The organism is Halomonas litopenaei (assembly GCF_003045775.1).
In the GTDB taxonomy this organism is placed as follows: Bacteria; Pseudomonadota; Gammaproteobacteria; order Pseudomonadales; family Halomonadaceae; genus Halomonas; species Halomonas litopenaei.
In genome coordinates this window covers 342,885-400,555 of the sequence record NZ_PXNS01000006.1, presented here as the reverse complement: position 1 = coordinate 400,555, position 57,671 = coordinate 342,885, and the positions used below count along the sequence as shown (strand labels likewise).

Genomic DNA, 57,671 nt, shown 5'->3' with positions numbered 1-57,671 from the left:
CACCTCGGCGGTGTCCAGGATGCGCGTCACGGTATCGGTCTGGGCCATTCGCGGGCTCCGTCCAGTCTTGTCAAGGGCAGTTGGAAACAATTGTTTGAATACTGGCTTGAGTGTAAGGGAGCCGCCCTTCTCGCACAATCAACCCTGGCTCCACCCTGTTTCAAACGAATGCATCAGGTGGCGGCCCACTACACCAGTGCCCTGGCACACTATTCCTGGCCTTTCGCGGTTTTACTGGATGTACATCCATACTGTACACTTCACCAAGGGCGAGCATTGACGCCCTCAGCACTGGCAAGCGCCGGCAGCAAGCCGCCGCCAAGCCACCCTGTTCCATCGCCGCCCGTGGGAGGCCGCATGACACGTCCCCTGACCCCTCGCCAGCAAAACGTCTATGACTTTATCGTCAAGACCATGAACGAGCTGGGGTACCCGCCCACCCGCGCGGAGATTTCACGCGCCCTGGGCTTTCGCTCCCCCAATGCTGCCGAAGAGCACCTGCGGGCGCTCGAGCGCAAGGGTGCGATTCGCGTGATTCGCGGCACCTCTCGCGGCATCCGCCTGCCGGCCCAGGAGGCAGACTCCGGCGCCGCCAACGAGTCGCCCCAGGAAGCCAGCCCCTCGCAGGGCCTGCCGATCATCGGCGAGGTCGCCGCCGGCAGCCCGATCCTCGCCGCCGAGCACATCGACCGCTACTGCCCGCTGCCGCCGGACTACTTCACCCCCCGCGCAGACTATCTTCTACGCGTGCGCGGGCTGTCGATGAAGGACGTCGGCATCCTGGAGGGTGACCTGCTGGCGGTGCATCGCACCGAGCGCATCCGCAACGGCCAGATTGTGGTAGCACGCCTGGAAGATGAGGTGACGGTCAAGCGCTTCCAGCGTGACGGCCATCAGGTCACCCTGGAGGCCGAGAACCCCGACTTCGCACCCATCACCCTGGACCTGCGCCGCGACAGCCTGGATATCGAGGGCGTCGGGGTTGGGGTCATTCGCGGTGGCAACGGCCAGGCCCTGGGCTAGTCGCCGTTTCACCGACGTCGTGCCAGCGCCTGCCCGCCCATGCCAGCACCCGTACGCAAGATTCTGCATGCCGACTGCGACTGCTTCTACGCCGCGGTCGAGATGCGCGACAATCCCGCCCTGCGGGACATTCCGCTGGCGGTGGGCGGCGCGCGCGAGGGCCGCGGCGTCATCACCACCTGCAACTATCCGGCGCGCAAGTTCGGCATCCATTCGGCGATGCCGACCGCCCGCGCGCTTCGCCTGTGCCCGGAACTGACGCTGGTACCGCCGGACTTCGACAAGTACCGCGAGGTGTCGAGGCAAATTCAGGCGATCTTCCATGAGCTGACACCACTGGTCGAACCGCTGTCGCTGGACGAGGCCTATCTGGACGTCAGCGATGTCGAGGGATTCAAGGGCAGCGCCACCTGGATGGCCCGCTGGCTGAAGGAGGAGTGTCTGGCGCGCACCGGCATCACGGTGTCGGTGGGGGCGGCACCGTCCAAGTTCCTGGCCAAGATCGCCAGCGACTGGGACAAGCCGGATGGGCTGACGGTGATCCCACCCGACCAGGTGGAAAGCTTCGTGCTGGCCCTGCCGGTGCGCAAGCTTCACGGCGTGGGGCCCGCCACCGGCGCCCGCCTGGACGCGCTGGGCATCACCACCTGTGAGGAGCTGCGCGAACAGCCCATCGACAAGCTGCTGGACGAGTTCGGCAAATTCGGGCGACGCCTCTATGAACTCGCCCGCGGCATCGACGAGCGCCCGGTCAAGGTGGAGCGCGAACGCAAGTCGATCAGCGTCGAAAGCACCTACGGCCGGGACCTGCCGGATCTGGCCGCGGCCCAGCAGGCGCTGGTCACCCTCTGCGAGAAGTTGAAGGCGCGCATCGACCGCAATGGTCGCCCGCCCCTGGCCGGTGTGTTCGTCAAGGTGCGCTTTGACGACTTCACCACCACCACCCTGGAGTCGAAGGGCCTGGAGCCGGATCTCGCCAGCTACCGCCAACTGCTCGACCAGGCCTGGCAACGCGCCCACCGCCCGGTGCGCCTGCTCGGCGTCGGCGTGCGCCTGGTGCCACAGGAAGCCAGGCAACAGCTGTCATTGCCGTTTTGACGTCTGAGAACCCAACGCCACAGGCATGCCAAGCAGGTAACGTCTCAGCACACGGTGTTCCTCGGGTGTCATCGAATCGGGCCACAGCCAGTGGGTGTGCCCCTGCCAACGCAGGGAGATCAGCCTGGCGCCTACGCTTTCGCAGGTCAGCTCGATCTCGCGCCAGTCAGCGTCATCCGAATAAAGCCTCACGGATTTGCCCGCAGATGACGCCAACGGACACCACTGCCAACGCCCAGGTACCGGGGCCTTGGGTTTGCCCCACCAGCGCATAAGCGCCTGACTCAGGGCGCGCAGAAGGCGTCGCTGCCGACGCTGCCATACGGAAAGGCCCACCTCTTCGGTTTGCTCGTCATCCACGGCGCCCAGCGTTGCCCCAGCTGTCGCTGCTGGCTCACTCTCGACCAGGCACCTTAGCTGACCCTGAAACGGATGGCGGTGGGCATGAATCAGTCTGCTGCAGAGAACTGCGGTGAGTAGCGCCCCCACCGGCGAGGGCGTGGCGCCGGCGACGACCAGCGCGATGGTCGCCACCAGCGCCCCCTGGAAGAGATGCTGCTGCTCAGAGGCCCCGATTGTGACCGTGACCGCTGGTCTCGGCATAGTCCACGATCATCTGCACGATACGGCGACGGCTGGGCTCTTCCGGCCACTCGCGACGCATCAACCACATGAACAGGTCCTGGTCCTCTTCGGTGATCAGCTGGCGATAGGCGGCCTGATCGGCCTCGTCGAGTTCATCGTAGCAATGCTCGAGAAACGGCAGCAGCAAGAGGTCCAGCTCCCACATGCCACGGCGGGAGTGCCAGTGCAGTCGCTTGCGCTCGGCCTCGAGGCGGGAGGCCACGGAAGACGGTTGATCCAAGGGGAACCTCGTCAGGGATGGAATGTGTGGCCTCAGTATACCGCAGCACGATCCGCCAGGCAGCCGCCGGCGTATCCCGAAGGTGACCCGGCGCAAGATCATTGCCACGAATGTAGTGCGTTGTTTTCTCAAGACTTGAAAAGTATGCTATCTAAAAACAAGAGGCTGTGACGGATACGGCCTTCGCCACTGGCTTGGCCAGCGCTCAACACCCAGGTGGGACTCACGGAGACAACCGATGACAAAGTCCGAACTGATAGAGCAGATCTCCATGCGGCAGCCGGAGCTGTCGATCAAGGACGTCGAGGCCGCGGTGCGCCTCATTCTGGATGACATCACCGATACCCTCGCCGATGGTGGGCGGGTCGAGATACGGGGTTTTGGCAGTTTCTCTCTGCACTATCGGGAGCCCCGGGTCGGCCGCAACCCCAAGACAGGTGAAGCGGTGGAGCTGGAAGGCAAGTTCGTGCCACACTTCAAGCCCGGAAAGGAGTTGCGCGAACAAGTCGACGCCAGCCGTGCGCTGGGCTACTGAGTTCGCTGACAACCGCTCTCTCCGTTCTCTTTGTCTCACTATGGGAAGTCACACATGCGTTGGCTAAAAGGCCTGATCATGGCCATCATTCTGCTGGCGGTACTGGTCATCGGTATCCTGTTCGCGACCAACAACCAACAGGCCCTGCCGCTGAACCTCATCTGGTTCGAATTGCCCGAGGCCTCCCTGTCGGTATGGCTGCTGGCCTCCCTGGCTGTCGGTGTGCTGCTTGGCATGCTGGCGATGAGCGGCGTCTACATTCGGCTGCGCGCCCTGCTGACTCGCGCCCAACGCCACAACCAGCAGCAGCGCAAGGAACTCGACCGTCTTCGCGTGCAGGAGATGAAGGAACTTCCCTGAATGCCCGATCTTCTGCTGCTGGGCCTGCTGGTCGTCGCCCTCGCCATTGGCTGGGCGCTCGGCCGGCGGGAGAGTCGACAGCAAGAACGCCCCGCCCCAAGCCTGCACCGCGACTACTTTGTCGGTCTGAACTACCTGCTCAACGATCAGCAGGACCGGGCCATCGAGACCTTCATCTCTGCGTTGGAGGTCAACAGCGATACCATCGAGACCCACGTCACCCTGGGGAACCTGTTTCGCTCTCGCGGTGAGGCCGACCGCGCCGTAAAGATTCACCAGAACCTGCTCGCACGTCCTTTCCTGGACGGCCACCAGGGAGCCTGGGTGCAGCTCGAGCTGTCCCGGGACTTTCTGCAGCTGGGTCTGCACGATCGCGCCGAACGGCTGCTGAAGGGGCTGGTCAAGGAAGAAATCCACGCCGAAGTACGCCACCATGCCAAGCGGCTGCTGGTGGATCTGTTCGAGCGCGAGGGTGAATGGCAACAGGCGATCGACGAGGCCGTTCCCCAGTTGACCCGACGCCATGATGACCTGCGTCGGGCCGCCGCCCACTGGCACTGCGAACTGGCCGAAGAGGCGCGAGCATCCAATAGCCACGGCATCGCCAGAAAGCACCTGAAGCAGGCGCTTTCCATCGACGAACGCTGCATCCGTGCCAACCTGATCCAGGCCGAGTTGTGCCACGACACCGGCCAGTACCGCCAGGCGCTCAAGCATCTGGATCGCATTCCCCAGCAGGACGCCGACTTTATCCCGACGCTGCTTGAGCCGCTGGAACGCACCTATCAGCTTCTTGACGACGCCGAGGGACTGATCGCGCACCTGCACCGGCTGCTAGAGCTGAATCCCTGTACCAGCGTAATGCTGCTGTTGGCACAAACGCTGCGCCAGGTTCGAGGGAGTGATGAAGAGGCGATCGCGCTGATCACCGAACAGCTCAGGAAGGAGCCGAGCCTGGGTGGGGTGGACTATCTGATGGGACTTTACCAGCGCAGCGAGGCAAGCGAAGGCGACCCCCGTTTCGACCTGCTGCGCCAGCACACCCAACCGCTTATCAAGGCGCTCCCCCGCCACCGCTGCCGGCGCTGCGGCTTCTCAGGTGAACACCTGCACTGGCAGTGCCCCAGATGCAGGAATTGGGGCACCACCAAACCCATCACCGGTATAGAGGGAGAGTAGCGGTCACTTGGCCTCTAACTCCTTCTCGATCGCCTCGAGTGCGGCCATCGGGTCTTCTGCCTGACTTGATCAAAATCGTGGTCAGCCGACTCCGACTGGGTTACGCCTCTTTCAGCTCCTTCTCGATCGCCTCTAACGCTGCCATCGGGTCTTCTGCCTGAGTGACAGGTCTTCCCACCACCAGGTGCGTGCTACCGGCGTCCATGGCCTCGCGCGGGGTCATGATTCGGCGCTGATCGCCGGCCTGGGCAAAGCTCGGGCGAATACCCGGGGTGACCTTGAGGAAGTCTTCGCCACAGGCTGCCTTGAGACGCGCCGACTCCTGCGCCGAGCACACCACACCATCCATCCCGCTGGCCTTGGCCAGTCGCGCCAGGTGCTCCACCTGCTCGTCCAGGGCTACCGAAACATTAGTAGCTGCAAGTTCCTCGGCGGTCATGCTGGTCAGCACCGTCACCGCGATCAGGCGGGTCGCAAGGCCCTCTCTATCGAGCCGTTCGCGCGCCGCTTCCATCATGCGGGCGCCGCCGCTGGCATGAACATTGACCATCCACACGCCTTGCTCTGCCGCCGCCTGAACGGCAGCCGCCACGGTATTGGGAATATCGTGAAACTTGAGGTCGAGAAAGACCTCGAAACCCCGGCCATGCAGCGCTTCGAGCACATTGGGGCCGCTGCGGGTGAACAGCTCCTTGCCAACCTTGAGACGACAGCGCTCGGGGTCCAGTCGGTCCGCCATGCACAGCGCGGCGTCCATGGAGGGATAATCGAGTGCGATGATCAAGGGCGATGAGGTAGTCACGGAGGCCTCCGGCACAGTGGAATCGAAGGGCGCACCTGCGGCCTGCATGACGTGAGCCAAGCCGGCCCGGTCGCGAGACACAGGACCCGGAGCGCCAAAACGCCGCAGTATATCAGCCCAAGCGACTTCCGCGCGGCCCTATGGCTTCATCTGAATATCTAATTCCACTGATATTTTTATAAGTAATTTCTTATAACTGGATTCGTCGCTCGGCGCCTAAGGTGAAAGTCGAGACCCAACGGCATCACGTCGAACGGACTCGAAGGGGCAAGCCCCCTACGTCATGAAGACGACTTTCAACACCAAGGAGATGTCCGATGCAGACCCACAACGCACAACAGGCTGTTCGCCATCCATCGATGAACGACAACTCGAGCACCCTTTCCGCAAGCAAGCGGTCCAGGTTATGGACTATCGCACTACTGGCACTGACCTGGATGTTGCTGGCACAGCCAGTCATGGCCGAAGAGCAGCTGAGTATCGAGCCGATCAACATCAACGAGGCCAGCGTCGAGTTGCTGGCGGAACTCCCCGGCATCGGCCCAGGCAAGGCTCAGGCCATCGTCGAAGACCGCCAGGCCAATGGCCCCTTCACCACCATCGAGGACCTGACTCGAGTAAAGGGCATCGGTGACGCCACCGTCGCTCGGCTCAAGGATGAAATCAGCCTGCGCTAGACACCGGCTGCAACCAAGCCCTCCGCCGCGCAGTGCTGCGGAGGGCTTGTGGGGGTGAGGAATAATCAACACTTCAGGCAACGGGATTTCTGTTAGCAACCAACAGGCCATGATAGACCATCAGCTGGAGCGCTCGATTTGCTCTCGCAGTTCGCTGACCAGTTCTATCGAAATCTCGGCCACTTGCGCGATCGTCTGATCATCCAGCGAAGTCTGCTGAATCATATTGCGGGCTACCTCTAGCTTGCCTTCTTCGCGCCCTTCCTGACGCCCTTCCTGACGCCCTTCCTGACGACCTTCCTCGCGACCTTCCTCGCGACCTTCCTCGCGACCTTCCTCGCGACCTTCCTCGCGACCTTCCTCGCGACCTTCCCGACGGCCCTCCGCCAGCCCCTGCTGCTTCCACTGCTCAGGCCACCGCTTGGCTCTTTCTGCCAGCATATTGTGCACCTCGCTCAATTCATTCAGGGCCTGCCATCCGCCCTGTTCCTCATTTGACACCCAGTTTGGCAATAGTACTCGCTTGATCCAGATGACGAAGTGTCGACGCAAATCTGCCTGCTCTGGTGTCTGCAACCATTTCACCAGCAACCCGATCAGCTCAACCGCATCTGCGGGACTCCGGTGATGCTCCAGCTGGAAGATGGCCGACACCACATTACGCGCTTCGCTGGAGAACTGCTGGTCGGCAACGAGGGCACCTTCATCCAATAGCAGAAAGGACAGATCCGGTCGGTATTGCGCCAGGCTGCCAGGCCCTGCCTGAATGAGATCCCGAACGTTGACAGGCGCGCTCCAGCGACGCTCTCCATTATAGAGCACGATAGGCAACACCGGCGGTAGCTTGCCCGACCGAGTCAGCTGTTTCTGCTTGACCAGATCCTGGTAGAGCAACCCGACGTAGGTCATGGTGCGAAGCGCCATGAAACGATCCACCGTGCTCTGAAATTCCAGCAACAGGTACACGTAGCACCACTCATCACCGAAGCGCGCGCGCCAGATGACATCGTTTTCGCGATCACGCAGGTCATCAGTGACGAAGCTGCCACTGACCCGCTCCAGCGAGTCGAGGTCCAGCTTCTCGATCCAGTCTTCACCGATAAAGCCGGTCAGCAGGTCTCGGATCACCCTCGGCTCGCTGAATAGCAACTTGTAGCTTTGATCATGCTGGTTTTTCATGGCGTGCCCGGCCAGGCGGCCGGCCTCTTCCCTTGGCTAGACCTAGCCCTAGACCTAGACCTAGACCTAGAGCCGCAGCCCCCCGTCCACCTCCATGACACGGGCGGTGAAGTAGTCATTGTCAAAGATGAAGGCAACGCTCTCGGCGATGTCGGCAGGGGCGCCAAGGCGGCGCAGGGGCACGCCTGCGGTCAGTTTTTCGAGCATGTCGTCACGCATGGAGGCGGTCATCTCGGTTTCGATGAAGCCAGGTGCCACCGCGCCCACGCGAATACCATGACGGGCCAGCTCCTTGCCCCAGGTGACGGTCAGAGCGGCAACGCCGGCCTTGGCCGCGGCATAGTTGCTCTGCCCCATGTTGCCGGCGCGCGAGATGCTCGAGATATTGACGATGACACCCCGACGATCATCCTCGATCATGGCCGTGGCGGCGGCACGCCCGCACAGGAATACACCGGTCAGATTGACATCGATGACCGCCTGCCACTCGTCCAGTCCCAGCGTCTTTTCGACCTTGCCGTCGCGCGCCTTGACCAGCAGGCCGTCACGCAGGATACCGGCGTTGTTGACCAGACCGTCGAGCGGCCCCATGTGCTCGCGAATGTCCGCAAAGGCTTCAGTGACAGAGGCCTCGTCTGCCACGTTAGCCACGAAGGCTCTGGCGGTGATGCCGGCATCGAACAGACCATTGACGGCCTGGTCCAGCTGGTCGTTGTCGGTATCGATGAGCGCGACCCGCGCTCCACGGCGTCCCAGATGGTGCGCCATGGCCAGGCCGAGTCCACGGGCTCCGCCGGTGATGGCGATCAGGGCATCGTTGAGTTGCATGCGGTTTCCCCTTGCAAGACGCGTCATACACGCGCGTTTTCAGATGGTTTTTTGGTAAGGCGCCAAGGCGTGACAGGCCGCACCTGCCGCCAGGCAAAGCGGCCGCGTGATACACCAAAGCACCACATATGAGCCCACTAACCATTGGTGCACCGCATCATGACAACCTTTCAAAACCCCCGCCACTCTTCCTTGGTCTAGCGCAAGCCTGCGCAACCCCCTGCGACCGAATCGGGCAAAAAAAGAAGATCTTTGCCACGCCGAGCGGCTGAAACCGTAAGCACGACTGCGCGAGTGGCCGCGCCAGAGTCGGCAAGGCGCTGCCAGCAAATGAAAGCCGCCGCCAGCAAAACAAAGGCGCAGTCAGCAAAAGCCACAGCAACGCTTGAACTCCGAGGAGGCCACCCCCATCTTGAACGGAGATCACAACGCGGAGCTGACATGCCCTTTCTTCTTATCTTCACCATCTTCGCCCTGCTCGACTTCGCTGTACTCTTTTCGGTGGGTAGCGAAATCGGTCTGCTTTCCACCCTGGCGCTGGTGCTGGCCACCGGCTTCATCGGTCTGCACCTGATCCGTCGCGAAGGTGTGGCCACCTTCGCACGCGCCCAGGAGCGGATGTCACGCGGCGAGATCCCCTCCTCGGAGCTGATGACCGGTGCCGCGCTGATCTTCGGTGGCGCCCTGCTGATGGCGCCGGGTTTTCTGTCTGACGCACTCGGCTTCATGTGCCTGATTCCCAACGCTCGCCGCCTGCTGGGCAAGGCGCTGGCCAAGGTCGGGGTGCGCATGAAGGGCTTCCAGATGGGCGGCACCCATTTCGGCGGTACCGAGGAAGGGGGCTTTGCGGGCCCGAAGGCCAATGCCGATGGATGGGACGAGGCTTCCGGCCGCCGCCGGGATGACACCAGCTGGCGCGAAAGTTCGGCCGGCGATGAAGAACCGCTGGAGGGCGAATTTATCAGCAAGGATGAGCGACGCCGCTAGGGCTTGTCTGAAAAGTGTCTGCGCTCGGTAATACGGCGTTAAAAATCGGATCAAAATGCTCATTTACACCACGTAAACTGCGCTTTCTCACCGATTTTTGCCTTGTCTAACCTTCGCTCATCGACTTTTCGGACTGAGCCTGAGGCTTGCGCGGTGGACCCACCCTTGCCGCATCATCGTCTTGTCCCTCGCATCGGCACCCTTCGGGGTGCCGATGCCGTTTCATGGGCCCCGTCAGCCTTGGATGCAAGAAGACAAAAAAATTTTCATCCAAGCCCTTGAAAGCCCCCACTCCAGCCCCACTTACCAGAGCAGCACCAAGCTTCGGTGAGGGAGCACGCTCCCCCGCCATTGACAGGAGGGCCGACAAGGGCCTGCCACTTCATCGGCAGCCCGGCAATGACCTCCAGCTCTCGCCGAGTCGCAGGGCGTCACGACGAGAGTGAACAATGAACCGCCGGGGTGGATGCCCCGGCCTTGCAAAACCATCAGGAGAACGTGAGCAATGAACATCCGTCCCTTGCACGATCGCGTCGTCATCCGTCGCGTTGAGGAAGAGCAGAAGACCGCAGGCGGCATCGTGCTTCCGGGCAACGCCCAGGAAAAACCGACTCGTGGCGAAGTTCTCGCCGTCGGTAACGGCCGGATTCTCGAGAGCGGCGACGTGCGTCCTCTGGACGTCAAGGTCGGCGACACCGTGATCTTCAAGGATGGCTTCGGCGTCGAAAAGCAGAAGATCGACGGCGAGGAAGTCCTGATCATGAGCGAGTCCGACATCCTGGCGGTCGTCGAGGGCTAAGCCCTGCCCCGCAGACTCACTCGTTTCAACGTTCACTTTTGACGCTTAGATTCTAAGGAAGTACAGAAAATGGCAGCGAAACAAGTCAAGTTCTCTGATGATGCCCGCAAGCGCATGGCGCGTGGTGTCGATGTCCTGGCCAATGCCGTCAAGGCTACCCTGGGCCCGAAAGGTCGCAACGTGGTGCTGGAGAAGTCCTTCGGCGCGCCGACCGTGACCAAGGACGGCGTCAGCGTCGCCAAGGAAATCGAACTGAAGGACCGGTTCGAAAACATGGGCGCGCAGATGGTCAAGGAAGTGGCTTCCAAGACCTCCGACGTGGCCGGTGACGGCACCACCACCGCTACCGTGCTGGCCCAGGCCATCGTCGCCGAAGGCCTGAAGGGCGTGACCGCCGGCATGAACCCGATGGACCTCAAGCGCGGCATCGACCAGGCCGTCATCGCTGCGGTCAAGGAAATCCAGGCTCTGTCCGTGCCCTGCACCGACTCCAAGGCCATCGCCCAGGTCGGCACCATCTCCGCCAACGGCGACTCGCGTATCGGCGAGATCATCGCCGAGGCGATGGAGAAGGTCGGCAAGGAAGGCGTCATCACTGTCGATGAAGGCCGTGGCTTCGAAGACGAGCTGGACGTGGTCGAGGGCATGCAGTTCGACCGCGGCTACCTGAGCCCGTACTTCGTCACCAACCAGGACACCATGGCGGTGGAACTGGAAGATCCGTTCATCCTGCTGGTGGACAAGAAGATCTCCAACATCCGCGAACTGCTGCCGACCCTGGAAGCCGTCGCCAAGGCTGGCAAGCCGCTGGTGATCATCGCCGAAGACATCGAAGGCGAAGCGCTGGCTACCCTGGTGGTCAACACCATGCGTGGCATCGTCAAGGTCGCCGCCGCCAAGGCGCCTGGCTTCGGTGATCGCCGCAAGGCCATGCTGCAGGACATCGCGATCCTGACCAACGGCACCGTGATCTCCGAGGAAGTGGGTCTGAACCTCGAGCAGGCCACCCTGGACCACCTGGGCACCGCCAAGCGCGTGACCATGTCCAAGGAAAACACCACCATCATCGATGGTGCCGGCAACGATGGTGACATCGAAGCACGCGTCAACCAGATCCGCGCCCAGATCGAAGAGACTTCCTCCGACTACGATCGCGAGAAGCTCCAGGAGCGTGTCGCCAAGCTGGCCGGCGGTGTTGCCGTCATCCGCGTCGGTGCCGCTACCGAAGTCGAGATGAAGGAGAAGAAGGCCCGCGTCGAGGACGCCCTGCACTCTACCCGCGCCGCGGTCGAAGAAGGTGTCGTGCCTGGCGGTGGTACTGCCCTGATCCGCATCCTGACCAAGATCGCTGGTCTCAAGGGTGACAACGAAGACCAGACTCACGGTATCGCCATCGCTCTGCGCGCCATGGAAGCACCGCTGCGTCAGATCGTCACCAACGCTGGCCAGGAAGCCTCCGTCATCGTCAACCGCATCAAGGACGGTGAAGGCAACTTCGGCTACAACGCCCAGACCGGCGAGTACGGCGACCTGTTCGAGATGGGTGTGCTGGACCCGGCCAAGGTGACTCGCAGCGCGCTGCAGTCCGCTGGCTCCGTTGCTGGCCTGCTGATCACCACCGAAGCCATGATCGCCGACGATCCGGACGAGAAGGACGCTGCTCCGGACATGGGCGGCATGGGTGGAATGGGCGGCATGGGCGGCATGATGTAACGCCTGCCCCGGGCAGCTCCGGCTGCCCGACCCGCGCACCCCCAAGCGCACAAAGCCCTGCCTGATGGCAGGGCTTTTTTGTGTTCCACCATTCATCGAGCCGCCTCATCCAGAGGTTGAGGACTTTTCAATTTATTCCCGCCCCCGGGACATGATTCACTATCGGCTGGATCAACTTGCAGGCAACATCATGGATTTGACGCTACTGGACGGCGGCATGGGGCGCGAGCTCAAGCGTATCGGCGCCCCCTTCTCACAGCCCTTGTGGAGCGCCCAGGCGCTGATCGAAGCTCCCGACCGGGTCATCGAGGCCCACCTCAACTTTATCCGGGCCGGCGCCCGAGTGATTACTGCCAACAGCTACGCCTGCGTGCCGTTCCATCTTGGCGAGCGGCGCTATCGGGAAGAGGGGCCGGCACTCGCTTCGCTTGCGGCACGATTGGCAGCGCAAGCGGCAAGCTGCTGGCAGGATGAATCCGTCCAGCCACCGTCGCAAGCCAATGCCCCAGAAGCCTCGCTTAGCGTAGCCGGCTGCCTGCCTCCCGCCCTGGGCAGCTATCGTCCCGATCTGTTCGACCCCGGCCGCGCCAGAGAGATCACCACCGCCCTGTATCATGCGCAGGACCCACACGTGGATCTGTGGCTCGCCGAGACGCTGTCGAGTCTTGCCGAGATCTCGGTCATGCAGGAGGTCCTGGCGGCATCCGAGAAGCCTCGCTGGTACGCCCTCACCCTGCAGGACGAGGTGTCCGACATCGCACGCCTGCGCTCCGGAGAGTCCGTTGCCGAGGCGACCCAACAGCTATGTCAGGGCGGCGCCGACGCCATCCTGTTCAACTGCTCGATTCCGGAGGTCATGGCGCAGGCACTGGTCGACGCCGGCGACGCCATGCAACGACTCAAGCTATCGCGCCCGCTGGGCGCCTACGCCAACAGCTTCTCGCCGATCGGCGATGCTCACCGGGCCAACACCACCTTGACGGCAGACCGGGAGCTGACCCCGGCAGGCTACCTGGACTACGCCAAGCGCTGGCACTCCCTGGGAGCAAGCCTGATCGGCGGATGCTGCGGCATCCATCCGGCTCATATCGAAACACTAGATGCCTGGAAACAGGCCGCCCATCACTAGGGCTTGTCTGAAAAGTGCCTGCGCTCGGTAATACGGCGTTAAAAATCGGCTGGTGCGCCAGCCCGGTCAAAATGCTCATTTACACCCCGTAAACTGCGCTTTCTCACCGATTTTTGCCTTGTCTAACCTTCGCTCGTCGACTTTTCGGACAGCGCCTAGTAACGAGTTCTGCCGCGCTTCCCCTTCGCTCCGCCCTGTCAGCGGCACGACACCCAAGAGGCCAGACCACGGCTGCGACGTCCTTGATCTTCGTCAGGACGACGCAGAGTGGCGACCTGTACTTTCCCCCTTCCTGATCTACAGCAGCGTCGCGCCGCGTCCACGTCGCTAGGCTGTTCGCCCAGCAGATAGCCCGTGGTTTTCCGCCCTTGAAGGTTGCCCCTGTGGCACACCGATGACTCATCGACCGCCAATTCCTCAACGCTCGATCAGGACTTTCCGATGTCACCCTCTCGGCTACTACTTCTCGGCCCCATCGCCTTGTTGCTTCCCGGGGGCTTTACTCTGTTACGTGGGCGTTCCCTGCATGCCGCCCTCGTCTTCCTTGCCTGGCTGTCACCGCTGGTCGCATCAGCACTGGGGCTGATGAGCCTGGTCGTCGCCCGCCTGGCGGAGTCTTTCAATCTTGTTACCCATGGCCTGGTCCACAGCATGCATCTGGCACTGTGGAGGCCGCAGCGATGACCGATCACGACAGCCAACTTCCCGCGCTTTCCTATCGGCGCGATGATGAGATAGACCTGCGCGACATCGCCCTGATGTTGCTTGACGGCTGGAAGTGGATCCTTGGCAGCGTGGCCACCGCCGTGGTGCTGGCCCTGGTGTTTGTCACCATAGCCCCGCAAAGCTACCGTGCGTCGACCAGTTACACGCCCTCGTCGGAAGGACTGCGTCTTCTCAACGAGATGCCCGACATCGACTACTCAGCGGCCTCCACTCAGACAGAACTGGAACTTAAGCTCGGTAGCTTCGGCAACCTGCGCGACTTCATCGACGACCATCCCGAATGGCAGTCCATCGCCCAGTCGGAGGCCGACGAACAGGACGTGACCCTAGATGAGCATCTGCGCCTTCACTACTTCGACAAGCTAACGATCACGCGTCCCGGCAAAGACGGGACAGGCCCGCACCAGTTGAGCCTTGTGTATCCAGAGTCGCTGCAGGGGGCTGCTCTACTCAATGACTATCTGGCATGGACGGAGAGGCAATATGCCCAGGTTCTGGCGCAGCGCGCCGAACACTCACTGGAAACGGCGCTGGCACGCAATAGTGAAGAGATGCAGGCACATCTGGAAGCCTACCGGGACAGCGTGAACGTCGAGATCACACGGCTGCAAGAGCAACATGACGTTCAGTTAGCCGAACTCGATGACCAGCTTCAGGCCGAAAAGAATGCCGAGCGCAAGTCTCGCCAAGAGCGCATTCGCACTCTGACCCAGGCAGAGGCCATCGCACAGAGGCTCGGCATCACCCAGCCCACCTCACCGCCGGCGTTCGGCGAAAACGGACAAACCCAAGTTAGCCGCGGTGACAGCGGCAACGCGACAAACCTGCCGCTCTACTTCATGGGCACCCAGGCACTGGCCGCAGAAAAAGAGGTCGTCGAACAAAGCCTGGAGCAGGAAGCCAGCACGCCTGCCATCCGCGAAATCGAGAAAGAGCTCGCGCAATTGCGACATCAGCGCCAAATCGAAGCGTTGCAGCAACGATCCGACGACTCGTCGTTTGTCGACGCCTACAATCAGTTGAGCCAGGAAAATACCCTGCTGCGGGCCAACCGCGTCACCGCCGACGATATCGACGTCGTCGAGGTGGTCAACCTGGCCTATCGTCCGAACCGTTCGGAAGGCCCCGGCAAGGCCCTGGTGCTGGCACTCGCCGTGATACTGGGGGGCATGCTGGGCGTCATGCTGGTGATGTGTGTATCGTTCGGCCGAAGCCTCAAGCACTACAGGGCCCAGCGGGCGTGATCTTGCCAACCCGACCTGGCAGCGCCAGCGCTGCACCCCTAGCCACGATCCGCTGGCTCTCACCGTCCTCCAGCACTAGCCCCGAGTCAGATCATGGCCTGACTCGGGGAAGCGCCTCGTCCCTACCCACCTTTCCTGTCACGCTTATTGGTTGAATTCAGGTGCCAAAGGGAACAACGGATCACTCCTTGCACCATTGGCCGTGCTGGACACCACCCCGGCTTCACCCACTACCCTTGGTTCCCTGAACAGGTGCGCGCCAACCTGGGCATCATGGCTTATCCTGCATAGCGCCTGCGAACGTCAAGCTGGCATCAAGTGGGAACAATATGCCTACCCCACTCTGGAAACCACGCTGCCTCAGTGCCATTCGTGTTGTCAGACCTTGGTTGGTCATGTTTTACAGAGCACCTCGGTGATCAATCGAATCAGCACATAAAAAATCAATTAAACTCATATCAGCATATAAACGTTGTATTTTTAATAAACTGACCAGTCCTTATGCGCATTTAAAGTTAACATAGACTTACATGCTTACATTCGCCCTGCTACTTTCAACCGCAATATAAAGTGCATATAAGCACTATCCCTTGGCTCACGCAGGGCTGATAAACGCCATGTCAACACTTAAACACCTGGTGGCATCCCCCATGATGCTGCTGCTTCCGGGCGCTCTGGCGTTCAGCGAACGACGCTATATCTCGGCGGCCATCATGCTCGCCGCGGCACTTGCGCCCATCTTCCTGCTGTATCTGGACCTGGTCGACACCTCTCATTTTCTTCTTGCGGAAGTGTCTGTCCTGCTCGTTCACCTGCTCGCTCTGACGGCGAGGCTTGCTGTCTGGAATCCTCACACATGAACTCTTTCAACCACCAAGCCGTCGATCAACCTGAGCATCCTTCCTCTGACGAGATTGACCTGCGAGACATTGCCATCATGCTGATCAACGGATGGCGCTGGATCGCCGTCAGCATGGCAACCTGCCTCGCACTGGCGACGCTCTATCTGGTGGCATCCACACCGTCATACCATTCTTCGCTCGCCTACACCGAGACCAGTGATGGTCTCAATGTGATCAACCGCATTCCGGGGATTGCCATCACTCCCCAGCAGGCTGTTTCCGAACTGGAGATCCGCCTGGGGAGTTACGAGCGCTTCCGCGGCTTCCTCGACCAGCACCCCGACTACGCCGACATGCTGATGCAGGATAGTCCCCCGGAACTCGAAGGCACGGTGCTTCGCACGCAGTTCCGAGAGCTGAAGGTCGCGCCTGGCGACCTCGCCTCCGGTAGCCCCGGGGAGGTTAGCTTCTCCTATCGTGAAGATATCGACGGCGCTGCCTTGCTGAACCAGTACTTCCAGTGGTCGCAGCGGCAGTACACCGAAGACCTGCTCGCGCGCGTCGATCGTAGCCTGGCCAGCGCCATTTCACGCAATGAGGCAGACATGGAAGCCCACCTGGAGGCCTACGACGCCGAGCTTGACGCGACCGTCACGCGGATGAGCGAGGAGCACTCGATTCGCCGGCTCGAGCTCCAGGATCAGCTTGCCGCCGAACGCGCCGCGGAGCGCGCTTCCCGCGAAGAGCGCATTCGCACCCTGGAAGTAGCAGAAGAGATCGCCGGCATGCTCGGCATCACCAAGCCGACGTCCCCACTATCGTTGGGAGACGCCGATGACGCCGCCCGTATCGTCTACGACAACGTCAGCATCGGCAATGATCTACCACTGTACTTCCTGGGTACCGAAGCCCTGGCGGCCGAGCGCGAGGTATTGAAGCAGGGGCTCGACCAGCCCATCTCCTCGCCGGCCATCCGTCAGATCGAAAAGCAGCTCGAACAGTTGCAGCACCAGCGACGTATCGAGGCGTTCAAGTCTCGCGAGAGCGACTCGGCGTTTATTGACGCCTACAACCAGCTACGCCAGGAAAACACTCTGCTGAGGGCCAACCGCATCACCGCCGACGACATCCACGTCGTCGAGGTGGTCAATGTGGCCTATCGTCCGATACATCCCGAAGGCCCCGGCAAGGCCCTGGTGATGGCGCTCGCCGTGATCCTCGGGGGCATGCTCGGCGTGATGCTGGTGATGCTTGTGGCGTTCAGCCGCAGCTTAAGGCGGTATCGTTCACAGACAGCCTGATCTTTTCACCACCGTCTCAGGGGCCGCCATCGCGGCCCCTTCGCTTTGGGCGAAAGTGGCGGTATGGTGTCGCTCGTTTTCCCATCGACGGTTGCCGTGCTCCATGACTCAAGCCTTGCCCTTCGCCAATCTGCGCATCGTTCTTGTCCAGACCTACCATCCCGGCAACATCGGCTCCGCTGCTCGCGCGATGAAGACCATGGGCCTGACCGATCTGGTGCTGGTCAATCCACGCGTCTTTCCCGATGAAGAGGCCACCCGCCTGGCCGCAGGTGCGGCAGATGTGGTCGAAAACGCCCGTGTGGTCGAACGTCTCGAGGACGCCATCGATGACTGTGTCAGGGTGGTCGGGGCCAGCGCCAGGCTGAGAAGCCTGCCACTGCCCCACTACGACGAACCGGACGAGATGGCCCAGGCGCTGGTGAAGGACGCGGTGCACGACCCGGTGGCACTGGTCTTCGGCCGCGAGCGCTTCGGCCTGACCAACGACGAAATCCGCCTGTGCTCGCATCAGGTCAGCATTCCGGCCAATCCCGATTACGGCATCCTGAACCTGTCCCAGGCGGTGCAGGTGCTGGCTTACGAGTTGCGCCGGGCCTGGCGCCGACTCCCCTGCCCTGATGTCGATGTCGCGGTCGATAGCGATGCCGACACGGATACGGATACCGACACCGATACCGACACCGACAGCGTCGCCACCTCGGCGACACCGCCCAGGCTTCGCCAGCCCACCCGAGAGCAGGTCGCCCACTTTCAGGCACATCTGGGCCGGGTGATGCGCGACAGTGGTTTTATTACCCAGCCCCACGCACGCACCGAGGAACAGCTCCAGGCGCTGTTCGCCCGGGCCACGCCCACGCGCAAGGAACTCTCGCTGTTGCGCGGCCTGCTGTCGTCGCTCGAGGCACACCTGCCCCCTTCCAGCGACGATCGCCAGGACTGACGTCACTACAGCAAAAGGCCCCGCCTGGGCGGGGCCTGGATGGCCATGTCGGGGGTGGCGTCGATCAGCCTTCGATGACGCCACAGGCGACGCGGGCACCGCCACCGCCGAGCTTGGGCTCGTCGGAGTAGTTGTCACCACCGGAGTGAATCATGATGGCGTGGCCTGCCAGGTCATTCTCGCTGATGCGCGGCGCCAGGGTCGGCAGTGTCGCCTCGCCCTGCTGTCCCACCGCCAGCGCCGGCAGGTCACCCAGGTGGCCGTCACCGTAGGGACCCTGGTGGGTGCCGGTGTCCTCCGGGTCGAAGTGGCCTCCGGCGCCAGCCGCCGCTACCGTCTCGCCATCCTTCTCGGCCGGCTCGCAGCTCGGGTTCACGTGAACGTGAAGGCCGTGGATGCCGGTGTCCAGACCCTCGAGGTCGGGCGTGATCCTGAGACCATGCTCACTATCCTCGAAACTGATGGTGCCGAGGGAGTCGCCAATACCGTCGGTGCTGACGCTGTGCATCTCCACCTCCGTGGCGGCGTGGGCGGCGCCTGTTACCAGCAGGCCTGCCCCCAGCAAGCACGATCCGGCAAACACGCGTGCCTTCAACATCTTGTCGCTCCTGTCCATGTGTCGATCCTCTCCATCTGTGAACAAGTGTCTTGCTGCGCCCTGGGCTCGATAACTCCTTCATCTTCCCGGGAGCGCCACGACCCACCGGTCGATGAGTCTCCCCCAGCGTGGACCATATCGACGGATCTGCACAACCCGTAGCACTCATGTCTCACTATTGCGGCGGCTCACACGTCGATGTTCGGGCCGGGCCTGGCGCACAAAAAAACGCCCGCGCGAATAGCGCGGGCGTCTGGGCTTTCCGGTGGGCGATCACAGCGTCATCGCCGCCAGCCAGCCAAAGCCGATCAACGGGATGTTGTAGTGCACGAAGGTCGGCACCACGCTGTCCCAGATATGATCATGCTGACGATCCACGTTGAGGCCGGAGGTCGGCCCGAGAGTGGAGTCCGACGCCGGGGAGCCGGCGTCACCCAGGGCGGCGGCGGTGCCGACCAGGGCCACCGTCGCCAGATCGGAGAAGCCGAACTGTACCGCCAGCGGAACGAAGATGGCGGCGATGATCGGGATGGTCGAAAACGACGAGCCGATGCCCAGGGTGATGAACAGCCCCACCAGCAGCATCAAGAGCGCCGCCAGGCCACGGTTGTCGCCGATCACCTCGACGCTGGCGCTGACCAGCGTCTCGATCTCGCCGGTGGCGGTCATCACGGCCGCAAAGCCGGAGGCCGAGATCATGATGAAGCCGATCAGGGCCATCATGCGCATGCCGCTGGTGAACAGATCGTCGGCTTCGCGCCAGCGGAAGATGCCGCCCATGGACAACAGCGAAAAGCCCACCAGGCCACCCAGGATCATCGAGCCGGTATAGAGCTGGATGCCGAGCGCAGCGACGATCGCTACCACCGACATGATCAGGCCCAGGGTGTGGGGCTCCTCGATCTCGCTGTGGTCGTGGCCATGGCCGTGGGCCGGGGTATTGCCGAGCTCCACCTCGTCATAGGCCCGAGGCTTGCGGTAGGACAGGAACACCGCCACCAGAAGCCCGAGGAACATGCCGGCGACCGGCACGCCCATGGCCATGGGCACCATGGCGCGGTCGATCTCGAGGCCCAGTGCGGCGCCAGCCTCGTTGATGTTGGCCAGCAGGATGTCGTTGAGGAAGATCGCCCCGAAGCCTACCGGCAGCAACATGTAGGGCGCGGTCAGGCCGAAGGTCAGGGTACAGGCGACCGCGCGGCGGTCCATCCTGAGCTGATTCATCACCTTGAGCAGCGGCGGAATCAGGATCGGAATAAAGGCGATGTGGACCGGGATCAGGTTCTGGGAAGAGATCGCCACCAGCAGCACGCTACCGATCAGCAGGTACTTGACCGTGGCCTGACGGGACGCGCTGGACTCCTGCCCCAGCAGAGTGATGAGGCGGCGTGCCAGCAGGTCCGGCAGGCCCGAGCGAGAGATCGCCACGGCGAAGGCACCGAGGGTGGCGTAGGCCAGCGCCACCTTGGCACCGCCACCGACACCGTCGTTGAAGGCCGCCAGGGTGTCCTCGATGGACAGACCACCGGCCAGGCCGCCCACCAGGGCCCCTACCACCAGGGCCAGCACCACGGAGACCCGCGCCAGCGACAGTCCCACCATCACCAGCACGGCAAGGATTACAGCGTTCATAGACGAATCCAGGTTTAAGTTCGAGAGAGGGTTTGCGCAATCAAGGCTTGTCGGAAAAGCACCGGCGCTCGCCGGCTTTTCGTGCCAAGCCTGGTGCCTGGCGAGACGGCCTCGACTGCCGTACGCGACGGCGCCTGGGCATTTCGCCGGTAACAGGCGGCGCGAATGGTACCAGAAAAGTCCTGTGGCCGGGATGTCACCAAAGGGTCATGAGGCGGTTATCTGACTGACACACGCCTGGCCGATACTACCTCTGTGTTCAGGCGACACCGGGCAAGGGACACTGCCCCTCGAGCGTCACGGAGGCGACGGCGCGGGAAGCGCCAAGGGAGCAACACGGGCACTGGGAAGCTGCCCCAGGGAGGAAAGACGGCTAGCTGCGCCACGACTCAAGGGTCGTGGCGCCTTTCTTTGTGGCCATCGTGCAGCCGCCTGGTTGTGTAAACCGACCTAGTCGCTGGCCGTATCGCTGTCTGCGTCGATATCCACTTCGTTATCCGTCGGGACAAGGCTCAGCCAGTCGGCGTAGCGCGCCAGGTCATGGCGATCTCCGTTGGTCGCCGGTGACAACCGACCTCGACAGACGTCGCGATACAGTCGCTGCAGTCTTGCCGTCAGGCTATCGGCGGCTATCGGCTCAGCGACCCCGGGTGCCCCTGCGCGGGCGCCGATATGGCGACCATCGAGCTCCCGCAACGGCAGTATCTCGGCGGCGGTGCCGGTAACAAAGGCCTCGTCGGCGATGTACAGCTCATCGCGGGTGATGCGGCGCTCCTGCACCTCCACGCCCAACACCTCACGCGCCAATCGGATCACGCTGTCCCGGGTGATCCCCTGCAGGCAGGAGGTGACCTCCGGCGTGTGCAACACCCCGTCTCGATAGAGAAAGACATTGGCCGCGCTGGCCTCGGCCACGTAGCCTTCGGCGTCAAGCATGACCGCCTCGTCAAAGCCCGCCTTCACCGCGGTATTCAATGCCAGCATGCTGTTGACGTAGTGGCCGCTGGTCTTGGCCCGACAGGCGCTGATATTGACGTGATGGCGCGCCCAGGACGAGGTCAGGGCCCTGAGCCCGACGGCAGCGGTCTCGGCGCTGACGTAGGGGCCCAGGTCCCAGGCCACCACCATCACCTGGCAGCTAAGCGCCTTGGCGCGCAGCCCAAGGCCCTCGGGACCGAGAAACACGGTGGGCTTGAGATAGGCATCGGTCAGTCCGTTGCGGACCAGGCACTGGCTTTGCGCCTCGATCAGCTCTTCATGGCTCCAGGGCACCTCGAGGTCGAGGATATGGGCGCTGTCCAGCAGGCGTCGGGTATGCTCGTGGACCCGAAACAGCCGGGCATTGCCGTTGTCGTCACGATAGGCGCGCACGCCCTCGAAGCAGCCCATGCCATAGTGCAGCGAATGAGTCAGCAGATGGGTCGTGGCCTCCCGCCAGGGCAGCCATTCGCCGTTCTTCCAGATCCAGCCGTCGCGCTGGTGCAGTCCACTCATGTGCCTGGCTCCCTGTCCCTGTTCCTGTTTGCGTCGCTGTCCCTGCCACAGACGCAGGCGATAGCCTCTTCAGCCTGGCTGTCGTCGCGGGCCTCGGTGATCTGCCCAGGCCAGTCGCGCCGCCAGCCATCGATCAGTTCGCGCTGATGGGGCTGCAGTGCCTGATAGCCCCAGGCGGCGATCTCGTCGTTCTGTGGGTCATCCACGCCGATGTCGCTGTCGGCCAGCGCCTGAATCACGGCATGGCCACACAGCGGGACATAGCCTTCCGAGTAGCCGCCTTCGTGGACGACCACCAGGCGCCCTTCACAACATCGCTGAGCCAGCGCCTTGACCGACTGGGCCATGCGCCCGAAGGCATCGCTATTGAGCAGCATCTTGCCCAGCGGGTCCTTGGCGCAGGCGTCATAGCCACAGGCCACCACGATCAGATCCGGCGCGAAGGCCTCGATGGCCGGCAGCACAAGGCGCTCGAACGCATAGTCGTAGGCGCCAAGCCCCGAGCCCGGCGGCAACGGCAGATTGAGACAGGACCCCGACGCGCCCTCACCGCCCTGCTCGTCGAAGCCACCGGTCTCGAGCGGATAGTTGCCGGCCTGGTGCAGCGATACCGTCAGCACCTCAGGGTCGCCCCAGAAGGCGCTCTGCTGGCCGTTGCCGTGGTGTACGTCCCAGTCGAGGATCGCCACCCGCTGCACCAGCCCCAGCGCCTTCGCTCGCATCACCGCCACTGGAATGTTGCCGAGCAGGCAGAAGCCGCGACCGCGATCGGCTTCGGCGTGGTGCCCCGGTGGACGGCACAGCGCATAGGCGCTGGCGTGGGTGCCACGGGCCACCGCCTCCACCGCTGCGATGGCAAGCCCGGCGGACTGCCGGGCGCTGGCAAGGCTGCCCGGGCGATAGGGCGCAGCCTCGCCGGCATCGCCACCCAGGCCCGCATCACCCGCCTCCAGCGCATCAAGATAGTCTTTCGTGTGGAAGCGCTGCAGGTCCTCGCGGCCGGCCGCCGGCGGCTTTACCACCTCAAGCTCGTCGATCAGCCCGCTGACCTCCAGCAGGTTCTTGAGACGGCGCTTGCTCTCCGGGCTCTCAGAGGCTGGCTGGGGCTGCAGCCAGGGCCCTGGCGCCGAGAACACCCCGATCGCCCCCTGGTCGTGCCAGAAGCAGCGCTCGTGCCAATAAAAACCGGTCGTCTTGCTGTGGCTCATGGGCGACCTCAGGCCTGGGGCAAGGCGGCCACCACCATGATCTCGACCTTCCACTCCGGCCGGGCCAGGCGCGCTTCCACAGCGGCACGTACCGGCGGACGTCCGGGGCTGACCCAGGCGTCCCAGGCGGCATTCATCTCGTCAAATTCGGCCATGTCGGTAACCCATACCTGGGCCGAGATCAGTCGATCCTTGGAGGTCCCGGCCTTGGCCAGCAGTTCGTCGATTCGCGCCAGCACCTGCTCGGTCTGGCCGCGCATGCCTTGGCTGGCGTCAGCCGGTACCTGGCCGGAGAGGTAGACGGTGCCATTGTGCACGGCGATCTGGCTCATGCGGTCGTTGCTGTCGTGAAGGGTCGGGCTCATGGTGTTTTCCTTGTGGGAGATCATCCGCGGGATGATCGTTGGGCGAAGTATTGAGCTGTTCAGGGCTGTATCAGGCTGTCTTTAAGCTATGGTCAGGCGTCGTTGAATCCGCGCAGGAAGGCGGCCAGGTTATGGCTCAAGGCCGCGGTCGGATAGCCGCCCTCCTGCACCAGCACGGTGGGCAGGCCCAGCTCACCGATCTGGCGACCGATGGCGACGAAGTCCGGGGTTTCAAGCGTCAGGCCCGCCAGCGGGTCGTCCTTGTGGGCATCGAGTCCCAGCGCCACGACCAGCGCGTCCGGGCTGAAGCTCGCCATGGCGTCGAGCAGTTCATCGAGACCGGCCTGAAAGGCCTCGATACCGCTGCCTAGTGCCAGCGGCACATTGAGGTTGGCGCCGAGTCCAGGACCGATACCGGTCTCGCCGGCTCCGCCCCAGTAGTAGGGATAGAAGTCGCTGGGATCGACGTGCAGCGATCCTGTCCAGACGTCGCCACGGTCGTAGAAGATGTCCTGGGTGCCGTTACCGTGGTGGAGGTCGATATCGAGAATCGCCACCTGGGACACATGCTCGCGCAGCACCGTGGCCGCGAGGGCCGCGTTATTCAGAAAACAGAAGCCCCCGGCACGATCGGGGCCGGCGTGGTGCCCCGGCGGACGACACAGAGCGTAGGCGGTGCCGCCGCCGGCGACGATGCTCTCGGCGGCGGCCTGGGCGGTAGCGGCACTGGCCAGGATGCCCTGAAAGCTGGTCTCGGTCATCGGACAGGCCATGTCGTGCATGTGCCAGCCCACCTGCCCCACCGGATGGCGCGGGTAGTGCTTGCCGCCGCCGCAGGGATGGACGTTCGGCGCCACGAATTCGGTGGCGTCCGGCAACGCCTGCCAGCGGGCATGGATGGTCTCGAGAAAATCCAGGTAGCGCTCGCTGTGGATCTCCTTGAGACGCTCCCTGAGCGTGGGACTGTCGACCTCGGCCGGCGCAGTCAGGGCCAGGCCGACCTCGGCCAGGCCTTCGCTCAGAAGCTCCGCCCGGCGGGGCCCTTCGGGGGAATCGGTAAGGGCTCCACGCTTCAGGAACTGAGGCGGCGCGTGACGTTCCTGGTCAGGATGGTAGAAAAGTTTCATCTGCATCTGTCTCCGGTGATGACGCTCCGTCACTGCTCACATCAGTCGAGCAGCGAGGGGATCCATGTCGATAGTGCCGGAAAACCCGCCAGCAACACCACTACCAGGATAAAGGCGGTATAAAACGGCAGCGACGCCAGGATCGCCTTTTCGTAGGGGACCTGGGCGATTCTTGCCGCCGTCATCAGCGTCATGCCCACCGGTGGCGTGACGTTGGCGATGTTGAGGGTGACGATCATGACGATGGCGAAGTGCAGTGGATCGAAGCCCAGGCTGACCATCGCCGGCACCACCACAGGGCCGATGACCACTAGCGCCGGCAGTACATCCATGACCGTGCCGATGACGATCAGCAACAGGCACACCAGCAAGATCTGCACGAAGGCGACATCGCTCAGGGAGGTGATCAGGCTCGCCGCCTCCCGGGCGACGCCAGAGCGGGTGACAAACCAGCCGAGCACCGCCGAGGTCGCCAGCAGAAAGAACACGACACCGGAAAACTTGACCGTGGTCACGAGCGCCTGGGCCACCTTGGCCAGAGTCAGGTTGCGATAGAACAGCATGCCGATCAGGATCGCGTACACTGCGGCAAAGCCTGAAGCTTCGGTGATGGTGGTCATGCCCGAGAGTATCCCGCCGAGGATGATCAACGGCACCAGCATGGCCGGCAGCGCCGAGAAGAATGCCAGCAGTGCCATCTTCAGCGGTGTCGGCGCCTGCTTGGGGTAGCCCCGTCGCCAGGCCAGCACGATGCTGGTGGCCAGCAGCGCCACGGTCATCAGAATGCCCGGCACGATGCCTCCGGCAAACAGGTCGATGACCGAGACGTCCCGCAGCAGGGTGGCGTACACCACCATCACCACGCTTGGGGGAATGATCGGCCCGATGATCGAGGAACAGGCGGTGATCGCCGCCGCGTATTCGGCGTCGTAGCCCTGCTTCTTCATCTCCGGAATCATGATCTTGCCGATCGCCACGGTATCGGTGATGGCGGCCCCGGTCAGCCCGGCGAAGAACAGCGACACCGTCACGTTGACGTGAGACAACGCCCCCCTCACCCGACCGAACAGCGCATTGTTGAAGGCGATCAGCTTCTGGGTCAGCCCGCCCTGGTTCATCAACTCGGCGGTAAAGATGAAGTACGGCACGGCGATCAGCATGTAGCCGGAGACACCGGAAAACATGCGATCGGCGATGATCCCCACCAGGCGCTCGCCGCCCAGCTCATAGACCCCGGCAACCCCCGAGATCGCCATGACCACGGCGACCGGGGCGCCGATCGCCAACACCAGGATAAAGGCCAGAATCGCGGCGGTCATGAGCGTGGCTCCCGGGCGACGGCGTCGCCTTGTGGTGAAGAGGGATCGGAGGATTCGACACGGCTGTCGACCGCCTGCTCGGCGTTGCTGCCGGCGCCATTGTCATTGGAATGAATCACCTGCTCGATCACCGCGTCGCTGTCGATGAAGTGCTCGAGCAGTGCAAAGCCGTGCACCAGATGCAGCGCGATGATGGCGCCGGTCAGCGGCACCGCGAAGGTGGTCCACTTGTAGGAAATCTGAATACTGTCGGACACCATGTAGCTCTGGCGGGCGTTGGAGAAGAAGTCCCAGCCGTAGAACATCATCAGCACCGCCAGCGCGCCGATGACGGCCAGGGTCGCGCCGGCTGCCAGCACCACCAGCGGGCGCGGCAGCAGCTTGACCAGCAGTGTCATGGCCACGTGCTCACCGGAATGCAGCGCGATGGTCGAGGAGATGAGCCCGATCCACGGTAGGAACAGGCGGGCCAGGGAATAGGTCCAGCTGAGCGCCCCGCCGGTAAACAGGGTGTACAGAAACCCGGTGAACGAAATACCCAGCATGGCCAGGACGCAGCCGACGCAGAACACGATGGCGAGGCGATTGACGCCGTCGCTCAGGCGCTGGAGCCAGGCCTGAAGAGATCGCAGTGATGACATGACAGGAGAACTCGGGCAAGGCGGTGGGCACTGGCGGGGCGGCCTGGCCGCCCCGCCGCGACAATCACTGGCCGTAGCGGCTGTAGGCCTCTTGCGGCAGCGACTGGCGCAGGCCATCGACCTCGGCCAGCAGGTCGTCGATCAAGGCGGCGTCGAGTCCGAAGTCGTCGACGATCCAGCTCTTCCAAGCCGGACGCGCCACCTCTGCCATGCGCTGGCGCTCTTCTGCCGGCATCAGGTAGCACTCCTCGAAGATCTCGCAGGACGTCTGCCAGCTGGCCGTCGCCAGCATGCCGGAAGCGCCATGGCTCAGACTGACCGCCTCACGGGCGGCGTTGGTGATGACCCGCTGGTGCTCCTCGGGCAGCTCCTGAAACCAGCTCTCGCTGACCATCCAGCTGGCGCTGTTGTACACGTGCCCGGTCAGGGTGGTGTAGTCGGTCACCTCGTCCAGGCCGAAGGTGGTGTTGATCACCGGCGCGTTGAACTGACCGTCGGCGAGTCCGGTCTCCAGCGCGGTGATCAGCTCGCCCCACGGCAGCGGTGTGGCGGAGGCACCCAGCGCCTCCATGGTGGCGACGTGGGCCGGGTTTTCCTCGGTGCGGATGTTGAGCCCCTCGAGGTCATCCACGGTCTTGATCAGCCGCTCGTTGTTGGTGAAGGCGACAAAGCCGCCACCATCATCGAAGGTCCCCAGATAGCGCATGTCCGCCTGTTCGATGGCGCCCTGCATGAAGTCGGCGAACCACTCGCCATCGAAGAAGGCCCAGGCCTGGCGCCAGTCATCGAACAGGAAGGGGGCCGTCACCGCCTGATACTCGGGGTAGAACGACGACATCGCGCCGGAGGTCAGAATGGCGGACTGCAGCGCCCTGCCACCGGCCTGGACCTGGGAGCCGGTCTCGACTTCGGAGCCCATCTGGCCGCCACCGAAGATGCTGACGGTGACGTCGCCTTCGGTGCGACTTTCCACCAGTTCCTTGAAGTGGACGAGGGCAGGATAGATGGCGTTGTTGGTCAGGTTCTCGGGGATCAGGGTAGCGATGGCCATCTCGTAGGACTGAGCCTGCGCCTGGGACGCCATCAGCGCCAGCGGCAACGCCGCGAGCGCCAGCATCGGCGCTCGTCGCCGCTGTCTGGCCCGTTGGCCACGGCCACGCCGGGCGCCTACCTCGTGGTTATCGTGCGAGCGGCGGTCAGCCGCAATGCGGTCGTCAGTGCGGGCGGAGGCAGGAAGGGAGGTCGAAGACATCAGTAACTCCGGTTGTTGTCATGGTTGTTGTCATTGTTGATGGCGCCGAATCGAGGCCGGCGCCGAGTGACTCCTTTTCAGGCTATGCGCGAAACCCATCGTCAACTTGCCCGAGACTACGAAAACCTTGCCCGGGACTCAGGCAAACCGTGTCGTCGGCCACAACGTCACCGCGACGAGAGGAGAAAAGTGGCAGGTGGCTGAGCGCGAGAGCCGAGAGAGGCTAGCTGAATCGCTGTCCAGGCATTGTTTGAAAAGTCGGCGAGCGATGGTTAGACAAGGCAAAAATCGGTGAGAGAGCGCAGTTTACAAGGTGTAAATGAGCACCTTGATCCGGTTTTTAACGCCGTATTACCGAGCGCAGGCACTTTTCATCAAAGCCTATGGATCTGTGCGCTCCCGGGAGGGCGCCACCCCATGAACCCTGCGATAGGCTCGGGAAAAACTGCCCTGGTCACGAAAGCCCACCAGCGCCCCAATCTGCCCCAGCGGCAACTCACTGTGACGGATCAGCGCCTGGGCGTGGCTCAACCGGCGTCGGCGAACATAGGCCTGCGGCGTCATCCCGGTGGCCTGGCGAAAGCTGGCGTGGAAGTGACCGGGGCTAAGCGCGCACAAGGACGCCAGGTCATCCACGCGAATGTCGCTGGCCAGGTGCCTATCGATCCAGTCGTCCAGCAGACGCAGATCGAGCCGACCGCTGACGCCCGTCGATCGTGTTGGGGCACAGGTTTCGCTGGAAGCCTCCAGATGGAGATAGAGCGCGCGTAACAGAAGCGCTGCGATATCGTTGCCCAGGGTGGGGAATTGATCCAGTTGCCGCATCAGGCTGTCGGCAAGTCGCTGCAATTCGGGGGGCACCGCAAAGAAACGCGGTCGCTCGAACAGTCGGGCCACGTCGACGTCCGGCAGCCCGAAGACCACCGGCACGTCGAGCACGAAGGTACGATTGTTGCCGTCTCCCAGGTAGTCGTGATGGCAGTTGCCTGGAATCAGGCAACCACGCTCGGCGGTGACCCGTTGCTCCCGCCCCTCAAGGGATAGTTCGGTACTGCCGCAGGTGGGCAGAATCAACTGGTGGTAGCCGTGCACGTGGGAGACGTGCTCGTTGGCCAGGGTCTTGGTCCTGAGATCGATCCGGCTCACGATCGCCTCGCCTGAAGAAGATACCTCTACCATGCCGCTCACCGAACAGCCTGACAAGCCGGGGCGAACGCCCGGCTTCACGCGACCTCAACGCTTGTCGCCTGGGCATCCTTGTGGCGGGGGCATGGCGGCCGTTGTCAGACTCGGCGTCTTCTCAACAGCGACCCTTCTTGGCCTGTCCCGGCGGGCAGAAGTCGCCACGCCGATCGTGGTCGTCGTAATAGCGATCATGGTCATGATCGTGATCATCGTGGCGATGGCGGTCATGGTCCCAATCGCGATCATGCCAGTCGTCATCACGGTGGTAATCGCGGTCACGGTGGTAGTCGCGGTCACGATGGTCGTCGACGACGATCAAGGGCTCTGCACTGATCCGTGCGGGATCGTAACTGCATCCCGCAAGACCCATCAGCACGAGCAAAAGTACGGCTGTACTCACTGTCTTCATGCGCACTTCCCGGCCACCTTCAGCAACGACCCTTCTTGGCCTGTCCCGGCGGACAGAAGTCGCCACCGTCATGATCTCGATGGTCGCGATGATCGTCATCGATGATGATCAGTGGCTCCGACGAGACCCGTGCGGGGTCATAGCTGCAGCCCACCATCAACACGGCCATCACCAGGAAAACAATCCATCCAGCGGTTCGCATATGCATGACTCCTTCCGTTCAAATTGACACCAGCCTAACGCAAAGGTCGCCTTTTCGCCGCTGTCGACGCCCTGCAACACCCGGTGTCTGCCAACAGCGACAACTACTCTCTGGATCCGGCGCCCAGAAAAATGCCGCTCCGGGGGAGCGGCATTCACACGGTTGACAGTGGCAAGCCTGTCAGAACAGTTCGTCGGGTTGCTGCTGGGGCAGGCCCTGCAGATCCAGCGGATCGACCACATCGGGCACTTCCTGCGCAGACTCACCCTGCTCGGCGGCCACGGTGAAGCGCGACGATGGCACCACCTGGTCGGTTTCCTCCGGCGGGACACCGTTGCCTTCGTACATCGGCTTGATACCCTCGATAACGAACATGTTGTCGTTGTAGTCGAGGTTGGATCCGGAATAGTCCTGAAGCACCAGATAGGTATCAGGAATCTCGTTACCTTCATCGTCCAGCGCCTTGAACACGCGAACGTAGTAGCCACGCTCCAGATCCGGCGAATCCGCCGGTGGCTTGCCCTTGCCGGGAGGATTCAACGAGGGATCGGAGGACAGGGTGGCCACCTCGAGGCCGAACAGATCGTTGCCTCCCCAATTGTCAGGAATATCGTCTCGGGTGAAGGTGGCTGCCGGTTCCTGACGATCAAGATAGGTCAGCGGCAGAAAGGACTGGTTCTGGTCCGCATCGTGGCGGATCAACTTGATATCCTGGGAGGTATTCTTGAAGGCGTGGAGTCCAAAGGCAGCCACACCCGCCCCATGCAGTGCGACTATCTGACTCACCTTGGCTTCATCGACCCCGTCGGCCAGGGTCCAGTAGCGCGACAGCACTTCCTCCTCGCTGACGGCGCGATAGAAACCGTAGTCATCGAAGGCCGAGCCTCTGGCGCCACCGTCCGTCGGAATACCGCCGATCCGGTTGCCGAATCCGGCCACATTCCAGACCTCGTCGACGGTCGGTTCCCAGCCGCCCTCATCCTGAGCCTGCCAGAACCCGGCAAGCGTCAACTCCTGGACCGGGGCATCGGCGTCGTTGGTCACCAGCCTCAGACTCCCGAAGAAGCTGCCGTCATCGGCGTTGCTGGCGGGCGGACGATAATTCGCGCGATCGAACAATACATCGATCTCGAGCGATTCCCCCGGTGCCAGTGTCACCCCTTCAAGGGCCGCCGCGTCAGCAAGCACGAAGGGGCCATCCAGCGAGACATCAAGAATGGTCAGCGGGTCGCTGCCATCATTGGAAATGACGGCGGTAGCACTTTCCTTGAAGTCCCGATCCGGGCCACCAAAGTCGTTTTCATCGAGATAGTTGAACAACAGGCGATCACTGAAGTAGTTGACGTCACCACTCTCCAGGTGGGCCACGGCCTCGGCAGTGACGGCGACTGGCGTCACATCCAGGTAGTCGATGCGCTGACTGCACAGATCATCGGACACCATGTGCAGGCGGTACTCGATCCCGGGCTCCAGCTCGACGTAGTAGGACTCTTCACCCGCCGTTCCTGCTCCGGGAAAGGACATCACGGTCAACGGCTTGCCATTGAGACTGAGGGCCAGATCCTCGCCACGCAGCACACCGGCATTCGCCGCCAGATCGAGCCGGTAGAGGCCTCGAGTATCGACCTCGAAGAAGAAGTCAGCGCTTCGCGGGTCGACGCTGAGCGCCGAGATGCCATCCTCAAGCTCGATGCGCACGCCATCGGTGGCGTCGGCTGGCCCGAGAACGGCGGCCCGAATCGCTTCCAACGACTGGTCGGGCACCCACAACAGGTCCATGTCCGGCCCAACCGCCGCCGGCGCGGTCACTACCAGGGTATTGATCCCCGCCTTCAGGCTGACCAGCACGTTATGATAGATCCAGTCAGCGTTATTCTCACTCAGCCCTGCGAAGTCGAGTTCATCCTGGGCGACACCGTTGATACTGAAAGACAGCGGTCGATCCGCCTTGGTCTGAGAAAGGTTGTAGCGGAAACCGATTTCATAGGTTCCCGCTTCTTCGACACGAATCGACCAGGTGATGGTCTGGTCTTGCGTGCCCCTGAAGTCGGCGTAGGCGTTCTCCGAGACGTCGCGCACGTCACCCACTTCGATCACTCGAGGACCGTTGAGCAGTGCATCCTCGGCCTCGTAGATGCCGAAACCGGGCGAAGGCTCGTGCACCACTTCCAGCTGATCCACGTTAGGCCCAGCCCGGGACACCGACTGCAAACGCACCTCGACATCGCCCGGCGTCAGGTTCACCTCGATATCCTGGGTCATCCAGAAACGCCAGCGGTCGGAACCCTCGAGGCTGTCCGGTGCCGGTGGAAAGTCGGCGATACCCACACTCAGGCCATTGACGAAGACCTCGAGAGGTCGATCCGAAAAGCCACCATTGGCATAGCGCACCCGCAGTACGGTGTCACCACCATCACCGGCTTCCAGGGTGAAGCCAAAGGTGATGGCATCGTCCGAGTTCCTGCCGAAATCAGCGTAACCGCCACCGACCCCGTCGTTGTCATCCAGATTGCCGTCATTTCCAAAGCTGCCCGGCTGTAGCCCCGGCACCTCACTGGCGATCCCTTCACGGATGATGATCTCGGCAGCGCCGCCCTCGCTGATGGTGGCGCTGGTGCCGTCGTCAGGGGTGTTGTCCTCGGCCTGGATGGTTGCCAGTATCCTCATCGAGTCAGTGCCAGCCCCTCCGGACGACATGGGTTCGACGGGATCCAGGCGGACCAGCTGACTCTCGCCGGTCCGGCGGTTCAGGGTGACCAGATACAGGCGCCCTGTGGCGGGGTTCTCGATGATATCCAGAGGATCGGTATAGGTGATGACCTTGCCGGCGGCATTCCGAAGAACGTCGTCACCGATGACCTTGCCTTCGGCATTCACCGTGATCCAGCGAATGTCGTCTCCTCCGGAATACTCGGTGATCAGCAGACTGCCCTTGAAGGCATTGCCGAAGGTATCACCGACGTATTCGGTCGCGCCGTTGGCAGAGCGGTTCTCCCCCAGCGAGTAGGCATCGTCGATGCGATAGTTGGGGTCGGGCTCGATGCCTGGATCGTAGGACGTGACCTCGTTGATGTCCTCCAGCCGGGTGGGGTTACCGCCGTTAAGGATGTACTCGTCCTGCAGAGGATTCGGGTGGCCGTAGTACCCCCCCTGCTCGACCCTGAACAGATAGTCATCCTGCTTGACCACGTTGGTCGCCGATTCGTCGATCAGCGTCGAGGGGTCATCCGGCACGGCACCGCCCGCCGCCGAGCCATTGGTCGGCGTGTACAAGTAGCCATTGGAGTGCCAGACCAGATCGTAGGCGTTGCGGACCCCGGTGGCGAAGATCTTGACCACGGCATCATCGACGAAGGGATCGTAGAAGCTCTCCAGCACGAGGCCATCAGCGTCCTGGACGCTGGCGACACCCTTGTCGTCAAACGCCAGAAAGCGCCCTCCCTCCATGGGAATGGGGGCATTTTTCAGGTCATTGTCGACGTCGAGGAAGCGTGTCTGGTCTTCCGGCAGGGGCTCGGTGGTGACATCGAAGCCACCAGCGGGCGGCGAGCGCGTCGGATCCACCTCCAACACCGCCGCAGACAGCAGACGTTCGGGCCTATTGCCCCAGGCACTGTCGCCGTCCCCCATGGCGGTATTGGACCCCTGGGTCAGGTAAAGCAGATGCGAGGGTTCAGTGGGCGACGCCTCTGCATCAAACGCCGGATTTTCCCGAAACTCGATGCTGTTGGTGACGTGGTCCGCCACCGAACGGGGAAGTCCGGTCAGGTAGACTTCGGCACTACCGCTGAAGTCGTCTCCCTCGTCCAGGGTAATCTTCAACAAGCGCCCGCTGAAGTCGGGGGTCGAGGTGTCGCGTCCGGACAGCGGGATCGGATAGTTGTCGGTCACCCACAACACCTTTGGATCGGTCGGGTCCACCGCGATGCCGATGATACCCCGCCGATTGTTGAAGGCGTCGGCGTCGGGCTCCATGAAGGGATCCAGGGCCAGCGACAGGGCCTCCCCGGGGCCCAGCGAGCCGTCCTCAGGGTCCAGCGCGTAGCGCACGATCTGGCCGCCCATGCTGACCACGTACAGCGCATCACCCCCGGCGCTGACCTCGAGGGAGGTAAAACCGAAGGCTCCGTCGACGGAACCGTTCAACTCCACCGTTCCCTCGAAGGCCACATCACTGGGCAGGATATCCGGTTCCGGCCCGGTAACGAAGGTATTGGTGTACTTCAGGAATTCCCGGGTCGGCAAACTGCTGTCGCTGTTGTCGCCACGATCCTGAAAGCCATCGATCACCAGGCTATAGCTGGTGAAAGGCTTCAGCGTTTCCTTGGGGGAAAGGGTCAGTGAATCGAAACCGCCGGTGGTGTTGATATCAAACGCCACCTCGATGCCGGTGACGGTCTCGAACAACCGTACCGAACCATCGCTCAGGCTCTTCAGGAGTGCGCCTCCTCGGCCCTCGACCACCTGAACGCCGACGAAGATATCGGAGGTGGGATCGACTCCGGTGGGCAGGCTACCGTCTTCCCTGTCCAGATCCACGACAACGGTATTGGTAGCAACACCGGCGATGGCCCGGGCATCGGTAAAGTGCGCATAGTCGAGGCTCGCTGGCTGGTCATCTTCCGGAGTCAGGTCCGGCAGCGGTCGGATCTCCAGATACTGCAGCTTGACGTTCTTGCTGTCGACGTCGAGCGCATCCAGCGTCAGACGACCATCGGTCACCTCAACCACCCGAGTGACCAGATCCGAACGCAGGCCCTCGGTGTCATTGGTCGGCGTCGCATCGATGGAAAAGTCGTCTGGACGCCCTGGGGCAAAGGCATCGGTGAAGGCAACACCCTCCGCATTGACCCCGTAGAAGGCGTCGAAGTTGCCGGAAGCGTCGCCCACCGACATGGTCACCTCGTAGAAACCGGGCTCCAGCTCAATTTCCCAGCCTGCATCGACGAAGCCGTCGCGCTCGCTGGTCATCTGGGCAAAGGTCGCCTGGCGCGGGTCCAGGCCGACGAAGCGCTCGGAGCGATCCACCAGGGTAAAAGCACCCTGACTCGCCAGCGACAATGGATCGGTGCCGTTCTCAGTTCCGTCGGCAATGCTTTGCTCGGTGATCCAGCCGTAGCGGTAGGTCTTGCCGTCCACTTCCAGCATCTGTGTTCCAAAGGCCTGGCCGGTGTCCGCGACATAGCCCTCGGGAACGTCGGCCCCCTGTGGCTGGAAGTTGATCTTCAGTGTCGGACGCTCGCCGGGCTCGACGACGAGCGGAGACAGCTTGACCAGGTCAAGGTTGGCCCCCCCTGACGTGAGATTCTCAAGGCGAACAGAATGGGTCCCGGCTTCGAGCTTGAGTTCAAGCGACTCTTCCCGCCAGCGTTGCCAACCATCATCACCAGCCCCGGTGGAAGCAAACTCGAACTCGCCTACCCTGACGCCATCAATGTAGAGCGCCATGGGGCGATCAGCGTTGCCTCCATTGGCGTAGCGGGCGTCCAGTCGGAAATTGCCGCCTTCCTCCACGGTGACTTCGAATACCCCGGCATCGCCGACATCGTTGCCCAGGTCAAGGTAACCCTCGCCACTGTAGCCAGGCCTGAGCGAATCCACGCCATCGGCTTCCAGACGCGCCGTCGTATCGGCCGGGCTGCCTGGATCCGACTCCTGATCGTCGATGGTAAAGGTTTCCGCCTCGAACGACATGATGCCTGTTTCCGGCTCCGGATCGGGATCAGGATCAGGATCGGGATCGGGATCGGGATCGGGATCAGGATCAGGATCAGGATCTGGGTCAGGGTCGGGATCTGGTTCGTCTTCCACCTTTACCAGTGTCAGCTGATCCAGGTTGGGTCCCTGGCCCACGCCACCCTGTTCCGCCGTGGGGATCGACAAAAACAGCTGATGCGAACCCGGCTCAAGCTCAAGTTCGACCGTCACCTCCTGCCAGCTGCTCCAGCCACCGGTTCCAGGAAAGCTCACCGACGTCGTGACGCCGCCATTCACCTGAAGCGCCAACGGACGATCACTGTTGCTGCCGTTGGCATAGCGCAGGGTCAATTGGTAGCTGCCTGCCGTATCGACACTGATGTCATACTGGACACCATCACCGGGATCCCTGCCAAGATCCACATAGGCATTGTCGACAGCACCGGGCCTGGCGTTGCTACCCGACACCACTTCGGTGACAGCGCCGGAGGGTCTACCGCCAACGTCGATGATGGTGCCCTCTTCCGCCTGCCAAACCAGAAGATCGGCATCCTGTGGCACCACCAACATCTGGGCGGTTCTTCCCGTGATCGGGCTGACCATCTCATCGTTACTGCTCATGGTGACTCCATATATTTTCTACATGTCATACCCCATGAAAACCGTTTTACATTCGGAAACAAATAGCAAATATCTTACACCAACATCAGAAGTTGAGGGTTTTTTTTGATCCAACTACTTCGTCTTGATCAACTCGCCCTTCCACAACAGAACTTTTTTGACGCATCTAAAAGCGGCCGAAAACCTATTTACTCCCTCTAAAAACAATGACTTCAATATTCCTCACAATAATCGTCGACAAAAACAGCACAGAATTCTTCAAAAATTCAACAAAAGAATACGGAAACATCTATTGAGATTCTTCATTTTTATGCCGTTTTACATAGATTTGTAAGCTCTAAAAAAGTCGTTTCGGCGAACTTCTCCCTAGCCTCTCACTCCCTGCCAACTCCATACTTCATTCCATCAGATTTCGGACACCCTGCACGACAAGGTGCTAAACGACATCAGGCATCGCTCTTCGCTCCGGCTGCCAACACCACCAGAACTTCGCCGCAAATCCAGAAAACGAGACGCCTTTACATGACCCCCACCCGTTACAATATTCGGGAGGCGATACTTCGCTGCCGACGCGGCCTCTTCGACGTCGGACTGTTCAGCCTGTTCATCAACCTGTTGATGCTGGTGCCTTCGCTATACATGCTGCAGGTGTATGACCGGGTGCTGGCCAGTCGCAGCGTCGAGACCCTGGTCATGCTGACGTTGGTCGTGGTGTTCCTGTTCGCCGTCATGGGCGGACTCGAGTGGGTTCGCTCGCGACTGCTGGTGCGCATCGGCAATGCCCTGGATGAACGGCTCCAGCCGGCTATCCATCAGGCCATCTACGATCAGGCCCTGCGCCGTCCGGGTGCCACCTCGACCCAGGCGCTGGATGATTTGGCCACGCTGCGCCAGTTCGTCTCCGGCCCCGCCCTGCTCGCCTTCTTCGACACGCCATGGATCCCCCTCTACCTGGGGGTACTAACGCTGTTTCATCCGCTCTACGGGCTCTTTGCCCTGGCCGCCGGCATCCTGTTGCTGGCCCTGGCCGCGATCAACGAGGCCTGCACCCGGGGTCTGCTGAAACAGGCTGGCGCCCACCAGGTCGCCAGCCGTGATGAAACCGCCGCCAACTTGCGCAACGCCGAGGTGCTCCATGCCATGGGCATGCTGGAGAGCGTAAAGCGACGCTGGCAGTCGCAGCACCGTGACTCCCTCGCACTGCAATCCCGGGCCAGTGATCGTTCAGGTGTACTCACCCACCTTTCGAAGATACTAAGGCTGCTGTCCCAGTCGCTGATCCTCGGCCTGGGGGCATGGCTGGTACTGAAGGCGGAATTGACCCCAGGAATGATGATCGCTGGCTCGATCCTGCTGGGGCGAGCTCTGGCCCCCATCGATCAACTGATCAATGGCTGGAAGAGCTTTATCGCCGCCCGTAACGCCCGCGAACGCTTGGGCCAACTCATCGACAGCGAGGCGCCATCACCACCGATGCCGCTGCCCGCCCCGAAGGGCCAGCTTTCCCTCCAGCAGGTATGTGCCGGCCCGCCTGGAGCGACCGTCGCCTCACTCAACGCGATCAGCGTCGACCTCAAGGCTGGCGAACAACTCGCTATCGTCGGCCCGAGTGCCTCGGGAAAATCGACCCTGGCACGGGTAGCCCTGGGCATCTGGCCGAGTCTCGACGGATGCGTACGCCTCGATGGCGCCGACATCCTGCGCTGGGAACGCAGCACCCTGGGGCCCCACCTGGGCTATCTGCCCCAGGACGTGGAGCTGTTGGCCGGAAGCATTGCAGACAACATCGCTCGCTTCGGCCCGGTCGACGCCGACGCAGTACTCAAGGCAGCCCACCTGGCCGGCGTCCACGAGTTGATCCTCAAGCTCGACGAAGGCTACGACACCACCATCGGACACGGCGGCACGGGTCTATCCGCCGGCCAGCGTCAACGCATCGGCCTTGCCAGAGCCCTGTACGGCGAACCATCGCTGGTGGTGCTGGACGAACCCGATTCCAATCTGGACGAAAGCGGTGAGCGAGCCCTGGTGGAAACCCTGGTCCGCCTGCGCCGGCTCGCCACCACTACCCTGGTGATCACCCACCGACAGCGCCTGCTGGCCCAGGTCGACCGGGTAATGTTCCTCGACAACGGCCGAGTGACGTCCCTGGCTCCTCCCTCCCCGGCCGGCGGGGCAAGACTCAAGGGAACGGTGTCCTCGGCACGGGTGGTGAAGCAAGTCGCCGGTGCCGGCACGCCCTCTTCTCAACGAGCCCCGTCCGGCGTTGCGCCATCGAACCCGCTGCCAACGGATCCCCCTTCATCCAACAGCTCGAGGACACCACGATGAGCGCTCAAGTCTCTACTTCGGTGCCCGTCGAGACCGCCGCCATCGACTCGAGCTCGGCCACCGCCGGTCCTGAGAATCAAGTACCGGTGGACCTTCGGCCCTATCGACGCTGGGGCCTTGCCATCCTGCTGGTGGCCTTCGGCGGCTTCGGGGTCTGGTCGGTCACCGCTCACCTGGCGGTGTCGGTGGTCGCCCCCGGTTCGGTCTCGGTGGAAAGCTTCACCAAGACGATCCAGCACCTGGAAGGCGGCATCGTCGCCGACGTGCTGGTCGAGGACGGTGATCACGTGGAAGCCGGCGACCCACTGATCGTGCTGGACGACACCCAGGCGCTGGCGCAACAGCGCATCGCCGAGACCGAGTACCTGATCACTCGGGCCAGTGAGGTGAGACTGCTGGCGGAACAGGCCGACAGCGACAGCCTGGTCTTTCCACAGGAACTGATCGCGTCCAGCAATTCGCGGGTTCAGGAGGTGCTGGGCGTGCAGCGGCGCCTGTTCGAGGTACGCCGGCAATCGCTGGACGATACGCTGGCCGCCCTGGACCAGCAGATTCTTCAACTGGAAGAGCAGATCACCGGCCTGGGGCAAACCCGTTCGATCACCCAGCAACGCATCGACTCGCTGGAGGGTGAGGTCGCCAACCACCTCAAGCTGTTTCGTGACGGCATGATCAGCAGCCAGCGTCTGCGTGAGCTGGAACGCGAGAGCCTGGAGTACCAGAGTGACAACGCGGGACACGCCTCGGAGATCGCCCGACTGCGCGCCCATATCAGTGAAAACACCCTGAACAAGCAGATTCGCCTGCAGGAATTTCAACAGCAGGTGGGCGAAGCGCTACGTCAGGTCCAGGCCGAGGTTGCCGACGCCGAAGAGCGCCTGGTCGCCCTCAATGACACTCTCGCGCGCACGCGAATCACGGCCCCTGTGGCGGGTACCGTGGTGGACCTGCAGGTGCACACCCTGGGCGCCGTGGTACGTGGTGGCGACCCGCTGCTTGACCTGGTCCCGGCCGGCGACGGTTTCGTGATCGAGGCCCGCGTCCCCAACCACGATGTGGATCACCTCTACCCCGGCCAGTCGGCGGAAATCCGCTTCAGCGCCTTCAACCAGCGCCTGTCCAATGTCATCGACGGCGAGGTGGTCCGCGTCAGCGCCGACAGCTTCGAGGACGAAGCCACCCGCCAGCGCTACTACAAGGTCCGCGTCGGCGTGACCGACCTGGGCAAATCGCAGCTGACCGACAACATGCGTCTTGTCGCAGGCATGCCGGCAGAGGTGATGATCCTCACCGGGGAGAGAAGCTTCGCCAGCTATATCACCAAACCGATCAACGACATGCTCGCTAGGGCAATGCGCGAGGAATGACGAAAGACCAATCACCAAACCACTGATTCAATGGCGACATGCTCGCTAGGGCAATGCGCGAGGAATGACGAAAGACCAATCACCAAACCACTGATTCAATGGCGACATGCTAGCCCGGGCAATGCGTGAGGAATGACGAAAGACCAATCACCAAACCACTGATTCAATGGCGACATGCTCGCTAGAGCAATGCGCGAGGAATGACGAAAGAGCAATCACCAAACCACTGATTCAATGGCGATATGCTCACTAGGGCCATGCGCGAGGAATGACGAAAGACCAATCACCAAACCACTGATTCAATGGCGATATGCTCACTAGGGCCATGCGTGAGGAATGACGAAAGAGCAATCACCAAACCGCTGGTTCGATGGCGCCATGCGCACGCGCAGATTGCCAGTTCCAGGAAGGGGCCCCCCAGAGGGATCAAGCAGTAGGATCAAGTACTGGGATCAAGCAGAACAAAATGACGAGGACCGAGTTGGACCACTCGGCTCGTTGATGGCAAGAAAAAGAACTGCGCGGACCAAGGTTCAGGGGGGGACGGTCCGCGCAGGGCCAGCTCCCTGCCGGCACGGGACACCATGACAGCGACTCTGCTGCATCTTTCTGGAGCAGAGGATGGCCCCCCGGCCATCCTCCCTCCTCCATTTTTCTTGTTGTCAGACCCCGTTGCCGGGGCCTGACATGGCTTCCTCCCTCGTTTTTCTGTTCCGCCTTGGCTTGTTCTCCAAGCCTCAGCCTCAGAAGCCGGCGTCGTCCTGCTGAACGCCCTGGACCCCGACATCGTCGCTCATCGGCTGACTGTCGATACCATCGTCGGCCTGGCTGGCGAGCGGATCGTCCGCCAGCAGCAGACTGGCGCTGGCCGCGTTGGCCGCCGCCACGTCCGGATCACGGGTCAGCTCGAAGGACGCGATGTCCTGGGAACCGCCGTTGAAGGTCAGTCGCAGCACCTGCACGCCTGCCTCCAGATCCAGGGTCATCGACGCCGTGTCGACGAACACGCCCCAGTCGCTGGTCACCGGCGTGTCGACGCTGCCCTGCTCGTAGACACTGCCGTTCTGCTCCACCGAGGCGGTGATACTGCGTCCGCCATTGGGGCCAGAAGTGACGAAGGACAGGGTATGGCTACCGGCCTGCTCGACGTTGATGGTGTACTCGAGCCACTCGCCATCCTCGATCCAGCCCACGGCCTCACCCTGGCCGACGATATCTACCGGGGTATCGCGGAAGTCGCTGCCGAACTGCGCCGCGCTCAGCTCGTTGAAGGCCTCGCCCTGCTCGCCCTCGTCGAACTGCACCGCATCCAGCGCAAGGCCATCGTCGGCGTCCACCAGCCAGGGGGTACCACCGGCGTTGAACGCCTGCTGCCCATCCCGTGACAGCGAGAAGCCCTCAAGGTCCATGGACCCGCCGTTGAAGGTCAGGCGCAGCACCTGCTCGCCGGCCTCCAGCGTCACCTGGGTGCTTTCGGTCTCGACATAGTTGGTCCAGCCACCGGTGGGCTCGACCCCCACCGGCGTGGCGGTGGCGTAGGGCGTGCCGTCGTCCTTGGTGAAGCTGGCGGTAATCGAGCGCTGCCCACCGCCGGTGGTACCCAGCGAGGCCAGGAAGGCCATGTCGTAGGTCCCCGCCTGCTCGATGTTCAGGGTGTACTCCACCCATTCGCCATCCTCGATCCAGCCGATGGCGCTGCCGCCGTTGGACAGATCCACCCCCTCGCCGCGCACGTTGCTGCCGAGCTGCGCCTCGCTGGTGTCGTTGTAGGCGACGTCCTGTCCGCCCTCGTCATAGTTCACCGCATCGAGGCTGAACTCGCTGCCCACCTGCCAGGGCTGGCCATCGTCGGTGAATGCCTGCTGGCCATCGTCCATCGCTCCCACCGGCGCCAGGGTAAAGCTCGCCAGATCCATGGAGCCGCCGTTGAAGGTCAGGCGTACCACCTGTTCGCCCGCCTCCAGCGCCACCTGGGTGGTCTCGGTCGGCACGAAGTTGCTCCAGCTACCGGTGTCGTTCACCGCCACCGGCGAGGCGCTCACGTAGGGGCTGTCGCCGCCCTTGGCAAAGCTTGCGGTGATGGTGCGCGGCCCGGGGAAATTGGTGTCCATCGAGGTCAGGAAACCAAGATCATAGAGCCCGTCCTCGGCCACGTTGATGGTGTACTCGACCCACTCGCCTTCGGTGATGTAGCCGATGGCCAGTGACGGCGTGGAGATGTCCACCGCCTCGTCCGAGCGGAAGCCGTTGCCCTGATGCGCCGCGGTGGAGTCGTTGTACGACACCCCCTGACCGCCGCTATCGAACAACCGCGCCTCCAGGGTCAGACCGTCGGCGTCCACCAGCCACGGGGTCTGGGTGTCGTTGAACGGGTCCTGACCGTCGTCCACCGGCTCCACCAGATCCAGGCTGAACGATGCCAGATCGAGCTGACCGCCGTTGAACGTCAGCCTGAGCACCTGCTCACCCTCTTCCAGATCGAAGGTCAGGGGACCCACCTCGGTGAAGCTGGTGAAGCTGCCGGTGTTGGGCAAGGCCTGCGTCTGGGCATCGGTGTAGAAGTTGCCATCCTGCTCGAAGGCCGCGGTGATCGACTTGCCACCGGAGACCGCCGAGGTGGAAAAGTTCAGCGTATAGGTGCCTGCCGTCTCCACGTTCAGGGTGTACTCCAGCCACTCGCCGTCGGCCACATAGCCGATGGCCAGGCTACCGTTGGAGATGTCCACCGCCTCGTCGGAGCGGAAGCCATCGCCCTGGTGCGCGTCGGTGGTGTCGTTGTAGGCCACTCCCTGACCCCCGTTGTCGAAGAACCTCGCCTCCAGGGTCAGGCCGTCTGCTCCGACGGCCCAAGCGCTCTGGTCGTCGTTGAAGGCGGTCTGCTCCACCGGCGTCGGATCGTCGAGGAAGTTCGGGGTACCGTCGCCATCATCGTCGTCGTAGAGGTCCACGCGGCCATTGCCGTCGGCGTCCTCGGCGCCGGTCGGATCATAGGTGGTGACGTTCTCGACAAGGAAGATATTGTCGTTGTAGTCGTAGTTCACCCCCGCGTAGTCCTGGATGACGATATAGGTGTTCGGGATCACGTTGCCGTCGGCGTCCTTGGCCACGTACACCCGGATCAGGTGACCGTCGTTCTCGTCCCAGTTGAGGTTGGCCCCCGGGATACCGATGGCATCGATGGTGTCCTCGTAGAGGTTGGCATCGGGATCGGACCAGGAGATGTATCCCGGACGATCGGAGATCTCGGCATAGAAGCCGAAGGGATCGTCACGATCCAGGGTCGCCACCGCCAGGTTGTCGCCGTCATTCAGGGTACGCGGCAACAGGGTCTGACCGTCGGCCTCGTCATGGGCAATGATCTCGTCGATGTCGCGGCTGTCGACGTCGTGGATGAACAGCCGGGCGATGTCACCCTGGCCATGGTAGGCCGCCAGCTGGGTGATGGTGATCGGCGAGGCCCCGTCGGCGCGCTGGAAGTACGGCGCCAGAACCTCGTCGCCGTTGGCCTCCACCAGGCCGCCCTGGTTCATCTGTCCCTGGGCCACGTCGGTGGAGTAGCCGAAGGCGTTGACGATCTCCTGCACCGTCGGCTCCTGGCCGCTCTCGGACTGGTTCTGGCTGATGCCGGCCAGTTCGATCACCTTCTCGGCCTCGTCGGCGTCGCTTGAGCTGATGATCAGGCTGGCCTCGTAGAGCGAACCGTCGTTGGGGTCATCGGCGATAAAGCGCACCGTCACCTCCACCGACTCGCCCGGCGCCAGGGTCACCGCACTGAACGCCTCGGTCAGCTCGAACAGCGAGGTATCGCTGACCTCGACGTCGTCGATGGTCAGGGCATCGAAGCCGTCGTTGGACAGGGTGATGGTGACCTCGTCGTGGACCTCCTGGGCATCATTGACCGGGTTCTCGATGCGCGACATCACCAGCCGCTCGTCGGAAGGCACGCCGTCGTTGTTGGTCACGGTCAGCGAGCCACCGGACACCGGCTTGACCCCTTCGATCACGAACATGTTGTCGTTGTAGTCATAGTTGATGCCGGTGTAGTCCATGATCCCCAGGTAGGTATTGGGGATCACGTTGCCGTCGGCGTCCAGCGCCCGGAACATGCGCACCGTGTAGCCCCGCTCGATGCCGTCGGCGTCCGCCGGCGGCGTGCCTCCACCCTGGGGGTTGAGCGACGGATCGGTGGAAAGGCCGGCCATCTCGATGCCGAAGACCTCTTCGCCGGCCCAGCCATCGGGGATGGTATCCCGGCTGAACGTCGCGGTGGCAAAGTCACCGTTGTTGACCAGCGGCAACAGCGTCTGGTTGTTGTCTCCCTGGTGGTTGGTAAAGATGATGTCCTGGTTCTTGTTGCCCGGCGCATGGATACCCAGCGTCGCCCCGCCACCACCGTGGTAGGCGGCGATCTGGGTGATCTTGGCCTCGCTTACGCCGTCGGCCAGCGACCAGTAGCGCGACAGCACCTCGTCGTCGTTGACCGGCCGATACAGGTCGAAGTCGTTGAGCACCGAGTTCTGGCCGCCACCGGTGGTCGCCAGACCATCGATCTGGTTGCCGAAGCCGAACACCTCCCAGACCTCGTTGACGTTGGGTTCCCAGCCACCCTCGTCACGAGCCTGCCAGAAGCCGGCCATGTGGATCTCGGCCACCGGCGAGTCCTGGTCATTGGTCACCAGTCGAATGCGACCCTCGAACACGCCATCCCCGGCGTCGGTGGTCGGCGCCGTATAGGCGTCCCGGTCGAACAGCACCGTGACCGTGAGCGACTCACCGGCAGCGAGGGTCAGGCCGTCGAACGCGCCCGGATCGGCCAGCACGAAGGGCCCGTCGATATCGGATTCGAGGATCTCCAGCGGCTCGCTGCCGCTATTGGAGATCGTCACCGTGGCGCTGTCCTTGAACTCGCGATCGTCGTTCGAGGCGCTGTTGTTCTCCAGGTAGCTGAAGTGCAGGCGGTTGGCGAAGTAGGCAGCATCGCCGCTCTGCACCTCGATATCGGCGTTGTCGTTACCGGTCAGCGGCGACACGTCGAGGTAGTCGAGGTCATCGGCACCATCGGCGCTGGATACCGCGCGCAGGTTGTACTCGACGCCGGCCTGAAGCTCGACGTAGACGCCCTGCTCGCCGGCGTCACCCACCCCGGGATAGGCCAGGCTATCGATGGTCTGCCCATTGAGGGTCAGCGCCAGCGAGCCACCGTCATCGGCACCGGCGTTGGCCGCCAGGTCCAGACGATAGAGACCGTCGCTGTCCACCGTGAAGTAGAAGTCGGCGGTCAGCTCATTGACGGTACGCGCACTGTTGCCATCCTCGAGCTCGATGCGGCCACCATCGGAGACATCGGCGTAGACCGGGATGAAGATGTCACCACTGTCGTCCGGCACCCGCAGCAGGTCGATATTGGGGCCCACTGCATTCGGCGCGGTCAGCACGATGGTGTTGCTGCCGGCTTCCAGGTTGACCAGCACGTCCTGGAAGAACCAGTCGGTCTCGTCGTCGTTGCTCTGGCCGACGAAATTGAGCTGGCCCAGGTCATTGCCGTTGATGGTCAGGCCCAGCGGACGGTCGGCCTTGCTCGCGGCCAGCGCGTAGCGGAAGCCGATCTCATAGCTGCCCGCCTCGTCCACGTTCACCGTCCAGGTGATGGTCTGGTCCCCGGCCCCAGCAAAGTCGACGAAGCCATCACCGGAGGCGTTGCGGTCGTCCTGGCTCTCGGGGACTACTACCGCCCCGCCGAGCGCGGCGTCCTCGGCCTCGTAGAGGGTGAAGCCGGGCGTTGCATCCCCTTCTTCCTGAAGGATCGCCAGCTGGTCGATGTTGGGACCGGTGTTATCGGTGGCCTGGAAGCGCACCGTGTTGAGACCGGCTGCCAGATCGGCATCGATATCCACCGTCAGCCACTCGGCCCAGCGCGAGTCTGCGTCATCAAGCGACGGGTCCTGGGGCGGCGGGAAGGATACGACGCCCACCGAGACGTTGTTGACGAACACCTCCAGAGGACGATCGGCATTGCCGCCGTTGGCGTAGCGCACCCTGAGCACTGAGTCGCCGGCCTGATCGGGGTCCAGCTCGAAGCTGAAGGTGATGAAGTCCTCATTGGTGCTACCGAAGTCGGCGTAACCGCCGGGCACACCGTCATCGTCGACGTCATTGCCATCGACCCCGAAGGCGCCGGGGCGCAGGCCGTTGGGCAGATCTGCCTGGTTCGGCTCGGGATTGTTGATGTCGCGAATCTCGATCTCGGCGCCTGCACCGGAGGCCACGACCACCGAGGTGCCGTCATCCGGGGTCATGTCCTCGGCCTGGATGGCCAGCACCATGACCAGATCATCGACGGGATCGGGATCGGGATCCGGATCGACGGGACCGGTGGTGCCACCCGGGGCCGGGTCGAGGCGAATGATCTGGCTCTGGCCGTTGCCGCGGTTGAGGGTCAGCAGGTAGAGCTGGCCGGTAGCCGGGTTCTCGATGATGTCCAGCGGGTCGACGTAGGTGATGACGTTGCCGTCGGGATCACGCAGCACATCGTCGCCGATGACGTTGCCGTTGGCGTCCAGGGTAATGGAGCGCACGTCGTCACCGCCGGAGTACTCGGTGAACAGCACGTTGCCCTGGAGGTTGCCGCCGAACACACCGCTGGTGTATTCCACCGCGCCGTTGGGTGAGCGGTTCTCGCCCAGCGAATAGACCCCGGCGATGTCGTAGGTGCCCTCGGGAATGGTGCCCGTCGGGTACTTGTCGACCTGGTTGGGGTCGTTGGCACCGGTGGGATTGCCGCCGTTGAGGATGTACTCGTCACGCAGCGGGTTCGGATGGCCGTAGTAGCCGCCCTCTTCGATACGGAACAGGTAGTCATCCTGCTTCTCGACACCGGTGTAGCGCTCGTTCTCCGGCGTGGAGGGATCATCCGGCACGTTGCCACCGGCCGCCGAGCCGTTGGTCGGCACGTAGAGGAAGCCGTTGGAGTGCCACACCAGGTCGTAGGCGTTACGCGCCCCGGTGGCGAAGATCGTCAACACCGCGTCGGGGGCGTAGGGATCGTAGTAGGTCTCCAGCACGTTGCCGCTGGCGTCCTGGACCGTGGCTACGCCGCGATCGTCGAACACCAGGAACTCGCCGTTGCCCATGGGGATGGGATCATCCTTGGGATGACCGTCGGGGTCATCGAAGCGCCGATTCAGGCCATCGTCGGGCAGCGGTTCGGTGCTGACGTCGAAGGGGCCGTTGGACACGTCACGGGTCGGATCGATTTCCAGCACCGCGGCGTTCAGAAGACGCTCGGGACGGTTGCCCCAGGCGCTGTCCGGCTCGCCCATGGCGGTGTTCGAGCCCTGGATCAGGTACAGCAGGTGACTCGGCACGTCCGGGTTGGTGTCCGGGTCGTAGTCCGGGTTCTCGCGGAACTCGAGGCTGTTGGTCACGTGGTCGCCGTTGGAGCGCGGCAAGCCGGTGATATAGGCCTCGGCGGTACCGGAGAAGCCGGGTCCATCATCCAGGGTGATCTTGGTGATCCGTCCGCTGAAGTCCGGCACACCGTTGTCACGTCCGGTCAGCGGGATCGGATAGTTGTCGGTGATCCACAGCACATTGGGATCGGTGGGGTCCACCACCAGACCGATGATGCCGCGCTGCTGACTCTGTCCCGGCTGGTCGAAATAGTCGTTGGGCAGACTCAGATCCTGGCGATTGGACAGCGAACCGTCGACCGGGTCGACATCGTAGCGCAACAGTTCACCGCTGATGGTGGCGATGTACATGTAAGCGCCATCCGGGCTCATCTCCAGCGAGGTGAAGCCGAAAGCACCGTCGGCGGCGCCGTTGAGTTCCACCACGTCGTTGAAGGCCACGTCGCGGGCGACCACCTCCGGCTCGGCGCCGGTGACGAAGGTGTTGGTGTACTTCTGGAACTCGCGGGTCGGCGCGCTCGCATCGTCGTTGGGGCCACGGTCCTGGAAGCCGTCGATCACCAGGGTGTAGCTGGTGAACGGCTTGAGGGTCTGGCTCGGCGAGATGGTCAGCGAATCGAAGCCGCCGGTGGTGTTGGCGTTGAAGCTGACTTCCTGACCGGTGACGGTCTCGAACAACCGGATCGAGCCGTCGCCCAGGCTTTCGAGCAGGGCTCCACCACGTCCGTCCACCACCGAGATGCCGACAAAGATGTCGGAGGTCGGATCGACCCCGGTGGGAATGGCACCGTCATCCGGATCGAGATCCACCTCAACCTCGTTCTGGCCGACCCCGGCGATCGCCCGAGCGTCGGTGAAGAAGGCGTAGTCTTCGGCGGCGTCGCGATCGTCCCCAGGGGTCAGGTCCGGCAGGGCCTGAATCTCGATGTACTGGATCTCGGTGTTCTCATTGTTGAGCCCCATCGAATCCAGGGTCAGACGACCGTCGGTGACCTGGACGATGCGGGTGACCAGGTCAGAGCGCACGCCGTCGGTGTCGTTGGACGGATTGGTGTCGGCCGGGAAGTCATCCGGGCGGAACGGGGTGAAGGGGTCGTTGAACAGCTCGCCCTCGGCGTTGAGCACGTTGTTGCTGTCGTAGGGCCCACTGGTATCACCGATGGAGATGGTGACCTCGTAGAAGCCGTCTTCCAGCTCGATCTCCCAGCCGGCCCGCACATAGTTGGGTCCCGGCTGGTCGAAGTGGGCGTAGGTTCCCTGACGCGGGTCGAGGCCGGCGATGTCATCGGTGCGATCATTGACCGCAACGCTGGTCAGCGAACTGATGTCCAGTGGCTCGGTGCCGGGATCGCCATCGTAGATCGACTCCTCGGTGACCCAGCCGTACTGGTAGGTCTGGCCGTCGACGGTGACCGACTGGGTGCCAAAGGCCTTGCCGTTGTCGGCGATGTAGCCATCCGGCACCGCGGTGCCCTCGGGCTGGAAGTTGATCTTGACCGAGAAGCGATCGCCCGGCTCCACCGGACGATCCGGTGCCACCCCGTCACGACTCACCGTCAGGCTGTCGATGTTGGGGCCAGCGTTGCCGATATTGGCCAGACGAATGGTGTTGTCGCCGGCCTCAAGCTCCACCTCGATGGTGGTGGTGGTCCAGTTCTCCCAGCCGGCCGCGTCGGTTCCGGTGGAGGCAAAGGCCAGGCTGCCCTGGCTCTGGCCGTCGACCAGGATATCCATGGGACGGTCGGCGCCGTTAGTGCCGGCGTTGGTATAACGCACCTCCAGGGTGTAGGTGCCGGCCTCATCGACGCTCACCTGAAACTCGGCGGCGTCACCGGCGTCGGCGCCCATGTCCAGGTAACCGCTACCGGAGAAGCCATTCCATAGACCGTCGGGGCCGGCTGCGGTGTTGGTTTCCGGATTGTCGGCGTCGCGCACCTGGGTGTCGCCGTCGGCGTCGACGATGGTCAGCGCCTCACCCTCGATGGCGAAGTTGAACGCCGGGGTGCCGACGTCGGCCTCGTTGAAGTCGAACACCACCTGGTCGATGTTGGGACCGCCGGTGGCGCCCGCGGGCATGGTCAGGGTGAAGGTGTTGGCGCCCTCGACCAGCTCTACCTCGACTTCCAGGGTCTGCCACTCGTTCCAGGCGTCCGCGCCGGTGGCGTTGGGGAAGCCGAGCTGGCCCTGATCATCGCCGTTGACGGTCAGATCCAGCGGCCGCGGGGCATCACCTCCATTGGCATAACGCACGGTGGCGGTGTAGCTGCCGGCCTCCACCGCGTTGACGTTGAAGGTGATCTGGTCGCCGGGGTTGGAGCCGAAGTCCAGGTAGGCGTCACCCACCGCGCCGGGACGATGATTGCCGAAGTCGTCGGGATTGTCCGCATCCACCGGCCGGGTGACCTCGCCCTGGGCGGTACCGCCCACGTCGACGATGTCGGCGTCTTCGCCCTGCAGGGTGATCGGCGCCACCACCACGTCGTCGTCCTCGAAGCTGACCACTTCGGTGGCGCTGGCCTCGTTGCCGGCGGCGTCGGTGACAAACAGCGAGACGGTGAGATCACCGCTCTGGTCGTCGAGCTGGCCGCTCAGGTCCAGGGTAATGTTGCCCGAGGCATCCGGCGTCACCTCGGTGCGGGTCGCGCCACCGTCGAAGGACACCTCGACGGTGGTAACGTCGTCATCGACGCCCGAGACATTGAACACCGCCGCCGCCAGCTGGTTGGCGTCGAGGGTATCGTCGTCGGCGACGATGGCGAGATCGCCGTCCTCGTCAGCGCTGACGTCCTCCGCAATCGGGCCGCTGCCGCCCTCGGTCACCTCGATGCGATCGATGTTGGGACCGGTATTGGCACCTGCCGGGATCGCCAGGGCGATGGTGTTGCTGCCCGCCTCCAGGGTCACGGTGACGGTCTCGAACTGCCAGTGGTCGAAGCCTTCCTCGGGGCCGGTGCCGTCCGGATCGGTGCTGACCATGGCCAGGGCGAGCGGATCACCGCCGTTGATCACCAGGTCCAGCGGACGATCGGTATTGGTGGCGTAGCGCACACTGATGTCGTACTGGCCGGCCTGGGCCACGTCGATCTGCCAGCTGACGTTGTCTCCCGGGGTGTCACCGAAGTCCAGATAGCCGGTGCCACTGAAGCCCGGACGCAGTCCGGTGGGCTGGTTCGCCTCGGGGTTGTCCGGGTCGCGGACCTGGGTGTCGGTGTTGTTGGGGTCGGTATCGAAGCTCTCGACCACACCGTCCTCGGCCTGCAGGCTCAAGGGCGAGAAAGGCGCCTCGTCGACGTCGTTGACGGTGACCGAGACCAGCTCGATGGTGGAAAGATCGCCGTCGCTGACGCTGACCTCGACCTCGTAGACGTTGTCTTCATTGGCGTCCGCCGCCAGCTCGAAGTCACGCGCCGAGGTGAAGGCCAGCGCTCCGGTATCAGGGTCGATGGTGAACAGCGGCGCGTCGACACCACCGGTGATGGCGAACACCGGAGCCGTCAGGGTGGCTGGCTGACCGTCCTCATCGAGCACCGCGATGGACCCGATCTCGGTCAGGTTCTCGTCGATGGCAAGTGCGGTTGTACCGATCGAGAGACTCTCGTTGACGTCGCTGACCGTGACCAGGGTCGCCTGGGACACGCTGTCTTCGCCGTCGCTGACGATGACCGTCAGCTCATAGACGCCGTCTTCGTTGGCGTCTGCGGCGAGCTCGGCGTCCGGGGCATTGACGAAGCTCAGTACGCCGGTATTGGCGTCAAAGCTGAACAGCGCGGCATCGGCGCCCTCGAGGGTCACCGTCAGGGCGTCACCGTCCAGGTCGTCCAGTGTCAGGGTCGCCACGGCACTGGTGTTTTCATCGACACTGACGCTGTCATCGAGGCCGTCAATCGTCGGGGCGTTGTTGACCGGCTCCTCGATGCGCAGGAGGTCCAGCGAGTCGATGCGCATCAGCTCGCCGCCCTCGCCTCTAAGCTCCAGCGACAGCAGCGAATCGGCGGTAATCTCCACCGGGGTCTCGAACACGATCTCCTTGCGGTTGCCGCTCTGACCGGCGTTGCCCCGGCCACCACTGCCCACCAGGGTGCCGAAGTCGTCGCTCAATACGACGTCGGAGGTCAGGCTGTCGCTCGACAGATTGCGCGCCTCGAGGGCATTGCCGTCGATGGACAGGGTCAGTTCACCCTCACCGTCGGTCTCGTCGAAGACGTACAGGGTAACGCGATACCAGCCCGGCTCGACGCCTGCGGCCGCAAGCTCGGTGCCCACGGTGGCGGGCGCGTTGCTGGTCACCCGGATCAGCTCATTGCCCGAGGCGCTGGCGTTACCGGTGGCGATGACGTTGTCGGCGTCCAGGTCGGTAAAGGCCTCGGCCTCGATGGTCACGACGTCACCGATATCGGTGCCCTCGATCTGGAACTCCAGCACCTGGGTCGCGGACAGACCGCCGGGATCGGTGGCGCGCAGGGTCACACTGAAATTGCCGCCCTGGGAGGGCGTGCCCTGGATCACGCCATTGACCACCTCGAGTCCTTCCGGCAAGTCTTCGACCGTCAGGGTCAGGTCGTCACCGTCGGGGTCGGAGAACAGCGGCGCGAAGTCGGCGATCGCCACCTGACCGAAGGCCTCGCCGACTTCACCGAAGAACGGCTCCAGCGCCGCCGGTTCCGCCACCGGGGCGTCGTTGACGTTGTCGATGGTCAGCACAAAGCTGTCGGAGGTCTCGATCTGACCGTCATCGGCAAACAAGGTAACGGTATAATCACCGGGTTCCAGCCCGTCCAAGCTGCCGCTCAGCACGCTGCCGTCGATGGCAAGACCAGCGGCGTCGACAGGCGCACCATCGGCGTCGGCCACCTCGAAGCGGTAGCTCAGGTCGTCGCCGTCGGGGTCCTCGAAGGCCAGGTCGACCTCGAGGGTGGAACCTTCATCGAGGGCAAGGTCGGCGACGCCACCACCGACCACCTGCGGCGCCTGATTGACGTCGCCGGTGGTGGCCTCGCTCAGGGTCACGTTGGAGAAGCGCGCGCTGCCCTTGGCGCCCAGGTCGTCGTCGTTGACGAACACCAGCGAATCGATGGTGGTGCCCGCGTGGGCCGACAGATCGATGGTAAAGCTGACGACGCCATCACCGTCGTCATCGACGCCCTGGCCACGCAGGTCGACAAAACCACCCTGGCTCTGGGTGCCGGCCAGCTGGTAGGCGCTGTTGCCACCGTTGAAGGGGTTGTCGTCGAGGTCAAAGCCGATCGCGATGATCTCCGACACCGGGGTGTCAGAGGCGCTGAGTTCGAGCGTCAGGCGAGTGTCGGCGGTGATCTGGTAGCTTTCGCCCAGGGCCACCCGCTTCCACACGTTGTCGGTCAGGGCGAGCGTCGCGCCGGCGTCTTCCACCGCCGCACCGGTGCCCTGGGACGGGTTGTCCTGGTTGCCGCCGTAGGACGAGATCGCCCCCGCCGAGAAGTCCACCGTCAGCGGGGCATCGTCGGCTTCCAGGGTGACCTGGGTGCTGGTGCTGGCTTCGTTGCCGGCGGCGTCGGTGACGTAAAGGGTGACGTCCAGGGTGCCGGCGTCCTGGCCGGACAGGTCCAGCTGGACGCTGCCACCATCGACCCCGACCGGGGTGCGGGTGGTGCCGCCGTCGAAGCTTACCTCGACGACATCGGCGTCGGTGTCCAGCCCCGCCAGGTTGAAGGTGACAGCGTCGCTGTCATCCGCGGCTACCGGATCGACCGGGCCGCTGAGCGCCAGGTCAGCACCCTCGTCGGCGGTGGTATCCAGCGTCAACGAAAGCTCGCGAGTCGCACGGTTGCCGAAGGCATCCATCGCGATCAGGCTGGCCGCCAGCGGCCCATCGGCCTGGCCGGACAGGTCGAGGCTGAAGTCACCGTTGGCGTCCGGGGTGACCTCCTCGACGTTGACGCCGCCATCGAAGCTGACGCCGACGAAGACGATGTCATCATCCAGCCCCGTTACGTTGAAACCCGCCGAGGCAGCGGCGTCGGCATTGATCAGGGCGGAAGCGGAGCTGAACGACAGATCGTCACCTTCGTCGCCCTCGACATCGCCGACCGGACCGGTACCCGCCGTGGTGACCTCGAGACGATCGACGTTGGGTCCATTGTTGCGGCCAGCCGGGATCGCCAGGGTGATGGTGTTGTCGCCGGCCTGCAGACTCGCCGTCAGGGTCTGATAACCCCAGACATCGAAGCCCTCGGGATCGACATTGCCGGCATTGGGATCGGTGCTGGCAAAGGCCTGGGTCGAGGCGTCTCCCCCGTTGATCGACAGATCCAGCGGGCGCGCCCCGTTGCTGGCGTAGCGGAAGTTCAGGTCGTAGTCACCCGCCTCGGCCACGTTGACGGTAAACGTCAGGCTGTCGCCGGGTGCGCTGCCGAAGTCCACATAGCCGGTGCCGGAGTAGTCCGGGCGCAGCCCGACAAAGCCGCCGTTCTCGGGGTTCTCGGCGTCGCGCACCAGGGTGGCGGCACCGTTGTCGGCGCCGAGCTCGGCGTCCTCGGCCTGCACCACCAGCGGGTCGATCACTGGATTGGTTGCCGCAGCGCTGACCAGGGCCAGCTCGATCTTGTCGATATTGGGGCCATTGGTATAGCCGCCGCCCAGACGCAGGGTATTGGAACCGGCAGCCAGGTCGACCTCCAAGGTCTCGACGGTCTAGCCTTCCCACTGGCTGCTCTGATTGGGCCGGTTGGCAGCGTCGAGATCGGACTCGACATCGTCGGGGTAGTAGTCCGGCGCCGTGGTTGTCGCGAAGGCAAAGGTGCCCAGGGTGGTGGTGGTCGCGCCGTCCACCAGTATCAGGTCCAGCGGACGGGGGTCGGAGGTCGCGTAGGTGACGCTTACGGTGTAGGTGCCGGCGGTGGCCACGTCCAGGGTAAAGTCAGCGCTGGCATTGGCATTACCGAACGCCCAATCCAGGTAGCCGGCACCTTCGGCGCCGACGCGGAAGGTCTCGTTGTTGTTGGTGAAGTCAGCGATGCTGTCGAGCGTCGCCACCCGGTTGGTACCAGTGTCGTCCACGTCCTCGTCGGGCGACAGCAGCATGTCCTCGCCTTGCACCACGTAGCGATCGGGGTCCGGGGCGGTGATTTCCAGATAGTCGATGTTAGGCCCGCTGGCCCCATTGGAGGTCAGCGTAATGGTGTTGGTGCCCTGGGCCAGGGTCACCCGTACCGGCTGGGTCAGCTCGAAGTTGGTGAAATCATCGCCGGTGGCGGGCAGGTCGAACATGCGGTCGAACAGCTCGCCGTTGACGTCCAGGCGCAGGGGACGGTTGCCGTCGCCCATGGCGTAGCGCAGCACCAGATCGTATTCACCGGCCTCCGGCGCCTCGAAGGTAAAGGTCAGGCTCTCGCCACCGGCCACGCCGTTGCCGTAATCCACGTAGGCGTTGCCCTCGGCATCGGCGGCGTCAGGGTTGGCCGGATCACTGACCACTGCGATTCCGGTATCGCCGGAAATACTGGCCGAGGCGCCGTCGCTGGCGTCATCGTCCTCGGCCTGGATACGCAGCGAAAAGCCGATCGGCGCGGCCGCGGCCACTATTGAGGGGGTGGCTGAAAGCGCTGCGGCTGGGGTTGTAGAAAGCGCTGCTGGGGTTGCTGTCGAGCTTGATGCTGGGGTTGCCAAAGGCGCTGCGCTATCGGACGCAGCAGGCGCGCCTGGTGCCGACGCCGGCGCTGCATCTGCCGGGATACCCTGATCACCAGACCCTTGTTCCGATGCTTCCAGACCTGCACCGTCCTGCCCCGCTTCCACCTGGCCACTCGGGCCTGCGACTTCATCGTCACTGGCAGCCTCGGCGTCCTCGATAAGCACATCGAAGGCAGCACGAAGTCCGCCCAGAGCCTGCCCTTGCCCATCGAGTGCATCGACCACCATGGCCAGCTTGCCCGGTTGCGGCGTCGGCAGATGGTCAAACACAAAGGGCCGTTCGAAACGCTCGAAGACGCTTTGTGCGCCAGAGGCATCCTTCCAGGTCATCCGCACGGCTTCGACCGCGTCCCGCCATTGGCCAGGATGCGGTGCGACCACCAGATCATGCATCTCGAACTCTTTTGTCAGAAATTCCGCCTTATCTGCCAGACGCTTTTGAAATGACTTCTGCCCACGGCTCACAAATGACATGGAAAACATGGCCTGCCCCCTGACGATTATTTTGGATAGTGATTGCCACCAACTACCAACAAGAACCCATCGACTTTCTTCGAAGATCTCTCTCGCCGCTTTACAGTCCGCCCAGACGAATCCCCAACTTCCGCTGAGACAACAAACGAACCGGCAGCCAGAAAGAGATGGCTCTCTCTGATTCTATAACCCGACGGAGGTACATCAAGATTTTTTTGACAGCGCTAACCATGCGGAATAAACGGTAGAGAAACCCTCATCAACGGTATTATATCTATTTGTTTTTAATAGTTTTATTAAATTATTAATCTCTCTTCATGCAGTATACTCACCACCCTAAAACCAAGAACAAGACACCTCCAAAACCAGCGTAACAACACTCCAACATGAGACTTTTATTATGCCAACATCGGATACATATTCAGATTTCCACTATTAAAAAATCAGAGAAACAGCCCGCAAATAACCGGGAAATAAAATCCAAAGAATAACTAGGCAAAACCCCCTGCAAAGTAGTTGCAAGGTAGAAAAATCCGCATAACATCTTTAGTCATTCGACGTCCGCGTTGACCCACGACATTCACCATCCATAGGAAAATGGCCCAACCGATTTTCAAAAAAACGGCGCAATGTTCGCCAAACAAGAAAAATGACGTAACGTCCAGGGGGAGAGGGAAGATGTCTGCGGAACACAACGATCTGCGCAAGGTGCTGGCCTTCTGCCGGCGCAGCTTTGGCTATGTGGCCCTGTTCAGCCTGTTCATCAACCTGCTGATGCTGGTGCCGCCACTCTATATGCTGCAGGTGTATGACCGAGTGCTGACCACCCGCAGCCAGGAAACCCTGTGGATGCTGACGCTGGTGGTGGTGTTCCTGTTTCTGGTGATGGGTGGGCTCGAGCTGATGCGCTCACGCATCCTGGTCCGGGTCGGCAATCGCCTCGATGCGTTGATCAGTCCCCGGCTCTACAGCGCCATGTTCAAGCGCACCCTGTCGAGTCCCGGCAAGCCCTCCGCCCAACCGCTCAACGACCTGACCAGCCTGCGTCAGTTCCTCTCCGGCAACGGCCTGTTTGCCTTCTTCGATGCGCCCTGGGTACCGGTCTACATCGGGGTGCTGGCACTCTTTCATCCGTGGTTTGGGCTGTTTGCCCTGGGCGCCGGCGTGATCCTGGCCACCATCGCGGTCATCAACGAGCGTATGACCAAGCAACTGCTGACCGAGGCCAACGGTCGCCACGTGCAGTCCCAGGACCTGGCCAACAGCAACCTGCGCAACGCCGAGGTGCTGCACGCCATGGGCATGCTGCCCGGGATCCAGGGCCGTTGGGCGGCGCGCCATCGTGAATACCTGGTGCTGCAATCCCAGGCCAGCGATCGCTCGGGCCTGCTGACCAATACCTCCAAGGTGCTGCGGCTGATGTTCCAGTCGCTGATCCTGGGCATCGGTGCCTTTCTGGTGCTCAGGGGCGAGCTGACCCCTGGCATGATGATCGCCGGTTCGATCCTGATGGGCCGCGCCCTCGCCCCCATCGACCAGATGATCAACGGCTGGAAGGGCTTTTCCGGGGCACGCACGGCCAAGGGACGACTCGAGGCGTTGCTCGACGAGGTGCCCGCCGATCCGCCGACCATGCCGCTGCCCCGGCCCCGCGGTCAGCTCAGCCTGGAAGGTGTCAGCGCCGCGCCTCCCGGCGTACGCCTGCCGACCCTGACCAACATCGACCTCAAGCTTGCCAAGGGCGAACACCTGGCCGTGGTCGGCCCCAGCGCCTCGGGCAAGTCGAGCCTTGCCCGGGTGGTGCTCGGGCTATGGCCGGCTCAGCTTGGCTGCGTGCGCCTGGATGGCGCCGATATCAACAAGTGGGATCGCACTGCGCTGGGCCCCTACCTCGGCTATCTGCCCCAGGACATCGAGCTGTTCGACGGCAGCGTGGCCGAGAACATCGCCCGCTTCCAGGAGGTCGACCCCGAGCAGGTCGTGCGTGCCGCCCGCCGTGCCGGCGTGCATGAACTGGTGCTGAAGCTGCCCGAAGGCTATGACACCTATCTGGATCACGGCGGCACCGCGCTGTCCGCCGGTCAGCGCCAGCGTATCGGCCTGGCCCGAGCGCTCTACGGCGACCCCGCGCTGATCGTGTTGGATGAACCCGACGCCAATCTGGACGATGCCGGTGAGGCCGCCCTGGCCGAGTGTCTGATCCAGCTGCGCCAGCAGGGCACCACCGCGCTGGTGATCACCCATCGCCAACGCCTGCTGAGCAACGTCGATCGTATCCTGGTGCTCAAGGACGGCCAAATCGCCTCGCTGACGCCGCCCCGCCGCAATACGCCGGCGGCCGCCGTGGCCACCGCTGGACGGCGCTCGCCCGGCGTCACCACCCTGCACCCCAGCGCCCGGGGGCGCTCCCCCGTCAACCGCCGCAGCGGCGGTGAGGAGACC

General features: G+C 63.0%; 38 protein-coding genes (2 of these 38 cut by a window edge). 18 read left to right on the top strand and 20 right to left on the bottom strand.

The window, feature by feature from the left end; translation table 11 throughout:
* Positions 1-48, bottom strand: the start of a protein-coding gene (locus C6W88_RS13280; RefSeq protein WP_108132780.1) for a TetR/AcrR family transcriptional regulator. Its footprint begins 633 nt before the window's first position; the window shows 48 of its 681 coding nt (coding positions 1-48); it begins with the start codon at positions 46-48; the stop codon falls past the left edge of the window.
* Between the two features lie 309 nt (positions 49-357).
* On the opposite strand from C6W88_RS13280, the gene lexA reads away from it, so the two are divergent.
* Together lexA and dinB are read left to right on the top strand one after the other, a co-directional pair.
* Positions 358-1,023, top strand: a complete 666-nt coding sequence (gene lexA / locus C6W88_RS13275; protein ID WP_108132779.1) for a transcriptional repressor LexA — start codon at positions 358-360, stop codon at positions 1,021-1,023.
* Between the two features lie 39 nt (positions 1,024-1,062).
* Positions 1,063-2,121, top strand: a complete 1,059-nt coding sequence (dinB, locus tag C6W88_RS13270; RefSeq protein ID WP_108132778.1) for a DNA polymerase IV — start codon at positions 1,063-1,065, stop codon at positions 2,119-2,121.
* A 562-nt stretch (positions 2,122-2,683) separates the two neighbouring features.
* On the opposite strand, the gene C6W88_RS13260 is transcribed toward dinB, so the two are convergent.
* Positions 2,684-2,986 carry an FAD assembly factor SdhE gene (locus C6W88_RS13260; protein ID WP_045994570.1) on the bottom strand — a complete coding sequence of 101 codons (303 nt, stop codon included), beginning with the start codon at positions 2,984-2,986 and terminating at the stop codon, positions 2,684-2,686.
* A gap of 238 nt (positions 2,987-3,224) precedes the next feature.
* On the opposite strand from C6W88_RS13260, the gene C6W88_RS13255 reads away from it, so the two are divergent.
* The 3 genes from C6W88_RS13255 to lapB are packed head-to-tail and all read left to right on the top strand — an operon-like array spanning position 3,225 to position 5,060.
* Positions 3,225-3,521 carry an integration host factor subunit beta gene (locus C6W88_RS13255; RefSeq protein ID WP_045994571.1) on the top strand — a complete coding sequence of 99 codons (297 nt, stop codon included), beginning with the start codon at positions 3,225-3,227 and terminating at the stop codon, positions 3,519-3,521.
* Positions 3,522-3,575: 54 nt separating this feature from the next.
* Complete coding sequence (locus C6W88_RS13250) at positions 3,576-3,881, top strand: LapA family protein (protein ID WP_045994572.1); 306 nt, start codon at positions 3,576-3,578, stop codon at positions 3,879-3,881.
* Positions 3,882-5,060 (top strand): lipopolysaccharide assembly protein LapB, encoded by a 1,179-nt coding sequence (lapB, locus tag C6W88_RS13245; protein WP_108132776.1) that lies wholly within the window; start codon positions 3,882-3,884, stop codon positions 5,058-5,060. It begins immediately after the preceding gene.
* A 100-nt stretch (positions 5,061-5,160) separates the two neighbouring features.
* Here lapB and pyrF read toward each other — a convergent pair whose 3' ends face one another.
* Positions 5,161-5,862: an orotidine-5'-phosphate decarboxylase gene (pyrF, locus tag C6W88_RS13240; protein WP_146164658.1), complete on the bottom strand. Its 702-nt coding sequence runs from the start codon at positions 5,860-5,862 to the stop codon at positions 5,161-5,163.
* Positions 5,863-6,179: 317 nt separating this feature from the next.
* On the opposite strand from pyrF, the gene C6W88_RS13235 reads away from it, so the two are divergent.
* Positions 6,180-6,539, top strand: a complete 360-nt coding sequence (locus tag C6W88_RS13235) for a ComEA family DNA-binding protein (RefSeq protein ID WP_308812428.1) — start codon at positions 6,180-6,182, stop codon at positions 6,537-6,539.
* A 120-nt stretch (positions 6,540-6,659) separates the two neighbouring features.
* Here the strand turns inward: C6W88_RS13235 and C6W88_RS13230 are convergent, their stop codons facing one another.
* Positions 6,660-7,718, bottom strand: coding sequence for an Rpn family recombination-promoting nuclease/putative transposase (locus C6W88_RS13230; RefSeq protein ID WP_108132774.1), 1,059 nt, complete (start codon positions 7,716-7,718; stop codon positions 6,660-6,662).
* 66 nt (positions 7,719-7,784) lie between these two features.
* Positions 7,785-8,546, bottom strand: coding sequence for an SDR family NAD(P)-dependent oxidoreductase (locus C6W88_RS13225; RefSeq protein WP_045994575.1), 762 nt, complete (start codon positions 8,544-8,546; stop codon positions 7,785-7,787).
* Positions 8,547-8,987: 441 nt separating this feature from the next.
* Between C6W88_RS13225 and C6W88_RS13220 the strand changes: the two genes are divergently transcribed.
* The 9 genes from C6W88_RS13220 to C6W88_RS13180 all read left to right on the top strand — a co-directional run bounded on the left by C6W88_RS13220 (position 8,988) and on the right by C6W88_RS13180 (position 18,230).
* Complete coding sequence (locus tag C6W88_RS13220; RefSeq protein WP_108132773.1) at positions 8,988-9,533, top strand: FxsA family protein; 546 nt, start codon at positions 8,988-8,990, stop codon at positions 9,531-9,533.
* Between the two features lie 505 nt (positions 9,534-10,038).
* Entirely contained in the window at positions 10,039-10,332 is a 294-nt protein-coding gene (locus C6W88_RS13215) for a co-chaperone GroES (protein ID WP_045994577.1), read from the top strand.
* Between the two features lie 69 nt (positions 10,333-10,401).
* Complete coding sequence (groL, locus tag C6W88_RS13210; RefSeq protein ID WP_045994578.1) at positions 10,402-12,045, top strand: chaperonin GroEL; 1,644 nt, start codon at positions 10,402-10,404, stop codon at positions 12,043-12,045.
* A gap of 190 nt (positions 12,046-12,235) precedes the next feature.
* Entirely contained in the window at positions 12,236-13,174 is a 939-nt protein-coding gene (locus tag C6W88_RS13205) for a homocysteine S-methyltransferase family protein (RefSeq protein ID WP_231498640.1), read from the top strand.
* A gap of 441 nt (positions 13,175-13,615) precedes the next feature.
* On the top strand, positions 13,616-13,858 hold the full coding sequence (locus C6W88_RS13200) for a hypothetical protein (protein ID WP_108132772.1): 243 nt from the start codon (positions 13,616-13,618) through the stop codon (positions 13,856-13,858).
* Positions 13,855-15,144, top strand: a complete 1,290-nt coding sequence (locus tag C6W88_RS13195; RefSeq protein WP_108132771.1) for a Wzz/FepE/Etk N-terminal domain-containing protein — start codon at positions 13,855-13,857, stop codon at positions 15,142-15,144. Before C6W88_RS13200 ends, C6W88_RS13195 begins: the two co-directional genes overlap by 4 nt.
* A 650-nt stretch (positions 15,145-15,794) precedes the next feature.
* Positions 15,795-16,004 (top strand): hypothetical protein, encoded by a 210-nt coding sequence (locus C6W88_RS13190; RefSeq protein ID WP_108132770.1) that lies wholly within the window; start codon positions 15,795-15,797, stop codon positions 16,002-16,004.
* Positions 16,001-17,287 (top strand): GNVR domain-containing protein, encoded by a 1,287-nt coding sequence (locus C6W88_RS13185; RefSeq protein ID WP_108132769.1) that lies wholly within the window; start codon positions 16,001-16,003, stop codon positions 17,285-17,287. The genes C6W88_RS13190 and C6W88_RS13185 overlap by 4 nt, the downstream gene beginning before the upstream one ends.
* A 103-nt stretch (positions 17,288-17,390) precedes the next feature.
* Positions 17,391-18,230, top strand: coding sequence for an RNA methyltransferase (locus C6W88_RS13180; protein WP_108132768.1), 840 nt, complete (start codon positions 17,391-17,393; stop codon positions 18,228-18,230).
* 64 nt (positions 18,231-18,294) lie between these two features.
* Here C6W88_RS13180 and sodC read toward each other — a convergent pair whose 3' ends face one another.
* From sodC to C6W88_RS13115, 13 genes are all read right to left on the bottom strand, one after another.
* Positions 18,295-18,828, bottom strand: a complete 534-nt coding sequence (gene sodC, locus C6W88_RS13175) for a superoxide dismutase family protein (protein WP_108132816.1) — start codon at positions 18,826-18,828, stop codon at positions 18,295-18,297.
* A 273-nt stretch (positions 18,829-19,101) separates the two neighbouring features.
* Complete coding sequence (locus C6W88_RS13170) at positions 19,102-20,460, bottom strand: Na+/H+ antiporter family protein (RefSeq protein WP_108132767.1); 1,359 nt, start codon at positions 20,458-20,460, stop codon at positions 19,102-19,104.
* A 450-nt stretch (positions 20,461-20,910) separates the two neighbouring features.
* Positions 20,911-21,954, bottom strand: a complete 1,044-nt coding sequence (locus C6W88_RS13165; protein WP_108132766.1) for a branched-chain amino acid transaminase — start codon at positions 21,952-21,954, stop codon at positions 20,911-20,913.
* Positions 21,951-23,162 (bottom strand): histone deacetylase-like amidohydrolase, encoded by a 1,212-nt coding sequence (locus C6W88_RS13160; protein ID WP_108132765.1) that lies wholly within the window; start codon positions 23,160-23,162, stop codon positions 21,951-21,953. The genes C6W88_RS13165 and C6W88_RS13160 overlap by 4 nt, the downstream gene beginning before the upstream one ends.
* A gap of 8 nt (positions 23,163-23,170) precedes the next feature.
* Positions 23,171-23,527: a RidA family protein gene (locus tag C6W88_RS13155; protein WP_108132815.1), complete on the bottom strand. Its 357-nt coding sequence runs from the start codon at positions 23,525-23,527 to the stop codon at positions 23,171-23,173.
* 92 nt (positions 23,528-23,619) lie between these two features.
* Positions 23,620-24,654, bottom strand: coding sequence for a histone deacetylase family protein (locus C6W88_RS13150; protein WP_045994862.1), 1,035 nt, complete (start codon positions 24,652-24,654; stop codon positions 23,620-23,622).
* A 41-nt stretch (positions 24,655-24,695) separates the two neighbouring features.
* The gene (locus C6W88_RS13145) at positions 24,696-25,973 is read right to left on the bottom strand and encodes a TRAP transporter large permease (RefSeq protein WP_108132764.1); all 1,278 of its coding nucleotides are present in this window, start codon (positions 25,971-25,973) and stop codon (positions 24,696-24,698) included.
* On the bottom strand, positions 25,970-26,614 hold the full coding sequence (locus C6W88_RS13140; protein ID WP_231498639.1) for a TRAP transporter small permease: 645 nt from the start codon (positions 26,612-26,614) through the stop codon (positions 25,970-25,972). The genes C6W88_RS13145 and C6W88_RS13140 overlap by 4 nt, the downstream gene beginning before the upstream one ends.
* Before the next feature lie 64 nt (positions 26,615-26,678).
* Positions 26,679-27,731 carry a TRAP transporter substrate-binding protein gene (locus C6W88_RS13135; RefSeq protein WP_045994863.1) on the bottom strand — a complete coding sequence of 351 codons (1,053 nt, stop codon included), beginning with the start codon at positions 27,729-27,731 and terminating at the stop codon, positions 26,679-26,681.
* Between the two features lie 516 nt (positions 27,732-28,247).
* Complete coding sequence (locus C6W88_RS13130; protein WP_108132813.1) at positions 28,248-29,012, bottom strand: helix-turn-helix transcriptional regulator; 765 nt, start codon at positions 29,010-29,012, stop codon at positions 28,248-28,250.
* 154 nt (positions 29,013-29,166) lie between these two features.
* Positions 29,167-29,460 carry a hypothetical protein gene (locus C6W88_RS21510; RefSeq protein ID WP_108195016.1) on the bottom strand — a complete coding sequence of 98 codons (294 nt, stop codon included), beginning with the start codon at positions 29,458-29,460 and terminating at the stop codon, positions 29,167-29,169.
* Between the two features lie 19 nt (positions 29,461-29,479).
* Positions 29,480-29,662 carry a hypothetical protein gene (locus tag C6W88_RS13120; protein WP_108132762.1) on the bottom strand — a complete coding sequence of 61 codons (183 nt, stop codon included), beginning with the start codon at positions 29,660-29,662 and terminating at the stop codon, positions 29,480-29,482.
* Between the two features lie 180 nt (positions 29,663-29,842).
* On the bottom strand, positions 29,843-35,980 hold the full coding sequence (locus C6W88_RS13115) for a carbohydrate-binding protein (protein ID WP_108132761.1): 6,138 nt from the start codon (positions 35,978-35,980) through the stop codon (positions 29,843-29,845).
* A 522-nt stretch (positions 35,981-36,502) separates the two neighbouring features.
* Here C6W88_RS13115 and C6W88_RS13110 point away from each other — a divergent pair.
* Both C6W88_RS13110 and C6W88_RS13105 read left to right on the top strand, forming a co-directional pair.
* Positions 36,503-38,311: a type I secretion system permease/ATPase gene (locus C6W88_RS13110; RefSeq protein WP_108132760.1), complete on the top strand. Its 1,809-nt coding sequence runs from the start codon at positions 36,503-36,505 to the stop codon at positions 38,309-38,311.
* The gene (locus tag C6W88_RS13105; RefSeq protein WP_108132759.1) at positions 38,308-39,678 is read left to right on the top strand and encodes an HlyD family type I secretion periplasmic adaptor subunit; all 1,371 of its coding nucleotides are present in this window, start codon (positions 38,308-38,310) and stop codon (positions 39,676-39,678) included. The genes C6W88_RS13110 and C6W88_RS13105 overlap by 4 nt, the downstream gene beginning before the upstream one ends.
* Before the next feature lie 743 nt (positions 39,679-40,421).
* On the opposite strand, the gene C6W88_RS13100 is transcribed toward C6W88_RS13105, so the two are convergent.
* Both C6W88_RS13100 and C6W88_RS21375 read right to left on the bottom strand, forming a co-directional pair.
* The gene (locus tag C6W88_RS13100; protein WP_108132758.1) at positions 40,422-53,744 is read right to left on the bottom strand and encodes a carbohydrate-binding protein; all 13,323 of its coding nucleotides are present in this window, start codon (positions 53,742-53,744) and stop codon (positions 40,422-40,424) included.
* Positions 53,745-53,756: 12 nt separating this feature from the next.
* Positions 53,757-55,148, bottom strand: coding sequence for a carbohydrate-binding protein (locus tag C6W88_RS21375; protein WP_146164657.1), 1,392 nt, complete (start codon positions 55,146-55,148; stop codon positions 53,757-53,759).
* Between the two features lie 759 nt (positions 55,149-55,907).
* On the opposite strand from C6W88_RS21375, the gene C6W88_RS13085 reads away from it, so the two are divergent.
* Positions 55,908-57,671, top strand: partial view of a type I secretion system permease/ATPase gene (locus C6W88_RS13085; RefSeq protein ID WP_108132755.1) — the 5' portion only. The gene runs 9 nt beyond the window's last position; only the first 1,764 of its 1,773 coding nucleotides appear in the window; its start codon is at positions 55,908-55,910; its stop codon lies beyond the right edge, outside the window.

Coding starts and splice junctions, on each gene's coding strand:
- C6W88_RS13150 (WP_045994862.1), bottom strand. CDS start 24,654: ATGAAACTTTTCTACCATCCTGACCAGGAACGTCACGCGCCGCCTCAG.
- C6W88_RS21375 (WP_146164657.1), bottom strand. CDS start 55,148: ATGCATGATCTGGTGGTCGCACCGCATCCTGGCCAATGGCGGGACGCG.
- C6W88_RS13195 (WP_108132771.1), top strand. CDS start 13,855: ATGACCGATCACGACAGCCAACTTCCCGCGCTTTCCTATCGGCGCGAT.
- C6W88_RS21510 (WP_108195016.1), bottom strand. CDS start 29,460: ATGAAGACAGTGAGTACAGCCGTACTTTTGCTCGTGCTGATGGGTCTT.
- C6W88_RS13135 (WP_045994863.1), bottom strand. CDS start 27,731: ATGCTGGCGCTCGCGGCGTTGCCGCTGGCGCTGATGGCGTCCCAGGCG.
- C6W88_RS13185 (WP_108132769.1), top strand. CDS start 16,001: ATGAACTCTTTCAACCACCAAGCCGTCGATCAACCTGAGCATCCTTCC.
- C6W88_RS13220 (WP_108132773.1), top strand. CDS start 8,988: ATGCCCTTTCTTCTTATCTTCACCATCTTCGCCCTGCTCGACTTCGCT.
- C6W88_RS13115 (WP_108132761.1), bottom strand. CDS start 35,980: ATGAGCAGTAACGATGAGATGGTCAGCCCGATCACGGGAAGAACCGCC.
- C6W88_RS13200 (WP_108132772.1), top strand. CDS start 13,616: ATGTCACCCTCTCGGCTACTACTTCTCGGCCCCATCGCCTTGTTGCTT.
- C6W88_RS13165 (WP_108132766.1), bottom strand. CDS start 21,954: ATGAGTGGACTGCACCAGCGCGACGGCTGGATCTGGAAGAACGGCGAA.
- C6W88_RS13215 (WP_045994577.1), top strand. CDS start 10,039: ATGAACATCCGTCCCTTGCACGATCGCGTCGTCATCCGTCGCGTTGAG.
- C6W88_RS13235 (WP_308812428.1), top strand. CDS start 6,180: ATGCAGACCCACAACGCACAACAGGCTGTTCGCCATCCATCGATGAAC.
- C6W88_RS13230 (WP_108132774.1), bottom strand. CDS start 7,718: ATGAAAAACCAGCATGATCAAAGCTACAAGTTGCTATTCAGCGAGCCG.
- lexA (WP_108132779.1), top strand. CDS start 358: ATGACACGTCCCCTGACCCCTCGCCAGCAAAACGTCTATGACTTTATC.
- C6W88_RS13110 (WP_108132760.1), top strand. CDS start 36,503: ATGACCCCCACCCGTTACAATATTCGGGAGGCGATACTTCGCTGCCGA.
- C6W88_RS13155 (WP_108132815.1), bottom strand. CDS start 23,527: ATGAGCCCGACCCTTCACGACAGCAACGACCGCATGAGCCAGATCGCC.
- C6W88_RS13140 (WP_231498639.1), bottom strand. CDS start 26,614: ATGTCATCACTGCGATCTCTTCAGGCCTGGCTCCAGCGCCTGAGCGAC.
- dinB (WP_108132778.1), top strand. CDS start 1,063: ATGCCAGCACCCGTACGCAAGATTCTGCATGCCGACTGCGACTGCTTC.
- C6W88_RS13160 (WP_108132765.1), bottom strand. CDS start 23,162: ATGAGCCACAGCAAGACGACCGGTTTTTATTGGCACGAGCGCTGCTTC.
- C6W88_RS13205 (WP_231498640.1), top strand. CDS start 12,236: ATGGATTTGACGCTACTGGACGGCGGCATGGGGCGCGAGCTCAAGCGT.
- C6W88_RS13120 (WP_108132762.1), bottom strand. CDS start 29,662: ATGCGAACCGCTGGATGGATTGTTTTCCTGGTGATGGCCGTGTTGATG.
- C6W88_RS13190 (WP_108132770.1), top strand. CDS start 15,795: ATGATGCTGCTGCTTCCGGGCGCTCTGGCGTTCAGCGAACGACGCTAT.
- C6W88_RS13145 (WP_108132764.1), bottom strand. CDS start 25,973: ATGACCGCCGCGATTCTGGCCTTTATCCTGGTGTTGGCGATCGGCGCC.
- C6W88_RS13180 (WP_108132768.1), top strand. CDS start 17,391: ATGACTCAAGCCTTGCCCTTCGCCAATCTGCGCATCGTTCTTGTCCAG.
- sodC (WP_108132816.1), bottom strand. CDS start 18,828: ATGTTGAAGGCACGCGTGTTTGCCGGATCGTGCTTGCTGGGGGCAGGC.
- groL (WP_045994578.1), top strand. CDS start 10,402: ATGGCAGCGAAACAAGTCAAGTTCTCTGATGATGCCCGCAAGCGCATG.
- C6W88_RS13105 (WP_108132759.1), top strand. CDS start 38,308: ATGAGCGCTCAAGTCTCTACTTCGGTGCCCGTCGAGACCGCCGCCATC.
- C6W88_RS13250 (WP_045994572.1), top strand. CDS start 3,576: ATGCGTTGGCTAAAAGGCCTGATCATGGCCATCATTCTGCTGGCGGTA.
- C6W88_RS13170 (WP_108132767.1), bottom strand. CDS start 20,460: ATGAACGCTGTAATCCTTGCCGTGCTGGTGATGGTGGGACTGTCGCTG.
- C6W88_RS13255 (WP_045994571.1), top strand. CDS start 3,225: ATGACAAAGTCCGAACTGATAGAGCAGATCTCCATGCGGCAGCCGGAG.
- lapB (WP_108132776.1), top strand. CDS start 3,882: ATGCCCGATCTTCTGCTGCTGGGCCTGCTGGTCGTCGCCCTCGCCATT.
- C6W88_RS13225 (WP_045994575.1), bottom strand. CDS start 8,546: ATGCAACTCAACGATGCCCTGATCGCCATCACCGGCGGAGCCCGTGGA.